Below are 55,731 nucleotides of genomic sequence, written 5' to 3'. Positions count from 1 at the left end.
GGAGGAGAACTTGCCACCCGCCTCGCGCACGATCACGTCGAGGGCGGCCATGTCGTAGAGCTGCAGCTCAGGTTCGGCGGCGATGTCGACGGCGCCCTCGGCCAGCAGCATGTAGGACCAGAAGTCGCTGTAGGCGCGGGTGCGCCAGCAGCGACGCATCAGGGAGAGGAAGTCCTGCAGCCGGTCGCGCTCGTCCCATCCGTGCAGCGACGAGTAGGACATCGACGCATCCTCCAGACGCCGCACGTCGGACACGGTGCAGCGGGTGGCCTTCAGCAACGATCGGCCGGTCCAGGCCCCCGCACCCTTGGAGGCCCACCACCGCCGCTGCAGCGCGGGTGCCGAGACCACGCCGAGTACGACCTCGCCGTCGACCACCAGCGCGATCAGCGTGGCCCAGACGGGGACGCCCCGCACGAAGTTCTTGGTCCCGTCGATGGGATCGACGATCCACCGGCGCTGGCTGTGTCCGGTCGAGCCCTGCTCCTCGCCGAGCACGGCATCGCGCGAGCGGACGCGCGAGAGAGTGCGCCGGATAGCCTCCTCGACGGCCTGGTCGGCGTCGGTGACCGGGGTCAGGTCCGGCTTGCTCATCACGTGGAGGTCGAGCGCCTTGAAGCGGCTCTCGGTGATCGAGTCGGCGTCATCGGCCAGCAAATGGGCCAGGCGCAGGTCGTCGGTGTAGTCGACGGAGCCCGCTGGCCCGGCTGATCGACCGGAGATCGGCATGGTCTCCAACCTATCCGGCCGTGAACCGTCCGCCCTGTCCATTCGTAGGGGGAAGTGTGCCAAATCCATCGACCGGATCCCTCGAGAGGTTCCGCCCATGAACATCGCCGGCCTACCCGCCCACGTGCTGATCATTCACGCGGCCGTCGTGTTCGGACCCCTGGCGGCGCTCGGCGCACTGGCCTACGCGGGCCTGCCCCGCCACCGCGACCTGCTGAGATGGCCCGTGCTCGTGCTGACCGTCATCGCCGTCGCGTCGATCTGGGCGGCCTACGTCACGGGCGTGAACTTCTTCGGCAGCGACCGGTTCGCCAACGCCTCTGGCCAGCTGCGCGACAACATCCGGACCCATGAGAGCTACGCCAAGACGCTGCGCTGGATCGTCTCTGCCTTCGGCATCGTCACCGTCGCGACGACCTACGCCTACCACGCCAAGCCAGGCACCGCTCGCACCGTGCTGACCGGGCTGATGGCGGTGTCGGCCGTCGCGACCTTGGTATGGGTGGTGCTGACCGGCGACGCCGGAGCGCGCTCGGCCTGGAGCTAGTGCCCCGCGAGGGAGTGTGGTGAGGCTTGGGGTGCCGAGCGTGCGTGCAGCGCGAGACTTCCCAAGCGGGGCACTAGTACGCCGGCTCCGACCGCGCAGCGAGTAGTCGCCGGAACGACTCGACGCGGGCGAGGTCCGCCTCGCCGCGCTCGACCGCCTCGTCGAGCCCGCACTCCGGCTCGTCCGCGCCGTGCGTGCAGCCGCGAGGACAGTCCTCGGTCATCTCGTCGAGGTCGGGGAAAGCCTCGATCAGGTGCTCGGGCTGCACGTGCGCCAGCCCGAAGGACCGAATCCCTGGCGTGTCGATGATCCAGCCGGTGACCTCGCCCCGATGAGGAAGCGGCAGCATGATCGCCGAGGTCGAGGTGTGTCGCCCGCGGCCGGTGACGGCATTGACATGGCCGATCTCCCGGTCGGCGTCGGGCACCAGGGCGTTGACCAGCGTGGACTTGCCGACTCCGCTGTGGCCGATCAGGACGCTGGTGCGGTCCTGCAGCCTCGCGAGGAGGTCGCTGAGGTCGCCGCCCTTGTGGGTGACCACCCACGGCACACCGAGTGGCCGGTAGGTGACGAGCAGTGTCTCGGGATCGGCCAGGTCCGACTTCGTCAGGCACAGCAGTGGCTTCATCCCGGCGTCGTAGGCCGCCACGAGGGCGCGGTCGATCAGCCGTGGTCGGGGCTCGGGATCGGCCAGGGCGCTGACGATGACCAGCTGGTCGGCGTTGGCCACGATCACCCGCTCGACGGCGTCGTCGTCGTCTGCGCTCCGGCGCAGGACCGTCGAGCGATCGGAGACCTCCACGATGCGGGCCAAGGAGCCCACGTCGCCGGACACGTCGCCGACCACGCGAACCCGGTCGCCCACGACCACAGCCTTGCGCCCCAGGGGGCGCGCCTTCATCGCCGTGACCGCCACGCCCTCCACGACCACTCCGTAGCGGCCCCGGTCGACCGTGAGTACGAGACCGTCGTGAGCGTCGTCGTACGACGGCCGCTCCTTGGTGCGTGGTCGGGTGTGGCGCCGGGGGCGGTCGTAGTGCTCCTGGTCGTGCTCGCCGTAACGGCGCTGACCGGGGGGCATCAGCGACCCAGCAAATGGGACCAGTAGGTGGGGAAGCCCGGGTAGGTCTTCCAGGTCGTGCCGACGTTCTCGACCAGCACGCCGTCGACGACCGAGCCGACCACGACGCCGGCATGTGCCATCCGGTGGTCGGCGTAGGTGTGGAACAGGCCTCCGTGCAGCGTCGCGGGCCGGAAGGTGAGGCCGTCCTCGGTCTCGGTGACGTGAGCACCCAGGCCACCGAGCTCACGGGTCAGGGCTGCGAGCCGGTCGGTCTCGTGACCGCGGATGTGCGCGATGCCGCGCAGGACCGAAGGCGACTCGGCCAGTGCGCACAGGGCTGCGATGACGGGGGTCAGCTCTCCCACGTCGTGCAGGTCGGCGTCGATGCCCTCGAGTCGCTCGCGGCCGCGCGCCGTCAGCCCGTCGTCATCGAGCGTGACCTCGCAGCCCATCCGCGTGAGCAGGTCCCGCAGCGCATCGCCGGGCTGGGTCGTCTCGTGCGGCCAGGCCGGCACCCTGACGGTCCCACCGGTGGTGGCAGCCAGCGCGAGGAAAGGCGCCGCGTTGGACAGGTCCGGCTCGATCTCCGTGTCGAGGGCCTTGATCGGGCCGGGGGCCACCTGCCAGCGGTTGGGCTCCGCATCGTCGACGTCGACCCCGTGGCGACGCAGCATCGCCACCGTCATGTCGATGTGTGGCAGGGACGGCACGGGCTTGCCGTCGTGCAGCACGTCGATGCCGTGGTCGTAGCGGGAGCCCGCGAGCAGGAGCGCCGACACGAACTGCGAGGAGGCGGAGGCGTCGATCACGACCTGCCCGCCGGTGACCGATCCGTGCCCGCGGATCACGAACGGCAGCGCGCCGCGGCCCTCGTCGTCGACGGTCGCGCCGACGCCGCGCAGCGCCGTCAGTACTTCGCCGACGGGACGTTTGCGCATGTGGGGGTCGCCGTCGAAGGAGACCGCCCCGCTGGACAGCGCAGCGACCGGAGGCAGGAAGCGCAGCACGGTGCCGGCAAGGCCGCAGTCGATCGTCGCGTCGCTGTCGAACCGTCCCGGTGCCACCGACCAGTCGTCCCCGGAGTAGTCGACGTCGGCACCCATTGCGTCGAGACCCTGCGCCATCAAGACGGTGTCACGCGACTTCAGGGCACGGCGTACGACGCTGGGGCCGTCAGCGAGTGCGGCGAGCACGAGCGCCCGGTTGGTCAGCGACTTGCTGCCTGGAAGCTCGGTGGTGACCTCGACCGGGCCCCGCGCGCGTGGTGCGGGCCACGGGTCCTCGTAGGTGCTCACGGTCACGCGGCGCAGCCTAGACGTTACGAACGGGGTCGCCTCTTCTCCGTGTCGTAGACCGGAAGTACGTCGACCGTCGCACGCACGGTCTCGTCGCTCGCTGCCACGTCCAGTGCCACGTCCAGTGTGCCGCCCAGCGTCGCGTGCCCCGTCTCGATCACGGCGAGCCCGATCTGGCCGAACCTCGGGCTGTCGGTCGGGCTGGTGAGCACGCCGACCTCCTGGCCGTCCTTGGTGACCACGGCGCCGTACTCCGGGAGCTCGTCGGCCTCGTAGCGCAGCGTGACGAAGCGGTGGGGTGGGTTGGCGGCCACGGCACGCAGCGCGTCCTCGCCGGTGAAGCCGAGTCCCTGGTCGAGCCGCACCATCCGGTCGAGGCCGACGTCGAAGGGCGTGCGCTCGTGTGGCTCGTACTCATAGGAGGTCACGATCAGTCCGGCCTCGATCCGGGCGACCTCGATCGCCTCGGTGCCGATCGGCGTGACTCCGGCGCCGACGATCGCGTTCCAGAGCGTCTCGGCGTCGGACGGGTCGACCAGGAACAGCTCGAACCCGAGCTCGCCGCCGTAACCGGTCCGGGACAGGTGCACGTCGACACCCGCGACCTTGACCGGTCGGGGGATGAACCTGAAGTACCTCAGCGCCTCCAGGTCCTCGTCAGTCAGCTTCGAGACCACCTCGCGAGAGCGAGGTCCCGTCACCCCGAGGTGCGGCATCGACTGCGTGACCCACTCGAACTCGACGTCGAGGCCGGACGCCAGCTCCCCGAAGTACTGCTCGTGGTCCCTTCCGTTGGTCATCACCCAGCAGTGGTCGTCCGAACCGGTGTTGAACACGGTCCCGTCATCGACCATCAGCCCGTCGGCGTCGAGGAACGCGCCGTAGCGTGCCTGCCCGACGGCCAGCCCCACCGCGTCGTTGCTGAAGCCTCGCTGGGCTGCCCTCAGGGCGTCGGGCCCGCGGAACTCCCACTTGTTGAGCGGCGAGACGTCCCACACGGCTACGTCGTCGCGGAGGGCGGAGTACTCCTTGGCCAGGTCGCCGAACCCCTCGAGCCAGGTCCACCCGCCCTCCTCGTAGTGCGACCCGCCCTGGGCGGCAGTCACGTCGTGGAACGCGGTCTTGATCGCGGTACCGGATTCAGGGTTCTCGCTCATCGGGCCTCCCGTGGTCAGGGGCCGCATCCTCGCACGAGTTTGACTGACTGTTCAAGCAGGACCGGTCATGGAGGCGCGGGTCGAACCTCGGGACCGCGACGCGATCAGGTCAGCTGGGCGCGGGCCAGCCTGGCCTCTCGGCGGGCGCTCTTGGCCAGCACCTTGGCCTCGCGGCGTACGTCGGCCGCGGCCCTGCGCGCCCGCCAGGCAACGCCGGGCTTGCCCTCGGTGTCGACCGCGGCGAGAAGGAGGCCGCCGAGCATCGAGGCGTTCTTGAAGAAGTGGACGCGTTGCTGAGCCTTGCGCTGTGGGTCCTTCTCCTCCCAGAACCGGTGACCGGCGGCGGTCGTCGGCACGAGCGTGGCGGCGAGCAGCGCGCTGGAGGTGCGTGGCATCCGGCCGGTGGCCAGCATCAGCGCGGCGCCGATCTGGGCAGCCCCGTTGAGCCGGACCAGAGTCGTGGTGTCCTCGGGGAGCTGCGGCACGTACCTGCGCAGCAGCGGCACGAGGCGGTCGACGACGGGCTCGGCGGCGTCGGCCTTCTGGCTGGCGTTGCGTAGTGAGTCGAGTCCTCCCACCACGAACATCGAGGCGAGGAGGGGCCGGGCCGCAAGCCGGACGATCGTCATGTCGTCTTTCCTACACCACTCGATCACGGCCGGTCGTCGCCCGACGGGGTGGTCGGTGGTCGCCACTAGCCTGTGCGCATGTGCGGTCGCTACGCCTCCAGCCGCAGGCCCGAGGACCTCATCGAGGAGTTCGAGGTCGCCGACAACCGGGTGCCCACGGTGCTCCAGCCCGACTACAACGTCGCGCCGACCAAGGAGGTCTACGCCGTGGTGGAGCGGCCACCCTCCAAGGAGGAGGGGGAGCAGGGAGTGCCCGCCGAGCGGCAGCTACGTGCGCTGACCTGGGGGCTGGTGCCCTCGTGGGCCAAGGATCCCAAGATCGGCAACCGGATGATCAACGCCCGCATGGAGACGGTGGCCGAGAAGCCTGCGTTCAGGCGGGCATTCTCCTCGCGCCGCTGCCTGCTGCCCGCCGACGGCTACTACGAGTGGTACCCCACCCAACAGCTCGGCAAGTCCGGCAAGCCGCTCAAGCAGCCGTTCTTCATCCGCCCCAAGGATCACGGCATCCTCGCGATGGCCGGGCTCTACGAGATCTGGCGAGATCCCGACAAGGCCGACGACGACCCCGACCGCTTCCGCTGGACCTGCACGGTGATCACCACCGACGCCGAGGACGACGTGGGCCACATCCACGACCGCATGCCGCTGATGGTGGAGAAGGACCGGTGGGCCGCCTGGCTCGACCCCACCAAGAAGGACAAGGACGACCTCCTCGCCCTGCTGGTGCCCGCGTCGCCGGGCGCCCTCGAGGCATATCCGGTCTCCAAGGCGGTGAGCAACGTCCGCAACAACGGCCCCGAGCTGATGGAGCCGTTGCCCTTGGAGGACCTTCCCGAGTTGGCGGAGTAGCCGTGCCTGTGCAGCAGACCATCGCCACGCCCTTCGGTGACGGGCGCCTCGACTCCTACCGCGCGCGCCGTCCGGTGGCGAGCCTGCTCCTCAGCCACGGTGCCGGCCGGGGCGTCGACACCCGCGACCTCGAGGCCTTGGCCGCAGCGCTGCCTCGCCAGGGCGTCCATGTGCACCTGTTCGAGCAGCCGTGGCGGGTCAAGGGCGGCAAGGTCGCCAGCCCGCCCGCCACCCTCGACATCGGCTTCAGCACCGCCGCGCGCAGTCTGCGCGGTCGCGTCCCGTTCGTCGTGGGTGGCCGCTCCGCTGGAGCCCGGTCGGCGGCCCGCACCGCGTCAGCACTGGGCGCGACCGGTTGCCTGGCCCTGGCCTTCCCCTTGCACCCGCCAGGTCGACCGGAGAAGTCACGCCTCGACGAGCTGCTGGGCGCCGGAGTGCCCACCTTGGTGGTGCAGGGCGAGAACGACTCCTTCGGGCGACCCGACGAGTTCCCCGGCGACGTCGACCTGGCCGTCGTACCCTCCGCTGACCACGGGTTCGCCACGCCCAAGCGCAGTGGGGTGAGCGAGGCGGAGGCCATGGAGGTGGTCGTGGAGTCGGTGCTGGAGTGGATCGTGCGAGAGGTGACCGGGAATCCCTGAAGACGGTGGCGTGTTCCACCCCACGTGCTCGCAGTCCTGGAAAGGCCGACTCCCGAAGTAGATTGGGAGACGATGACCAACTCGATCGAACAGACCCCCGAGGTCGTGGCACCCGTTGATGATGCGGCAGACGTCCCAGCAGTTGACGTCGCCGACAACCGGGCCACCGAGACCGAGGCCGAGCGCACCGCCCGTTTCGAGCGCGACGCCCTGCCCTACCTCGACCAGCTCTACTCAGCCGCGATGCGGATGACCCGCAACCCCGCCGACGCCGAAGACCTGGTGCAGGAGACCTTCGCCAAGGCCTATGGCTCGTTCCACCAGTTCAAGCCGGGCACCAACCTCAAGGCCTGGCTCTACCGCATCCTCACCAACACCTTCATCAACACCTACCGCAAGAAACAGCGCCAGCCGCAGCAGTCGATGTCCGAGGACGTCGAGGACTGGCAGCTCGCGAGGGCCGAGTCCCACACCTCGACCGGGCTGAAGTCGGCCGAGATGGAGGCGCTCGAGCACCTGCCCGACTCCCAGGTGAAGACCGCGCTGCAGCGGCTGCCCGAGGAGTTCCGGCTCGCTGTCTATCTGGCCGACGTCGAGGGCTTTGCCTACAAGGAGATCGCAGAGATCATGGAGACGCCGATCGGCACCGTGATGTCCCGACTGCACCGAGGCCGCCGGCAGCTGCGCGAGATGCTGTCCGACTACGTGCGGGCCAACGACCTGATCCGCGTGGGGGAGGAGTCCACGTCATGACCGCTGACGGCCACGAGTCCTGTGCCGACTTCCTCGACCGCATCGTCTACCTGCTCGACAACGAGCTCGACGCCACCGAGGTGGCGAACGTCAAGATCCACCTCGATGAGTGCGCCCCCTGCTTCGAGCGCTACGACGTCCAGCGCACGATCAAGATGATCGTGGCGCGCTCCTGCACCGAGGCGGCTCCCGACGCCCTGCGCGACAAGGTCCGCGTGCGCCTGCAGCAGATTTCCGTGCAGATGCACGAGAGCTAGGCACCGCCGGCCCTCTGCAGCAGCGAGCCCCCGCACCGGTTACCCGGTCGGGGGCTCGAACGCTTGGCGGCCGACGTAGGTCAGCTGTTGGGGCGCTTGCCGTGGTTGGCCTTCTTCTTCTTGCGCGCCCGGCGCTTGTTCCCGGTCTTACCCATGGCTGTCCTCCTCAAGTCGTCTCAGTCGACCGCCCATCCTCCCAGGGCGGGGGCTGTGGATGAAATCGCGGTACTCCCGTGCGGTTGACGCCCATGGAAGCGCTCTCAACCCGTCAACTGCACGGGACTACCCGGAGAGACGACCCAGAAACCGCGCACTGTCCACAACGACCCGGGTGATCTGGGCGGTGGCGAGGACCTTCTGGTCGGAGGCGTGGCGGGCCTGGACGGAGAAGCGGTGGAGGCGGCCGTCGACGTACGACGAGGAGGCGGTGACCTGTACCTCGGCGCCGACGGGGCTGGCGGCCTGGTGCTCGAGCTCGACGCGGGTGCCCACGCTGGTCGAGCCCTCCGTCAGCGTCGGGTCGAGGGCCGCGCAGGTGGCCGCCTCGCACCAGGCCAGCAGCCGCGGGGTGCCGAGCACGGGCAGTGAGCCGGAGCCCAAGGCTGCCGCGGTGTCGGCGTCGGTCACGGTGAACGACAAGGTCGCCTCCATCACAGCTTGGACCAGGCGCGCAGCGCAAGCTCGGGCATCTCCTCGGGGTACCAGTCGCGGTCCGGCACGTGCCGATAGCCGAGCCGGCTGTAGATCTCCCGGGCATGGGTCATGGCGTCGATCGTGGTCAGCCACATCCGGCTGGCCCCGGCCGTGGTCGCCAGCGCCTCGCAGTGCCGGACCAGTGCCTCACCGACGCCTCGGCCCCGGGCATCCGGCGCCGCGGCCAGCATCCGGAACTCGCCCTCGCCGTCGACCGACAGCTCTCGCCACGGCGAGCCGGACGGGCACCAGGTGACGCTGCCGAGGATGGCGCCGTCCTCCCCGACCGCCACCCAGAGCTCGGCCTCACGATCGCGCTTCTCGGCGTCGCGCAGGGCTACGCGGTAGTAGTCGTCAGGCCCCTCGAGGAACTCCTCGTAGGCCGCCTCGGTGATCCTGCCCACGGTCTCGTAGTCGTCGGGCCTGGCGCGGCGGATCAGCACGGTCAGACGCCGTAGGTGTTGCGGGGGTAGGTCGCACCCACGTCGGTGATGACGTTGACGAGGTACGGCGTGCCGGCGGCGTAGGCGCGGTCGAGCGCGGGCCCGATCTCCCGGGGGTCGGTGACCGTCTCGCCCGCGCCGCCCAGGGCCTTGACCACCTCGTCGTACCGGGTGCGATGGGCGAGGTCGGCCACCACGTCGTAGCCGTAGATCATCTGCATCGGGCCCTTCTCCAGGCCCCACGCCGAGTTGTTGCCCATCACCATCACGACCGGCAGCTCGTGGCGTACCAGGGTGTCGACATCCATCAACGAGAACCCGGCCGCGCCGTCGCCGAGGAGCAGCGTGACCTGGGCCGACGGTCGCGCCAGCCGGGCCGCGATCGCGGCGCCCAGCCCCGCACCCAGGCAGCCGTAGGGACCTGGGTCGAGCCAGCCACCCGGCCGCTTCGGCTCGACGTACTTGCCGGCGAACGACACGAAGTCACCGCCGTCGCCGATGACGACGGAGTCGTCGGCCAGTCGCGGCACCAGCTCGCCATAGACCCGCGCCGGGTGGATCGGGTCGGCTTCGGCGCCGAGCAGCTCCGCGTCGCGATCGGCGGCCGCCCGCACGCCGGCCCGCAGGTCATCGGCCCAACCCGACCAGTCGGGAGGCCCGATCTTGTCGAGGGCATCGCGTACTCCGGTCAGCACGGCGGTCAGGTCGCCCGCGGCGGAGGCAACCAGCTCTGCGTGCTGGGCGACCTGGCCGGGAGTGTCGGCCAGGTGCACGACACGCGCGGGCGTGCCACCGTCCTTGCCGCCGAAGACGCCGTAGCCGAGGCGGAAGTCGAGCGGCGTGCCGACGACCACCACGAGATCGGCGCCGCCAAGGGCCTGACCGCGCGCCTTGGTGACCAGGTAGGGGTGGCCGCCGGGGATGACACCGCGGCCCATCCCGTTGGTGATCGCGGGCAGGCCCGCCCATTCGACCAGCTCGAGCGCGGCCTGCTCTGCTCCGTCGGCCCAGACGTCGGTGCCGATGATCAGCACCGGCCGCTCGGCGCCCGCGAGCAGCGCGGCCACCTGCTCGATCAGCTCGGGATCGGGGTCGGCACCGCGCGGCGTGGCGCCCGACGGCAGGACGCCGGTGCCCTGGTTGAAGAACTCGTCCATCGGCACGTCGATGAACACGGGCCCGCGGTGGGAGGAGCCAGCCACGGTGAACGCCTCGTCGAAGCCGGCCGCCACCTCGGCAGCCGTCGGGATGGTGCGTGCGAGCTTGGCGATCGGCGCGATGATCGGCGGCTGGTCGAGCTCTTGCAGGCTGCCGCTGCCCCAGCGGTTCTGCGGCGCCCGCCCGCCGACGACGACCATCGGAGAGCCGGCGAACTGCGCCTGCGCGATGGCGCTGATGCCGTTGGTCACGCCAGGGCCGGCGGTGAGCACGGCCAGCCCGGGGCGTCGCGTGAGCTTGCCCGTCGCCTCTGCGGCGAAGGCGGCCGTCTGCTCGTGCCGGACATCGAGCAAGCGCATCGGAGGCTCGGCCTTGACCGCGCCGTCGTACATCGGGAAGACGTGGGCACCCGAGAGCGTGAACATCGTCTCGACTCCGTGGGCCCGGGCCACCGCCACGGCCAGCTCGCCGGCGTGTCCGCTCAGTTCGGTCATGCCTGCACGTTACCGAGCAGTAAGTCAGGTCAGGTACGACGGGTTGGTCGTCCTGAGTGCTGACATCACCACGAGCAGCAGGTCGGGCCGGATCTCGGGTGGCGCCGGTGCGATCGCGAGCTGGAGGTGGAGGGCGCGCAGGAACGCCTCGGCGTTGGCGGTGGGCAAGAAGGGGTCGCTGTCGGCGACCGAGGAGCGCTCGGCACCCGCCGCGAGGCGGGCGACCCAGGGTTCGACGACCGCCAACGGCACCACGTTGCGACGCAGCACCGTCATGGTGGCCAGGGCCATCCGGTCCGGCTCGCCATGGGTGAAGGGGGCCTCGGCCGGGGCGAGCACCCGGTCCCCGATGACGTCGAGCAGGACGGTGAGCTCGTTGCGGCCGAAGTGGGCTGAGCGGGCCAGGACTCCGATGGCGTCCGCGCCATGGGCCACCGTGTGGGCCCAGCCCTTGTCGGGCACGAACCCGCGGAGGTCGCGCTCGCGGAGGTACCACGAGGCGATCCGGTCACCCCACTCCATCAGCTTCGCGCCGGGAACCAGGCCTTGCTGGTTGTCGCGGTCGATGCACTCGGCCAGCACGAGAACCGAGAAGGCCCGCCGGAAGACCGAGTCGGTGCCCTGCTCGCCCAGTCCGACGACGAGGCCCGCAGCCATGCCGTCGCCGAGGCCGACGATCAGGTCGTCGTAGACCCCGCGGTCGATCCAGGTCGCGAGGGTCGGGTAGGCCAGACCGTCTCGCATCTGCGGGTCGGGGGAGCCGAGCATCGAGGTGAGCTCGGTTGTCAGCTCTGCCAGCGGCCGGTCATCGGGCACCGCCAGACCTGTGGCCTTCACCTGGCTCCAGTAGGCCCGAGTCATGGCCGCCATCCTGCCACTGGCGCCTGGGGGTGAGGCCAGGGAGTCTGACCCACCCGGCGCCCACAGGGACGCCCTAGCCTGGGTCGGTGCCGTCCTTGACCGAGCTCGTGCGCAGCCACACCGACCTCGACGAGGAGGACGTGAAGTGGCTGCAGCTGCTGATGGCGGACTGGCAGATCATCGCCGACCTCTCCTTCGCCGACCTGGTGCTGTGGCTCCCGGACCGAGAGGGCAAGGGCTTCTGGGCCGCCGGGCAGATGCGGCCGACCACGGGACCGACCTCCTTGGTCGACGACGTCTTGGGCACCTTCGTACCGACCGGCCGGCGTCGGCTCCTGGACTCCGCCTACGAGCGCGGGCGGCCGATGCGCGACGGAGACCCGGAGTGGCGCGACGACGTACCGGTCCGGGCGGAGGCGATACCCGTGCGCCGCGACGACCGTGTCATCGCCGTGGTCGCGCGCACCACCAACCTGCTCGGGATCCGCACTCCGAGCAGACTGGAGCTGTCCTACCTGCAGACGGCGGCCGACCTCACCAACATGATCGCGACAGGCCACTTCCCCCACCCGGGGCAACGCAGCGACCACGCCGACTCGCCACGCGTCGGCGACGGGTTCCTCCGGGTCGACGTCGACGGCCGGGTCGCCTACGCCAGTCCCAACGCGCTGTCGGTCTACCGCCGCCTCGGGCACTCCGGCGACCTGACCGGTCTGGAGCTGGCCACCCTCACCCGTGAGCTGGTGCCGCCCCTGCACCGCACCGACGAGGAGACGCTGAGCGCGGTGCTGCTGGGCCGGGCCCCGCGAGACACCGAGATCGGGACCGACGACGTCGTGTTGATCCTGCGGGCCATTCCGTTGCGCACCGATGGCCAACGCAGCGGCGCCCTGGTGCTGCTGCGCGACGTCACCGACCTCCGGCGGCGCGACCGCGAGCTGGTGACCAAGGAGGCCACTATCCGCGAGATCCACCACCGGGTGAAGAACAACCTCCAGACAGTGGCCGCACTGCTGCGGCTCCAGGCGCGGCGGATCGAGGCGCCGGACGCGAAGGCGGCCCTCGAGGAGGCCGTACGCCGGGTGGGCTCGATCGCGATCGTGCACGAGACGCTCAGCCAGTCACCCGAGGAGCACGTGGCCTTCGACGAGATCGCCGATCGGCTGGGACGCATGGTCACCGAGGTCTCCGCGCTGGGGGAGCGCGTGCGGGTGCGCCGTACGGGCTCCTTCGGGGTGCTGCCTTCGGAGTCGGCCACGGCGTTGGCCATGGTGCTGACCGAGGTGCTTCAAAACGCCGTCGAGCACGGCTACGCACCCGACGACGAGGCCCACGGCGTGATCGTGGTCAGCGCCCGTCGCCTCGTCGGGCGCCTGCACGTCGTGATCGAGGACGACGGCCGGGGCCTACCCGAGGACTTCGATCCCGACCGGGGCACGTCGCTGGGGCTCTCGATCGTGCGGACGCTGGTGGAGTCCGAGCTGGGTGGACTGCTGGAGATCGGACCCGCGCACGGGCAGGCCGGCGCCCGGGTGGCGATGGACCTGCCGCTGGACTAGCCGAAAGTCAGCCGAGAGATCAGGCGGTGCGCACCCGGGCGCGCGCGTTGCGACGCTTGAGCGCCCGGCGCTCGTCCTCGCTCAGACCGCCCCACACCCCGTGGTCCTGCCCAGCCTCGAGCGCCCACGCCAAGCACTGCTCGCGCACCTCGCAGCGACGGCACACCTGCTTGGCCTCCTCGATCTGGAGGATGGCCGGACCGGTGTTGCCGATCGGGAAGAACAGCTCCGGGTCCTCGTCGAGGCATGCGGAACGGCTGCGCCAATCCATGGCTGGGGGATCCTCTTTCGTTGCGATGTCGGGCCAGGTGCGGTGACCTGTGGACCCTGGGCGTGCGGGCGCTTCGCGTGGTTGCGGGCACGGTGAAGTGAACGCGTTCACGAGCGCCACCCCCCAGACTGGCAACTATTGGAACGTGAAACAACCCCCTGTTCCGTAGGTTGTGTCACAGGTTGCCTTCTGCGGCGCCAACCAGTCCGTACCCGATCGGCGTCACGGCAGACCTTCTAGGGTGGGCACGTGCCAGCCCAGAGCCGAGTTGCTGCGCCACTCCCGCTGCTCGCCGCCGCTTCACTCGCGGCACTGGAGGGTTTGGTGATCGCCGTCCTGGGCCTGCTGGAGGTGGCCAGCCTGACCTCGGGTCGCCTCACCATGGGCGTGACGACCGCGGGCTTCTTCGTCGCCTATGGCGCCCTGCTCGTCTACTGCGGCTGGCAGCTGACCCGATGCGCGCCGTGGGCGCGGGCGCCGGTCCTGCTCGCGCAGCTCATCCAGCTCGGGCTGGCCTGGGGGTTCCGCGAGGGAGACACCTTGCCCATCGCGATCGGGCTGGCGCTGGTCTCGGCCCTCACGCTCGCGGGCCTGTTCCACCCGGCGAGCAGGCTGGCCCTCGACCGCGAGTGACTGCCCTGCGGAGTCACTGGGCCAGGTCTACTGGGCCAGGTCTACTGGGCCAGGTCTACTGGGCCAGGTCTACTGGGCCAGGTCTACTGGGCCAGGTCTACTGGGCCAGGTCTACTGGGCCAGGTAGCCCCCGTCGACGGGCAGCACGGCGCCGGTGACGAAGGAGGCGGAGTCGGAGGCCAAGAAGGCGATCGCCTCGGCGACCTCGCGAGGCTCACCCAGACGGCCGATCGGGTGGCGTTGCTCGATCTCCTCGACGTAGGCCTGCCCCTCCGGCGTCTCGAGCAGCGACACCACGGCATCGGTGCGGATGGTGCCCGGCGCCACCGCGTTGACGCGGATCCCGCGCGAGGCCCACTCGATCGCCAGGTGGTGGGTCAGACCGGTGGCGACGTACTTGGCCGGACCGTAGGCCGCCTGGCCGACCTGGCCGCGCTGCCCCGAGATCGAGGACAGCAACACGATGGAGCCCGAACCCCTGCCGTCGTCCTGCTGGGCCATGTGCTCGATAGCGAACTTGCAGGTCAAGAACATGCCCCGGCCGTCGACGGCCATCACGTGGTCCCAGTCGGCGACCGTGGTCTGGTCGATGGTGCTCAGGGGGATCACGCCGGCGTTGGCCACCAGCACGTCGATGCGCCCGAACGACGACACGGCGGCCTCGATCATCGCTCGCGCGTCGTCTTCCACCGACACGTCGCCGGTCACGGTGACGACATCGGGTGACACCTCCGCAGCGGTCGCCGCCAAGGTCTCGGCATCGAGGTCGGTGGCTACCACGTGGGCGCCCTCGGCGACGAAGAGCTCCAGCGTGGCCCGTCCGATGCCACGGGCCGCTCCCGTGACGACCGCGACCTTGCCGTCGAGCCGGCCAGTCACCGGGTCTGCTCCATCGACGAGCGGAGCTGCTCCAAGGTCCGGCTCAGCAACCTGGACACGTGCATCTGTGACACTCCGATCTCCTCTGCGATCTGGGTCTGCGTCTTGTTCTTGAAGAACCTGAGCAACAGGATCTCCCTCTCCCGAGGTGCGAGGGCATCGAGGAGAGGCTTGAGCGTCTCCCGGTTCTCGACGTGCTCGAGATTCTCGTCCACGATGCCGATCGCCTCGAGCATCGAGCCGCCCTCACCGCTCTCGCCGCCGTCATCGGTGGCGTCCAGGGACAGGGTGGAGTAGGCATTGGCGGACTCGATGCCCTCCACGATCTCCTCGACCGAGCAGCCCAGGCCGTCGGCCAGCTCGCGCGGCGTGGGGGAGCGGCCCAGTGACTGGGTCAGCTCGGCTGTCGTCGCGATGATCTGCAACCGCAGCTCCTGCAGTCGCCGAGGCACCCGGATGGCCCAGCCCTTGTCGCGGAAGTAGCGCTTGATCTCGCCGATGATCGTGGGGGTCGCGTACGTCGAGAACTCCACGCCGCGCTCGGCGTCGAAGCGGTCGATGGACTTGAGCAGCCCGATGGTGCCGACCTGGACGAGGTCCTCGAACGGCTCGCCGCGGTTGCGGAACCGGCGCGCGCAGTGCTCGACCAAGGGCAGGTGCAGATGGACCAGCTCATCGCGTGCGGCCACGCGCGTGCGTCGTCCGCTGGGCCGGACGGTCGGCTCGCTCGCGAGCACGGCGAACAGCTGGCTGCTGCGCCGCTTGGTGGCCTCATGGTCGGGTGAGGAGTCAGGCATCGATCAGCTGCCGGCTCCTGGCACGCCGGACTCCATGGTCAACCGGATGGCGAACCTTCCGGCGCCGGAGTCGGACTCGGCGCGCGTCGCCATGGTGCTGAGCACCTGCCAGGCGAAGGAGTCGTACGCCGGCTCGTGCGGGCTGGCGGCAGATACCGCGACCTCCACGGTGAGCCGGCCGGGGGAGAGGTAGTAGCTGCAGGTGAGCTCGGAGTCCTCCTCGGCTTCGGGAAGCACCATCGCGCAGGCCTCCCCGACCGCGATGCGCAGGTCCTCGATGTCGTCGATGAGGAAGTCGAGCCGGGCTGCCAGGCCCGCGGTCGTGGTGCGCACCACCGATACGTAGACGCCGTCGGCGGGGAGCCGAAGCTCGACGTCGGCGCGCGGCCGGTCCTGGGTGTCTGGCATCGGGAGTCCTCACAGCGGGTGCGCAGCGGATGACGTTGCGTGGAGAGCCACGCTAACGGGCCGTGCGGCGTGCGATGAGGTGGTCCGGGTAAATGACTGGCTGGACGTCGGCGACGACCCATTGATCGCGTCTATGCGTCGCACCGAATATTGGCATTGGACCGATGAGTATCCTTAGCCGCACCGTTGTCGTATGACGACGTTCGCGATCACGGCACTGGTGCTGATCATGATGCCCGGTCCCGACCAGGCCCTGATGACACGCAACGTGCTGGCCGGCGGCCGCGTGGCCGGACTGCTGACGATGACGGGCGGGGCGTTGGGCGTCGTCGTGCACGCGATGGGCGCCGCCGTCGGTCTTTCTGCACTGCTGATGACGTCGTCGGAGGCGTTCACAGCCTTGAAGACCGTCGGCGTGGCCTACCTGCTCTGGTTGGGCGTCCAGTCGATCCGCGCCGGACGGGGTGCTCCCCCAGGCGCGACGGATGCTGCTGGTGGCTCGGCCGGCCGGTCCGTGTCCTACCTGCGCCAGGGCTTCTTGTCCAACGCCCTCAACCCGAAGGTCGCACTGTTCTTCGTCACCTTCCTCCCTCAGTTCCTGCCCCTGGACGGCACCGTCAGCGACTCGTCGCGATTACAGGCACTGCTGCTGTCGGCGATCTTCGCCCTGCTCTACGTCGGGTGGTTCGGCAGCTACGTCCTGGCAGTCTCCAGGGTCAGTGCGTGGCTGAGCCGGCCGACGGTGCGAGCCCGCATCGAGCAGGTGACCGGGCTGCTGCTGGTCGGCTTCGCGATCCGGCTTGCGGCTGTCGCGCACTGAAGCGGTCAGACAGCCTGACCGGCGGCTCCGGCCAGGGCGTCGAGCAGCGCCTGGGTGGCGGGCGGGTCGGGCGGCTCGCCGTAGGTCGCGGCGTACACGTGGCGCTTGGACCCCGACAGCTCCGAGGCGACGATCCCCGGGGCCCGATGCGCACGCAGGGCCAGGCCCGGGATGGTGGTGACCGCCAGGCCGGCTGCGACAAGGGACTGCATCACCACCATGTCGTCGGAGGTGAACCCGATCCGCGGCTCGAAGCCCTCGGCCTCGCACAGCGCGAGCAGGTGGCTGCGACAGCGCTCGCAGCCTGCCACCCAGCGCTCGTCGCGCAACGTCGAGAGCTTGCGGACCCGACGCCGGGCGAGCACGTGCACCGGGTCGTCGAGCAGGTGGTGCAGACGTACGCCGGGCGGCTCGGGCTCGGTCTCGTCGTAGCGGAAGACCACGGCGACGTCGACTCGTCCCGCACGCAGCAGCTCCAGAGCCTCGGGTGGGTGGGTGTCGAGGAGGCTGACCTCCAGGCCGGGGTGCCTGCCGGCCAGCAGGTCGAGGGCGGCAGGGACGATCGAGCCGATGGCCGAGGAGAAGCCGGCCAGGCGTACGCGACCAGAGCTCAGTCCGACGTACCCCGACAGCTCGGCTCCCGCGACGTCGAGCCGACCGATGATCTCGGCGGCCCGGTCGGCGAGCATGCGTCCGGCCTCGGTCAGCCGCACGCCCCTGCCGACGCGTTGCAGCAGCTGGGCACCGGTCTCGGCCTCGAGGCGGGCCAGGTGGTGGCTCACGGTCGGTTGCGAGTAGTGGAGCTCGACCGCCGCTGCCGTCACCGACCCGAGGCGGGCCAGCGCCTCGAGGACGCGGAGGCGGGTGACGTCGAGCACCCATCGATGCTATCTATCGATGGGCGCCCGACGCCTCACGTGGTGGAGGTCAGGAGAGGCAGCTCCAGCTGGCGTTGCTGACGCTCCACGACTTCGACTCCTTGCCGCCGGCAAGGATGATCGTGACCTTGATGTAGAAGGGGCTGTCGTCGTCGAGCTCCCACCACGCGGTGGTGTCGGTGATGACGTTGCCCTGGACCGTGCCCTTGCCCTTGAGCGGGCTGTTGTTGGCCTGCACGAGGTAGCCCTCGACGGTCGACGGGTCGGAAACCGCCCAGTTGAGCGTGATCACGCAGCGGTCCTGGGTGTCATTCGGCCCGACCGAGATGGCCTGCGAGGAGAAGCTGGGTGGCTTGGCGGCGGACGCCGAGTCGGTGACGCCGGTGACGAGGCCTGCGGCCATCAGGGCCGAGGCAGCAATGAGAGGAAAACGACGCATGAGAGGGGGGCCTTTCGAGAGGTACGTCGTGACATCCCGAGAATCTCGAAAGTAGCAGCGGCCAGCGCTGCGCGCAGAGGAGCGGCACCTGCCCCGCTCCTGGTCTGGCGCGGTCTAGCCGACCCCTATCGGGCCGGTCCGTCAGCCCGGTGGCGCGGAACGTAGCCGGTGAACTCTCGGCGCAGGCTCGCGGTGTGGTCGAGCCAGGCAGTGATGTCCACGCCGTCGGAACGGTCGTCGTGGACCGTGTGGTCGACGGTGAGGTCGATGCTGTGGTCGATGCTGGCAACAGACATGGCGGGGGTCCCAACTGTGCGCCCGAGGGTCAACGATTCGCTACGAAGGTGGCACCGCATCGACAACGGTGTGCGCGGTTCTGCGCAGTCCGTGCCGGTCAGGGCCCGCTGGTGGGATTTGACTGCTCACGTCTTGCCTCGTTGTGACCGGCAGGTCTAGGCAGCTGGAGCTGCGGCGACCGTCCGAGAGGCTCTCGTGGTCACGGTTCGTGGCCCTCAGTGAGCCTGTTTGCTCACCGTTTGCCGATGGCTCTTCGCCGCTGGCGCGCCGAAGAGCCCTCGGTCGGACATCGAAGGCCTGAGCAAGCTCAGCCCTTCTTGGTCTCCCAGAAGATCTCGGCGATCTCGTCGATCTTCGCGAGCAGCTGGTCGGCGACGGCCGCGTCCATGGTGCCCTTGGTGCCGGTGGCGCCGGCGAGCTTGGTGGCCTCGTTGACCAGGGTGTGCAGCTGGGGGTACTTCTCGAAGTGCGGCGGCTTGAAGTAGTCGGTCCACAGCACCCACAGGTGGTGCTTGACCAGCTCGGAGCGCTGCTCCTTGATGATGACGGCGCGGGTGCGGAAGTCGGGGTCGTCGTTGTCGGCGAGCTTGCCGATGACCGCCTTGATCGACTCGGCCTCGATGCGAGCCTGCGCGGGGTCGTAGACGCCGCACGGCAGGTCGCAGTGGGCCGAGACCTCGACGGTGGGGGCGAACAGTCGTGCGAACATGCACAAGTCCTCTCAGATCGCGGGGAGTTGTCCTCTGCCTGGGACACTACTCGGCGTGTCGGAGGCTGCTACGCCCAGTCGGGTGGGCTGGATTCCCGTCGGTCTGGCGGTCGTGCGCGGCGACTCCATGCGCCCGACGCTGCGCCCCGGCGATCGGCTCGTGGTGAGGTACGGCGGGCGCGTGCGGCCGGGCTCCCTCGTGGTCGCACGCTTCGCCGACGGCACGGTCGCGGTGAAGCGGGCAGCCGACCGCCGGCTGACCGCCTCGGACCAGCCGGGGTGGTGGCTGGCCAGCGACAACCCCAGCCAAGGAGTCGACTCGCGCCACCGCGGACCGGTGGCCGATGGCGACGTACTGGCCGTCGTACGCGCCCGGGTGTGGCCTTGGCCACGTCCACTGAGGGGTCCCAGCCGCCCATCCGGCCCGACGACCTGAGAGCCTGAGCCCGTGACCCACCCGTTCGCGGGCGACCCCGTCTTCGACCTCCACGTCGGCGGCAAGATGGAGAGCCGCTCCACCGTGAGCCTGGACAGCCGCGAGGACCTGTCGCTCGCCTACACCCCCGGCGTGGCCCGGGTGTGCGAGGCGATCGCTGCCGATCCGAGCATGACGCGCCACTACACCTGGGTACCGAACGTGGTCGCCGTGGTGACCGACGGCACCGCGGTCCTGGGGCTCGGTGACATCGGACCCGCCGCCGCCATGCCCGTCATGGAGGGCAAGGCCGTGTTGTTCAAGCAGTTCGGGGGCGTCGACGCCGTTCCGATCTGCTTGGCCACCACCGACGTCGAGGAGATCATCGAGACCGTCGTCCGGCTCGCTCCCAGCTTCGGCGGCATCAACCTCGAGGACATCTCGGCGCCGCGTTGCTTCGAGATCGAGCGCCGGCTCAAGGAGCTGCTCGACATCCCCGTCTTCCACGACGACCAGCACGGCACGGCGGTCGTGGTCCTGGCGGCGCTGCAGAGCGCCCTGCGGCTCACCGAGCGCTCGCCCGAAGGCACACGCGTGGTGATCCAGGGCGCCGGCGCCGCGGGAGTCGCGGTCGCGCGCATCCTGCTCGAGGCCGGAGTGCGCGACCTCGCCGTTCTCGACCGCCAGGGTGTCGTGCACTCCTCGCGGTTGGACCTGACCCCCGTCAAGCGACAGCTCGCGGTGCAGACGGCCGACGTGTTCGACCGTCGTGGCTCCCTGGCCGACGTGATGGCGGGCGCCGACGTCTACATCGGCGTCTCCGGCGGCACGGTGCCCGAGGAGATCGTCGCCTCGATGGCCGACGAGGCGATCATCTTCGGGCTGGCCAACCCCAACCCCGAGGTGCACCCCGACGTCGCCCACCGCCACGCCCGCGTCGTGGCGACCGGGCGCTCCGACTTCCCCAACCAGATCAACAACGTGCTGGCCTTCCCCGGCATCTTCCGCGGTGCCTTCGACGTCGGGGCCACGGCCATCACCGAGGGCATGAAGCTCGCCGCGGCCAACGCTCTGGCCGAACTCGTGGGCGACGACCTGAGCGAGGACCTCATCGTGCCCTCGCCGTTCGACCAGCGCGTCGGTCCTGCTGTCTCCGCCGCCGTCTCCGAGGCCGCGCGCGCTGACGGTGTGGCTACCCGCTGAGTGGCAGATACCCGCCGATTCGTCAGCGGTCCGACGGGTAACCGCAGCGGGCAGACCTCTGACGAATCGCGGGCGGTGGGGTCGCTAGCCTCACGGATGTGTTCGCCGTGTACGCCGAGTCGTTCTCACCCGATGATCCGCTGAGTGGAATGGTGGTCGGCGAGCGACCCGAACCCGACGTGCCCGACGGGTGGACGACCGTCGAGGTCAAGGCGGCGAGCCTCAACCACCACGACCTGTGGACGCTGCGGGGCGTCGGGATCAAGCAGGAGCAGCTGCCGATGATCGTCGGGTGCGATGCCGCCGGCATCGACGAGGACGGCAACGAGGTCGTGGTCCACTCGGTCATCAGCGACCCTGGCTTCTCCGGCGCCGACGAGACGCTCGACCCGAAGCGGTCGTTGCTCAGCGAGCGCTACCAGGGCACCTTCGCCGAACGCGTGACGGTGCCGCGTCGCAACGTCGTGCCGAAGCCCGCGAGCCTCAGCTTCGAGGAGGCTGCTTGCTTGCCGACCGCCTGGCTCACGGCGTACCGGATGCTGTTCGTTCAGGGCGGCTGCAAGCCCGGCGACGTCGTGCTCGTGCAGGGTGCGGGCGGCGGTGTCTCCACGGCACTGATCAGCCTGGCCAGGGCCGGTGGCCTCAAGGTGCTGGTCACCAGCCGCGAGGAGGGCAAGCGGCAGCGCGCGCTCGAGCTCGGCGCCCACGAGGCCTACGAGACCGGTCAACGCCTGCCCACCACGGTCGACGCCGTGATGGAGACCGTGGGCCAGGCCACCTGGCTGCACTCGATCCGCTCGCTTCGCGTGGGCGGCACCCTGGTCACGACCGGGGCGACCTCCGGCAACATGCCGGCCGACATGGGACTGACGCGCATCTTCTTCCTGCAGCTGAAGGTCATCGGCTCGACGATGGGGACCCGCGGAGAGCTGGCGTCGCTCACCTCGATGCTCGACGCGACCGGCGTGCGGCCAGTCATCGACCGCGTGCTGCCGATGGACCAGGCACGCGAGGGCTTCGAGGCGATGGCGAGCGGCGACCTGTTCGGCAAGGTCGTCTTCACCCGATGAGGGCTCTGGTGACGGGCGCCGGGTCCGGCATCGGTCAGGCGGTCGCTGACGCCTTGCACGCGCGCGGCGACGAGCTCGTCCTGCTGGCGCGCAACGAGGAGCGGGCCGACCACCTGCGGCAGCGGTACGCCGGAGCCGAGGTTCGCGTAGCCGACCTGGTCGAGTTCGACCGGCTGGCCGAGCGCGTCGAGGGGATCGACCTCCTCGACGCCGTCGTGCACTCGGCCGGTGTGATCGAGCTCGAGCCGGTGGCCGAGCTGGAGCTCGGGCACCTGACCCACCAGCTGCGGATCAACCTGGTCGCGCCCACCGAGCTGACCCGCGCCCTGCTCCCCGCCCTGCGCGCCGCCCGCGGCACAGTCGTGTTCGTCAACTCCAGTGCCGGCCTGGTCGCGAGCCCGCGGTGGGGCGCCTACGCCGCCTCGAAGTTCGGGCTCAAGGCGATCGCCGACTCGCTGCGGGAGGAGGAGGCGGCTCACGGTGTGCGGGTGACCACGATCTATCCGGGGCGTACGTCGACCCCCATGCAGGCCAAGGTCCACGAGCAGGAGGGCAGGGCCTACGACCCCGCCGACTGGGCCAGCCCGGAGTCGGCGGCGGCGACCATCGTGCACGTGCTCGACCTACCCCGGGACGCGACGATCCCCGACGTCAGGTTCCGGCCGGCGCCACGCTGACAGTCCCCGCAGCCGCCGAGACCGCAGCGCCTACTCGTCGTCCGGGTCGTCGAGCCTGGCCAGCCAGGTGGCGAAGCGCTCGACGGCCGTCTCGAACTCCGGGTGGCTGTCGGTGAACTCCTGGAGACGCTCGGCGACCCAGGCCAAGGTGACCTCCTCGTCACCTCGGCGCTTGTCGAGCTCCTCGATGCCGCGGTCGGTGAAGTACATCGTCCCTCTCGCCTCACTCGGTCTCGAGGAGGTCGCTAGCGCGACCTCCTCGGCCAACGGTCCAGGTCAGTAGTGGTGCTGCGCGTCGATGCCCGGCTTCGCGGTGGGGTCCTCGAACGCCGCGGCGATCAGCGCCTTGAGCTCCTCGGCGTGCCGCTTGGCGGTGCCCACGGACGGTGAGGACAGCGGCGGCCGGGTGATCGGCTCGACCTCGAGGCCGTTCTCGACGTGGGACCAGACGTTGAGCCGGTAGTGCGGCCAGGGACCCATGTTGCGCGGCTCGTCTTGTACCCACCGCAACGACGTGAGTCGCGGGTAGCGCGCGATCTCGGCCTTGATCGCCTCGATCGGCTCGGGGTAGAGCTCCTCGACGCGGGCGATCGCGAACCGGCCGGCATCCTCGCGCTTGGCCCGCTCCACCATCAGGTCCCAGGTGATGCGACCCGAGCACATGAGCAACGTGTCGACCTGATCGGGATCGGCCTCGGCATCGCTGATGAACGGCCGGAACTGGCCGGTCGTGAAGTCGTCGGGCTGAGAGGCTGCTTCCTTGCGCTTGAGCATCGACTTCGGGGTGAAGACGATGAGCGGCCGGTGCTCCTCGCCCAGCGAGTGACGACGCAACAGGTGGAAGTACGACGCCGGGGTGGATGGCTGGGCCACCACGATCGCCTCGTCGGCGCACAGCTGGAGGAACCGCTCGATACGTGCCGAGGAGTGGTCCGGTCCTTGGCCCTCGTAGCCGTGGGGGAGCAGCATCACGACGCCGGACTGCTGACGCCACTTGGTCTCGCCGGAGGAGATGAACTCGTCGATGACCGTCTGGGCGCCGTTGACGAAGTCGCCGAACTGCGCCTCCCAGAGCACCAGCGCCTCGGGGCGCGCGACGGAGTAGCCGTACTCGAACCCGAGGGCGGCGTACTCGCTGAGCAACGAGTCGTAGATGTGGAACTTCGCCTGATCCTCGGTCAGCGACGACAGCGGGGTCCACTCGTCGGCGTTGACCCGGTCGATGATCGTGGCGAACCGCGAGACGAACGTGCCTCTGCGCGAGTCCTGGCCGGACAAACGGACCGGACGACCCTCCATCAGCAGCGAGCCGAAGGCGAGGATCTCGCCGGTGCCCCAGTCGATCGGTCCCTCGGCGATGGCCTGCGAGCGACGTTGCAGCTGAGGCATCACCTTCGGGTGCACGGTGAAGCCCTCGGGAGGCGTGACGTAGGCATCGGCGATGCGCTTCATCACCTCGGGCGTGACCGCCGTGGTGGCCTCGCCGACCGGCTTGTCCGGGTAGTCGGGCACGGTCGTCCACTCCGAGGGCTGCGAGTCGGCCTCGCGCACCTCGGTGAACACCCGCTCGAGCTGCTGCTGGTAGTCGGCCAGCACCTGCTCGGCCTCCTCGATCGTGATGTCGCCACGACCGATGAGGGACTCGGTGTAGAGCTTGCGGACCGAGCGCTTCTGCTCGATCAGGTCGTACATCAACGGCTGGGTGTACGACGGGTCGTCGCCCTCGTTGTGACCGCGGCGGCGGTAGCAGACCAGGTCGATGACGACGTCCTTGTTGAACGCCTGGCGGTACTCGAAGGCCAGCCGCGCCACCCGGATGCACGCCTCGGGGTCATCGCCGTTGACGTGGAAGATCGGCGCCTGGACCATCCGCGCGACATCGGTGCAGTAGAGGCTGGAGCGCGAGGAGCCGGGCGAGGTGGTGAACCCGACCTGGTTGTTGACGACGACGTGGATGGTGCCGCCGGTGCGGTAGCCGCGCAGCTGCGAGAGGTTCAGGGTCTCGGCGACCACGCCCTGTCCCGCGAACGCTGCGTCGCCGTGGACCAGCAGCGGGAGCACGGGGTACTCGGCACCGCGGTCGAGCACGTCCTGCTTGGCACGCGCGATGCCCTCCAGGACCGGGTCGACGGCCTCGAGGTGGGAGGGGTTCGCGGCGACGGAGACCTTGATCTTGTCGCCGAGCCCGGAGAGGAACTCGCCCTCCGCGCCCAGGTGGTACTTCACGTCGCCGGAGCCCTGGACCGTGCGCGGGTCGATGTTGCCCTCGAACTCGCGGAAGATCTGGCTGTACTTCTTGCCGACGATGTTGGCCAGCACGTTGAGACGTCCTCGGTGGGCCATGCCGATGGTGACCTCGTCGAGCCCGGCCTCTGCGGCGGCCTCGCAGATCTCGTCGATGACCGGGATCGTGGTCTCGCCGCCCTCGAGGCTGAACCGCTTCTGGCCGACGAACTTGGTCTGCAGGAACGTCTCGAACGCCTCGGCCTGGTTGAGCTTGAGCAGGATGCGGAGCTGCTCTTGACGAGGCGGCTTGCTGTGCGGCTGCTCGACCCGCTCCTGGATCCAGCGGCGCTGCTCGGGATCCATGATGTGCATGTACTCGATGCCGGTGGTGCGGCAGTAGGAGTCGCGCAGCACGCCGAGGATCGTGCGCAGCTTCATGAACCGCCGACCCTCGCCGCCGAACGAGCCCGTCGGGAACTCGCGGTCGAGGTCCCACATGGTCAGCCCGTGCGACTCCACGGCCAGGTCGGGGTGACTGCGCTGGCGGTACTCCAGCGGGTCGGTGTCGGCCATCAGGTGGCCGCGCACCCGGTAGGCGTGGATCAGCTCGAGGGTGCGTGCCTGCTTGCCGATCTCGTCGTCGTGGGAGGTCGCGATGTCCTTGGCCCAGCGGATCGGCTCGTAGGGGATGCGGAGCGCGGCGAAGATCTCGTCGTAGAAGTCGTCCTCGCCCAGCAGCAGCGCATGCATGCGACGCAGGAAGTCGCCGGACTGCGCGCCCTGGATGACCCGGTGGTCGTAGGTCGAGGTGAGGGTCATCACCTTGCTGATCGCGTTGCGGGCGATGGTCTCCTCGGAGGCACCCTGGTACTCCGGCGGGTACTCCATCGCACCCACGCCGACGATCGCGCCCTGGCCCTTCATCAGGCGGGGCACCGAGTGGTTGGTGCCGATCGTGCCCGGGTTGGTCAGCGAGATCGTGGTGCCCTGGAAGTCCTCGACGGTGAGCTTGTTGTCGCGGGTGCGCCGCACGATGTCCTCGTAGGCGGTCCAGAAGCCCGCGAAGTCCATGCGCTCGGCGGCCTTGATCGAGGGCACGAGCAGCTGGCGGGTGCCGTCGGCCTTCTGCACGTCGATGGCCAGGCCGAGGTTGATGTGGGCCGGCTGGATGAGGTTGGGCTTGCCGTCGATGGTGTCGAAGCCGACGTTCATCTCCGGCATCGCCTTGAGCGCCTTGACCAGCGCGTAGCCGATCAGGTGAGTGAAGGACACCTTGCCGCCGCGGGCGCGGGCGAGGTGGTTGTTGATGACGATGCGGTTGTCCCACAACAGCTTGACGGGCACCGAGCGGACGCTGGTCGCGGTCGGCACGGTGAGCGAGGCGTCCATGTTCTGGGCGGTGCGGGCTGGCGCGCCGCGCAGGATCGTGTAGGTCGCGTCGTCGCTCGCCTGGGCCCGCTCGGCAGGCTTGGGGTCCTTGGGCACGGGGTTCGTGGTGCCCTTGGCGGGCTCGGCGGCCTTCGCCTCGGGACGCGGAGTCGCCTTGGGGGCGGGCGTCGCGGCGGGCGCCGCCTTGTTGGTTGAGGAGGGCGCGCTAGCGCCCGTCTCGAAACCCGGCGAGCCGTTGGAAGCGCTCTGCCCAGAAGCCGGGGCGGAAGCGGGGGCGGGGGCCGGCGCGGCGGCCGGGGCCGGCGACGTACGTCGGTCGGATGCCTGAGGGGCCGAGCCGTTGCCGGACTGGGGGTGAGCCTTGAAGTACGCGACCCAGACCGGGTCGACGCTGTTGGGGTCGCGCTGGAACTGGTCGTACATCTCCTCGACCAGCCACTCGTTGGCCCCCAGGTCGGTGGAGGGTGCGGAAGACCCCACGGAGTTGTCGGACTGGCTGCCAGAAGGCTGCGGCACGGCTGGGTTCGCCTCTTCCTCAGGTGCGTGCGGACGAAAGTAGATCCGGAAGTGAAGGTTAGTCCCCGACACGAGCAAATGCCGACCCACGGCCCCGTCGTCAGGCACGGTGGGTTGTGACGTTGATCTAAGGAGTCTCCCCACGATGCGAACACTCCGCGCGCCCACTCCAGTCGCGGCCTTGCTGGCAGCGAGCCTGGCCGTGTCGCTGGCCATGTCGCTGGCCGCGTGCAGCGGTGATTCGAGCGACTCGGGCGGGCCGTCGGAGCCCGGCGGCTCGCAGGCGACCGAGGAGCCCGGACCGCTGACGACCACCGCGAACCTGGGCAAGGTCACCGGCAAGCTGGCGCAGGAGAAGCGCGCCACGGTACGACAGCAGGTCCGCCAGGCGGTCGACGCGTGGTTCGACGCGGCGTACGTCGGGGGTGACTACCCGCGCAACGACTTCGCCGACTCCTGGCCGGGCTTCACCGCCGGCGCGGCCGCCGATGCCAAGAAGGACAAGGCGTTGATGAGCAACCAGGACATCGGGACCGAGACCACCGGTGTCGAGGCCACCAAGCGCAAGGTCACCGTCGACGTGCTCGCCGTCAAGGGCCGTCCGGTCGCAGCCACCGCCCGCGTGGTGCTGGAGTTCACGGCCGACGGTGACGCCCCGCGTGACGTCGTGGTGCGTGGACGACTCTTCCTGACCAAGTCTCCCGACGGATGGCAGGTCTTCGGCTACGACATGACCAAGGGGGACCAGGCATGAGCGTGGTCACGACGCACATCCGATGGGTACGCCGCGTCGCGACGCTGGCGGTCGTGCTCGCGGTCGCGGCGCTCGTCGTACCCGACTCCGCGGTCAAGCCGACCGAGATCGAGCTGGTCAAGGTCAACCGCGCCACCGGGGTCGACTACCCCGAGGTCAGCAAGGACGTCGTCTGGATCCTGGCGGTCGGCTCGGACGCCCGTCCCGGCGAGGACATGACCCACACGCGAGGCGACGCGCTCCAGCTGGTCGGCATGAACCTCAAGACCGGCGCGGCTGCCGCGATCGGTGTGCCCCGTGACTCCTGGGTCTCCATCCCCGGCTACGGCTCCAACAAGATCAACGCGGCTCTGTACTTCGGCGGCCCGCAGGCGCTCGGCGACGCCGTGGGCGCGTTGGTCGGGGTCCAGCCCGACTACGTGTTCGTGACCCGCTTCAAGTTCTTCCAGGCGCTGATCGGCAGCATCGGCGGCGTCGAGGTCGACAACCCGGTCGCGTTCAGCGACCAGTACCTCAAGCCCGAGGGCTTCAAGCAGGGCAAGATCCACCTCGGCCCCTACGACGCGATGGCGTTCTCGCGGATCCGCCACAACCTGATCCGGGGCGACTTCGATCGCTCGGCCAACCAGCAGCGGGTGCTGCGAGGCATCCAGGCCAAGGTGCGGGCCCGCGCCAAGGAGCCCGGCTTCATCGAGAACGGCGTCCTGCACGTGCTGCAGTACCTCCACACCGACCTGCCGCCGTCCGAGCTCTTCCAGCTCGGCCAGGCCCTCGCCCAGGTCGACCCGGCCAAGATCACCAACTGCGTGGTGCAAGGCGGCATCGGCAACATCGGCGGCGCCAGCGTCGTGCTGCCCTACACCGACCAGGCCAAGCGTCTCGGCGACCGCGCCCGCAACGACGCGACCCTGGAGTCCTGCGATTGAGCGCGAGTCGCTCTCAGTTCAGGTACTTCTCCCAGTCAGGCGGCATGCGGTCCTCGGGGCCGGGCACGTCCTGGGCGACGGGGTGGTGCTGGGGGTCGGCGAGGCGGGGGCCGGAGATGACGGCGTCGAGGACGTAGTCCCAGAACCAGTCCTCGCCCGGCTCGAAGGACTGGACGACGGGGTGCCCGGACTCGATGTGGTGCTTGGTGGCGTGCTGCATGGGGGAGGTGTCGCAGCAGCCGACGTGGCCGCACTGAGCGCACCTGCGCAGGTGCACCCACCACCCACCGGAGAGCTCGCACTCAACACACCCCGGCCCGCTCGGCGCAACCTCGGGGTCGATCCCGGTCAGGTCCATGAGCGCCAACCTACGTCGGCTCGTACCACGCCCGACACGCCGTCGGGATGATCCGATCGGACTAGTACGCCGAGCCCTCGCCAGCCGTACGATGGCTCGCGGTGCGCCCCCCGGCCCCCACACTCGCAGCCCGAGCCGCCCGGAGTTGTAGCCATGAGCAAGCCATCGTTCGCAGGTCGCTCGCTCGTGCGGGCGTTCACCCGGATCAACCGACGTCGACCGTGGCACCGGCTGCCGCTGCCCGTCGCCCTGCTCAACATCATCGCGCTGCGCATCGAGCTGCGCTGGCACAACCTCACCGACACCCGCACGCCCGATCCGAGCACGAGACGTGGCCCGGTCACGATCGACCAGTGCCCGCATCTCGCCGGCAGGTTCCGCACTCCCGACGGCTCCTACACCACTCTCGACGACCCCGACATGGGGATGGCCGGCACCCGGTTCGGCCGCAACGTCGCGCTCGACAAGGCGTTCCCCGAGGCGATGCCGGGGCTGATGCAGCCCAACCCGCACACCATCAGCCGCACGCTGATGCGGCGCGAGACGTTCACCCCGGCCACCTCGCTCAACCTGCTGGCAGCATCGTGGATCCAGTTCCAGACCCACGACTGGTTCTCGCACGACCGTGACCTCGACGTCCCGCTCGAGCTGGACCTGCCCGAGGGACACGCCTGGCACGAGAACCCGATGCGCATCCCGCGCACGCGTCCCGACGACACCCGAGTCGACGCGGACGCTCACCTGCCGCCCACCTACCGCAACCGCCTGACCCACTGGTGGGACTCCTCGAGCATCTACGGCAGCTCGGAGGAGCAGCAGAAGCGGGTCCGCACCTTCACCGACGGCAAGCTCGTCGTGCAGAACGGCCGGCTGCCGCTGGACGCCGCGACGGGTACGGCGATCACCGGGTTCAGCGAGAACTGGTGGGTCGGCCTCGGCATGCTGCACACCTTGTTCACCCTCGAGCACAACGCGGTGTGCGAGGCGCTGAAGAACAAACACCCCGAGATGTCCGACGACGAGCTGTTCGGCACGGGTCAGCTCGTCGTCTCCGCGCTCATCGCCAAGATCCACACGGTGGAGTGGACGCCGGCGATCATCGCCCACCCGGCTCTGAAGATCGGCATGCGCGCCAACTGGTGGGGCCTGCTCGGGGAGCGGCTGCACAACCTCGTCGGCCGGGTGGGGAGCAACGAGGAGATCAGCGGCATCCCGGGCTCGCCCGCCGACCAGCACGGGTCGCCGTACCAGCTGACCGAGGAGTTCACCGCGGTCTACCGACTGCACCCCTTGCTGCCCGACCAGCTCGCGCTGCACTCGCTGGCCGACGGCTCTCTCATCGACACGATGGAGATGCCCGAGATCATCCTGCTCAACGCCGAGAAGGTGCTGTCCAGCGGAGTGAAGTCGGGTGACCTGTTCTACTCCTTCGGCATCGCGCACCCCGGTGCCGTCTGCCTCCACAACTTCCCGGCCTGGATGCAGGACCTCACCTTGCCCGATGGCGTGCGGCTCGACATGGGCGCCGTCGACATCATGCGCGACCGCGAGCGCGGAGTGCCGCGCTACAACGAGTTCCGCCGCCAGCTGCACCTGCCTGCGGCCAAGTCCTTCGCCGACCTCACCGACAACCCGGTGTGGGCCAAGGAGCTGGAGGAGATGTACGGCGACGTGGAGCGCGTCGACCTCCAGATCGGCATGCACGCCGAGACGCCGCCCAAGGGCTTCGGCTTCAGCGACACGGCCTTCCGGGTGTTCATCCTGATGGCCTCGCGCCGCATCAAGAGCGACCGGTTCCTCACCGACTGCTTCACCGAGGACTACTACACCAAGACCGGCATGAAGTGGATCGCCGACAACACCATGGTCACCGTGCTGAAGCGTCACCATCCCGAGCTCTCGAAGGTCCTCGACGGCGTCGACAACGCCTTCGCGCCGTGGAAGGAGATCGCGTGACCGAGCAGTCTCGTGGACTCGATGTCGAGCAGGACCGCCAGGCGCGCATCGATCTCATCAAGACCTACTGGGACGCGTTGATGTCGGCCGACCTGGTGACGTTTCGGACCCTGCTCGCACCGGACGCGGTGATCCACTACCCCGGCCAGAACTTTCTGTCCGGCGACTACACGACGACCGATGACATCGTCGAGCTCTACAGGACGCTGACCGGGTTCGTCACCCAGGGCACCTTCACCGGCCAGGTCCTGGACATCACCACGGGCGAGCAGTACACGACGGTCATCCTGAAGTACCAGCTGCACCTGCCGATGAAGACGGTCGACGGTCGTGCGACCGGGCTGTTCCTCCTCGACGAGAACTACAAGATCAGGGAGTACTGGCTGCACGAGTGGAACCAGGTGATGATCAACCGGGTCCTGCGTGCCACCTGGGCCTGCAAGCCGTTCATGCCGCTGGTCAACCGCATCAAGAGGGGCAAGAAGTGACGACAGGCCAAAGGTCGGTGCTACCGCCGGGGAAGCTCGGACTCCCCTGGATCGGCGAGACGATGTCGATCGCGCGCAACAACCACCAGTTCTACCGCGACCACATCGCGAAGTACGGCCCCGTCTTCAAGACCAGGCTCTTCGGCAAGAACTTCGTGATCGTGTCGGGGCACGAGGCCTTCCACCAGTTCGCGACGGACCCCAAGGTCCAGCGCGGCGGCACCGACCCCATCTCGGTCGAGCAGATGTTCCACGGCTCGCTGGCGTTGATCGACGGCGACGAGCACCACTCCCGCAAGGACGTGATGCTCCACGCCGTCCGCACCGACGAGGCGATGGCGGCCTACCTCGAGCGCATGCAGCGGATCTGGGGGACCCACGTCGACACCTGGGCCCGCAGCGGCACCGTCACGCTCCGACCCGACCTGCAGCTCGCGTCCGCCGAGCTGACCGGAGCGCTCTACACCGGTGACGAGTCCAAGGCGCACATCGACGAGCTCAACCGGATCCTCGCGGCGATGCGCTACTCCCTCCAGATCCTGCCGCTGCCGATTCCCGGCACTCCCTACGCCAAGGCCCTCAAGGGCCGCAAGCGGCTCGATGTGCTGCTCGCCCAGGCGATCAAGCGGCACCAGGACCACCCCGAGCAGTACGACGACATCCTGTCGCGGATGCTCGAGGAGGCACCCCGTCACGGCGTGAAGGCAGAGACCCTGCTGGGCGACGTACGCCACCTGATCTTCGCCGGGCAGGCCGGCTTCTTCGTGCCGTTCATCCTGCTCACGATGGTGCTCGGCCAGCGACCCGAGCTGCGCGACAAGGCGCGCGAGGAGGTGCTGGCGGTCTCGCCCGACGGCCAGATCACCATGGACCAGGTGGCCCGGATGACCTACCTGGGCCAGCTCTCCAAGGAGGTGCGCCGTCACTTCGCGATGAACTCGGCGACCTTCTTCGGCAGGGCCGTCGAGGACCTCGACATCGGCGGGTACCACGTGCCGAAGGGCTGGGGCATGATCGGCGCGATCCACATCAACATGCGCAACCCCGAGGTCTTCGACGACCCCGAGGCCTTCGACCCCGAACGGTTCACCGCCGAGCGCGAGGCGGCGCTGGCTCCGGGCAGCTACGTGCCGCACGGCGACGGCGAGCGCAACCACCACCGCTGCCCGGGCGAGGACATGGTCACCATCGCGATCAAGATGTACCTCACGCTGCTGCTGCGAAAGCTGACCTGGACCATCCCGCCGCAGGACCTCACGCTGACCAACGAGCTGTTCCCGCTGCCGGCATCGGGCCTGACGGTGAGCTTCACGCCGGCAGAGGTCAAGGCCTCCTCATGAAGGCGCCGCGGCTGATGGTGCTGACCAAGCTGATGGTGGTCGGTGCGCGCCTGCCCGTGACCCGCTCGCCGGCTGAGGCCGGCTTGGCCTTCGAGGACGTCGCCTTCACCTCGACCGACGGCGTCGGCCTCAAGGGCTGGTTCATCCCGGCAGGAGGAGAGGGCCCTGCCCCGACGGTCCTGTTCGTGCACGGCTGGCTCTGGAACCGGATGGGCAACGTCGCAGGGCGGGTGCCGTTCACCGACCGCGACGTCGACTTCCTGCCGCCGACCAAGGCACTGCACGACGCCGGGTTCAACGTGCTGCTCTTCGACCTCAGCAACCACGGTGAGAGCGGCCGCAGGCTGCCCTTGACCTTCGGTCCGTTCGAGGCTCGCGACTTCGTGGGTGCGGTGAGGTACCTGCGCACCCGGGCCGACGTCGACGGCTCACGGATCGGCGTGGTCGGCACGTCCATGGGAGGCAACATCGCGCTCATCGGGGCGGTGGAGTGCCTGCCGATCAAGGCGATGCTGCTCGTGCAGCCGACCATGCCGTACAAGTTCTCCGCAGCGTTCGCCGCCGATGTGATGGGCAAGATCGGGTCTGCCAGCCTGCCGATGGTGGACGTGTCCTACCTCGCCGCCCGGGCGCCGCGTCCGAGCACCATCGACCCTGGGGTCTACGCCGCTCGCCTCACCGACACCCAGCAGAAGTACGTCCAAGGCACCGGCGACCCGTGGGGCTCGATGGACATCGTGCAGTCCTTCGTGGACCGCTCGCCGAAGGTGCTGCCGCTGGTGAAGTACCCGAGCACCGGGAGGTACGAGGGGTACCGCTACGTCACCGAGCAGGCCGACGACGTCGCGGCCTACTTCAGGGAGTATCTGTAGACCGCTGTGCCGGTGCCATGATCGCTCCATGAAGCTGCCTCGATCGGTCGAGCTGGTCAAGTTGATGGTGATCGGGCAGCGTCAGCCGATCACACGCAACCCGGCAGACGTCGGCCTCGCCCACGAGGACGTCTCCTTCCATGCCAGCGACGGCGTGCCGCTCGAGGGGTGGTTCATCCCGGGCAGGACCCGCAAGACTCGCGGGCCGGCGGTCGTCGTCGTGCACGGCTGGCTGTGGAACCGCGCCGGCAACGTCGCCGGCCAGGTGCCCTGGACCGACCGCGACGTCGACTTCCTGCCGATGATGCGGGCCCTGCACGACGCGGGGTTGCATGTGCTGAGCTTCGACCTCAGCAACCACGGGCAGAGCGGTCGGCGCTTCCCGATGACCTTCGGAGCCTGGGAGGGCCGCGACCTGCTCGGTGCGATGTCCTACCTGCGCACGCGCACGGACGTCGACCCCGTCCGGATCGGAGTACTGGGCACCTCCATGGGCGGCAACACGGCCCTCGAGGCGGCGCCGTACTGCCAGCCCCTCCCGGCGATGCTGCTCATCCAGCCCAACCGGGCAGGCACCTACATCTCGCGGTTCGGCAAGGACCAGCTGGGCAGGACGCTCGGCTCAGCAGTGGTCCGGCCGACCGACTGGTCGTACGCCGCGCTGCGGGCCCCGCTGCCCAGCAAGGCTGATCCCTCGATCGCTGCAAGGCTCCTGACGACCACGATGTGCTCCTACGTCCAGGGCACCGGCGACCCCTGGGGCACCATGTCCGACGTCGAGGCCATGGTCGCCGCAACGCCTCGAGTCCAGCCCCTCATCAGGTATCCGTCCACCGGAAGGTACGAGGGCTACCACTACATCAATGATCACCTCGACGACGTCGTGTCGTTCTTCATCGAGTACGTGTAGGCACTGGCTGGTTGCCCGTGTGAGCGGAGCGAGTCGGTGTCGAGGCGGTCTATCCACAGATTGCGCGACCGACCCGACGGGGGCGACTCGTTTCGCTCCATGCTTCCTCTCGTTGCCAGAGCCTGGCGACCGATCCGAAGGAGGAAGCTTGAGGTACAAGACGGCGGCACTCTTCGCCGCGATTCTCGGAGTCTTGGGGAGCACCACCGCGACTGCGTCGGCAGTCGAGCCGAGCGACCCTGTCAGCCGGCTCGTCGAGCACGACACGTGGCGACCCGTCCAGGTGCTTGACGCAGCGTTCGACGGCGACACGTTGCTTGCGCGCAGGGCGCGCGCATTCATGTGTGACTTCTACACCCACGTCTGCGTCAAGTTCACCAAGCGGGAGACCCGGGCTGTTGCGGCCCTGGCCGGCCCCGGACTGATCGGTGTGGTCTCCTGGGCGTCCCACATGTGCAGCAAGCTGCCGTCTGGCGTGGGCATCGTCGGCTGCACGGCGCTCGTGTCGGTCTACGCCTACCTGCTCGACCGCAGCTTCACCTCCGCTGCGGCCAGGGGACGGTGCGTCGAGCTGCACTTCCCCTACCTGTTCAGCGGCGGCGCATTCTGGTGGAAGACCGAAGGGTGCTGACTGCTGTGTCCAGCCCGACAAGAGCGGCCGTCATGGTGCTGAGCACGTGGGCGATCCTCGGCGCGGCGATGCTCGTGGCATCGGACGGTCACCCGCGCGCCCGCGACTGGCTCCTGGGTGCCGGGATCGCCCTCGCGGCCACGACCGGTCAGGTCATCGCCTGGTGGCGTCGGAGGCGTGGGCGCTCCCCGGTCGGATGACTGGGCGAGAGGGCAAGATGTCCGAGCCTGCGACGCACCTGGCTCGTCGCAGACTCGGACAGCATCTGTGCGCTGCGACCGCTACCCGTGCCACAGGCCGTCGTGGGCGGCCTGGCGGGTGTAGAGGGACGGGTCGAAGAAGCGGTCGTAGTACTCCATGGGCAGGCAACCGGCCTTAGGTCGCGGCCTCATCCAGCCAACCGCGCCCTGTCTTGGTGGAGATTTCCAGAAGGTTCAACGTTTTGGGAACAGACCTCGCAGTAGCGCCCGCGAAGGTCGACGCACCCTTCTGGACATGCTTGGCTTCGTAGTCCAAGAACATGGATGTCTTGAATCTCCTTCTGGAAGGCACGATGACATGTCCAAGAAGGTCTCGCGGGCCACTCCGGTGGTGGCGCTCCTTGCTGCTCTCCTCACCGCCACGACGTCAGCCATCGTGCTCGTGCCCTCCGCGTCCTACGGCTCGCCGCGGGCTCAGGCTGAGGCAGCGGCCAGCGATACGCAGGACGCAGTCCAGCCTTCACTGGTGCTGGACAAGGTCGGTTCGCACGACCTACGACATCCAGACCGCGTGGGACTTCAGCACGGCGGCCCAGATGTACTGGCGGGGCACCATCAGACGGATCGTCGGCGCGTACGACTGGGGGTTCGGGGCCCACAGCGGGTACCGGCACTTTCGCAAGGGCTCGTTCGAGAACTGCGTGCTCAAGGTTGGCTGCATCGGCATCTGGTACCCGACCAACGGCCTGGTCGTTCACCATGACGGAACGTGGACGGACAGCCTGACTGGAGCTGATGCGTGAAGCCCTGGCAGATCAGAGCCATCGGCGTGATCGTCCTGGTCGGGTTGCTGCTCACCCTGCGTGGGTTCGGCCCTTGGGAGACGCTGATCTGGTTCTTCCTGCTGGCCCTGGTGCTGAAGGCGCCGATCCCGCCGAGCCTGCGCAGGTAGCCCTGGCCATCCCTGGCTCAGCCGGTCGGGGGATGCCACAGGCCGTCGTGGGCGGCCTGGCGGGTGTACAGGGACGGGTCGAAGAAGCGGTCGTAGTACTCCATCTCGAGGTGGGAGAACTGCAGCCACATGCCGGAGGCGTAGAACGCGTCGACGTGGGCAGGGAACCGGCCGTAGGTCTCGTAGATGTAGTTGCAGGCGTCCTTGACGAACTGGACCTGCTTCGGACCGATCCGGGTGCCCTTGTCGACGTAGGCCTGCGCGTCCGCCTTGTTGCGGTAGGGGCTCGACCAGACCTCGGAGTTGCCGTAGGCCGAGCCCGAGGCGCTGTACTTCATGTCCATCACCTTGTCGACGGCCTCGTCCATCGACTTCACGTACGGCGGTGTCAGACCTTCGAGCACCCCGTCGATGCCGACGGGGTTGGCCTGCGATGCCGGGACCGGTGCCCAGGGCTTGAGGACCTTGGCCTCCTCCATCCGGAACCCGAGGCCGTGCCAGTCCTTGGCGGGCTCCTTCTGCCAGATGTACGGCGTGAACACGGCGCCGTGGATCCAGCCGCCGAGGCCCATCGCCTGGCCGAGCAGCATCAGGTTCTGGAAGTAGAAGAACGCCTCGTAGTCGGTGCGCAGCGTGTGCCCGAACCCGAGCGGGACCACGTTGTCCTTGGTGACGAACTTGTTGCGCACGTACTTCAGGCCGCCGATCGGCTGGTACGGCACCTTCTCCGCCAGGCCGACGGCCCCGGCTAGCTTGGCCACCCACTCGACGGGACCCTTCGGCTTGAAGGGCCGCCAGTCGTCGACGAAGATCGAGCGCTTGCCGTCGGGCTCGTTGGCGATGATCAGCAACGCGTTGATGTACTGCCAGGTGCAGTCGACCACGGGGTAGAAGAGCGTGGTGCCGGGGACGTTGGAGGCCTGGGCGTTCCAGCCGAGGTAGTAGGGCCACTCCCGCGGGAAGCTGAGCCGCTTGTCGGAGATGCGCACCTTGCACTGCTCGGCGTAGCTGAGCCAGTCGTCGTCGGTCCACTCCGACCACTTGCGCGGCCGGGCCTTCAGCGCCTCGAGGGCAGCGGCGCCGGTCGGGTGGCGCAGCAGGAAGATGCCGTCGTCGTTGATCATGAAGAAGTGCGTCGCCTGGCAGTTGTCGGCGCTGCTGCCGGTGCGCGCGAGGACGTTGAGGAACGGCGTGCCGAGCTCGGGACTGCCGTCGGGCTTGGTGAGCGGTCCGTCATGCGTGGTGACCCCGGTGATCCCGGTGATGCAGGTGACCAGGATGGCTTCCTCGAGCGGCGTGAGCGGCGAGGGGTCGTTGTGGCTCTCGTGCGTGAGCGGTCCGGCGTTGATCGAGAAGCCGCGCGGGACACGACGGGTACGGCGCTCGGTCAGGGCTGACATGAGCGGGTAGGAGAACAGGTCCTCCATGGACGGGTGCGTCATCGTGCTCCCAAGGTGGTGTCGCAGTGGCGGGGTTAGTTGAAGCGGTCGAGCTCGGCTGTGATGACGGGGTAGACGTCGCGCGCGGCGTCCTTGCCGATGAACAGGTCCATGTGCGAGTAGTCCGGGATGACCGTGCGGGTGTAGAGGTCGGGCCCGTTGGCCTCGCGCAGGTAGTCGTAGGTCAACAGGCTGCCCTCCGGCTTGAACAGCCGGTTGTTCTCCCCGTGCAGGAACGAGATCGGCAGCCGCAGGTTGTCGGTAGCCGGCAGGTAGGCATCTCGACCGTCGGCCGTCACGGCGTGACCCTCGCGCAGGATGCGGGTGATCTGGCGGAACGTCGTCATGTTCGCCACGCCGAACACCTCGTGCAGGTGCTCGTGGGTGGCGTCGTTGAGGCGGTCGTGGTCGTAGACCTCGCCGTACATGAACATCACCCGCCGGCAGAACGGCAACCCGCACGGCTCGTCACCGGACGGATAGACCTGCAGTGCCCGCTCGTACAGCCTCTCGCCCCACGAGAGGTCGTCGCGGTCGGTGGTGAGGGTGTCGATGCCCAGCGCCTGGATCGCGTCGCCGGCGTAGATGCCCGAACGCAGCTCGTTGAGCGCGCCGGCACGCGGGTGGAAGGTGACCTGCGACGCGATGCCGTGGCGCACTCCCTCGAGCCCGAGTGCCAGTGCCATCAAGAACGTCAGCGAACCGATGCAGTGAGCCATCACCTGCACGGACTCGGCTCCGGTGACCTCACGCACCTGGGCGACGGCGGCGGGGTAGTCGTAGGCCGCGATGTCGTCAAGGGTGAACTGTGTCGACCCCGACTCGAGCGCGGGACTAGCGCGGTAGTCGAGGATCCAGGTGTCGTAGCCGTGTTCGACGAGGTACTCCGGGTAGCTGGTGTCGGTGGTGTCGAGCAGGTAGGCCTGGGCCGACGTGCCGAACCCCGGGCTGAGGATCACCGGGCCCTTGCCACCACCGTCGAAGCGCGTGAGCCGCAGCTCGACGTCGTCGTCGGTGCGGAAGAAGCGCACCTCGGCCGGTGGCAGGCGCAGCGCCCGGTGCTCGCGCGGGGGAGCGTCGGGGTTGAAGTCGCTCGGCCGGGCGAAGACACCGCCGAAGGTCTCGTTGAGCGAGCCGGCGAACATCCGGCCGAACTTGGCCAGGGCGCCCAGCTTGTCGAGAGGGCCGCCCCCGATGCCCTTCATCGTGGTCAGCTGCTTGGCGAAGTCGGCCAGGTGGATGGTGACGATCCCCTTGGCTGCGACCGGCCCGCTCTGGTCACCCTCGTGCACGGTGACGTAGAGGGTCGTGGTGTCCTTCCAGAGGTCCAGCCCGTCGTCGTTCGCGATCTGCTTGTAGCCCTCGAGGAAGTAGTGCCGTCCGTCGTCGGCCACCATCGGCATCGAGTAGACCATCTGACGCTCGCCGGCGTGCTCGGCATCGCGGACCAGCAGGTTGAAGCGCCCGCCCTCGACTCTCATGGGCGTGGGGGACAGGGCGGGAGCCGTTACCGTGCCGGTGAGCTCCGCCTCGTGCTCGCGCTCGTCGACGAGCCGGTCGACGTCGTCGGCCTTGACGGTGACGGTGAACTCCAGCGGAGAGTCGTCGGCCCGGCCGCGCTCGAATCCTTCGGAGTAGTCCTCGAGGGCCGAGGTGGATGCGAAGCCCCGCATCGTCTCGGTGAACTGCACCCCGGAGCCGCCCATGGTCACCCACACTCTCGGCCGTCTGAGGCCGCCTCGATCCTTGGGCCGGCCACCTGTCAGACGTGTTCCATCGCGCAGACTAACCCCCGCGTATGGCGGGCGGGAGCATGCCCACGCGGACTGATTTGGCAATGGCCCGAACGGACCGTTAACACGCGAGTCACCGAGGCGTTTGATGGTCACCGGCCAGTGGACTCCGGTAGCGTCGCTGACCGAAGTCAGATCGTCGAACACCATCAATCGGGGGGCCCCACACCATGCCCGAAACAGCCTCGACCGAGTCGGTCGACGTCGTCGTCGTGGGCTCGGGCTTCGGCGGCTCGGTCGCTGCCTACCGCCTGGCCGAGGCAGGTCGCTCGGTCGTCGTCCTGGAGCGCGGGCGGGCCTACCCGCCGGGCAGCTTCGCGCGCACGCCGAGCGAGACGGCGAAGAGCTTCTGGGAGCCGGGCGAGGGTCGCCACGGGCTCTTCCAGGTCTGGAGCTTCGACGGCATCGACGGCCTGGTCTCCAGCGGCCTGGGCGGTGGCTCGCTCATCTACGCCAACGTGCTGCTGCGCAAGGACGAGAAGTGGTTCGTGCACGAGCAGCCGCTGCCACACGGCGGCTACGAGCACTGGCCGATCTCCCGGGCCGACCTCGACCCCCACTACGACGCGGTCGAGTCGATGATCGGCGTCTCGCCGTACCCCTACCAGGACACGCCCAAGACGATGGCCATGGAGGAGGCAGCGGCCGGCGCGGGGCTGTCGTTGCAGCGGCCCCCGTTGGCGGTGGCGTTCTCCCGCCGGCCCGGCGAGGACCCCGTGCGGCAAGGAGAGATCCCGCTCCCGGCGTACGGCAACATCCACGGCGTCCCGCGCACCACCTGCAGCCTGGTCGGCGAGTGCGACGTGGGGTGCAACAACGGCGCGAAGAACTCCCTCGACCACACCTACCTGTCCGCGGCCAAGCACGCCGGTGCCGACATCCGGGTGCGGCACGAGGTCAAGGGCTTCCGCCCGCTCGAGGGCGGCGGCTACGAGGTGACGTACGTCGTGCACACCGGCGCCGACGGCGAACCCGCGACCGACCTGCCGGTGCGCACCATCCGCACTCGGCGACTGGTGCTGGCAGCGGGCACCTTCGGCACCAACTACCTGCTGCTGCGCAACCGCAGCGCCTTTCCGGGGATCAGCGGCGCGCTCGGCACGAGGTTCACCGGCAACGGCGACCTGCTCGGCTTCGTCATGGACGCCTCGCGCGATGGGCTGGGCCGAGATCTCGGTGCCAACACCGGCCCGGTGATCACGACGGCGATCCGGTTGGCAGACGAAGCCGATGGTGATGGTGCCGCCGGGCGGGGCCACTACATCGAGGACGCCGGCTACCCTGCCTTCGCGGCGTGGCTCGCCGAGAGCGGCAAGGGCCTGGGCACCCTGGCCCGCGCGTTCCAGTTCGGCTACCGGCGCGCGGTCGAGGACCTGACCAACACCGCAGACTCCACCGTCGGCGCCGACATCGCCGAGATGATCGGTCCCGGCACCCTCACCGCCACCTCGCTGCCGCTGCTCGGCATGGGTCGCGACATCCCCGACGGAGTGATGCGGCTCAGCGGCGGCCGTCTCGAGATCGACTGGACGACCGAGACCTCGCTCGACTACTTCGACGGCGTGCGCGGCACCATGCGCGCCATCGCCGGGCAGCTCGGCGGCACCTACTACGACAACCCGATCTGGTGGGCCAAGCGCGTCATCACCGTGCACCCGCTCGGCGGCTCTCCCATGGGCCGCCACGAGGGTGAGGGCGTCTGCGACCCCTACGGCGAGGTGTACGGATATCCCGGTCTCTACGTGATGGACGGCGCGCTGCTGCCCGGCCCTGTCGGCGCCAACCCGTCGCTGACGATCGCGGCGGTGGCGGACCGCGCGTGCACGCACCTGCTGTCGAAGGTTGAGGAAGGCGCGCTAGCGCCTGTCTCGAATCCGCGCTCGCTGGTTGAGGAAGGCGCGCTAGCGCCTGTCTCGAAACCCGGTGATGGAGGCAGTGACAGTACCGATGGTTTCGAGACGGTTGCTGCGCAACCTCCTCAACCAGCGGTTGCTGCGCAACCTCCTCAACCAGCGGTTGCTGCGCAACCTCCTCAACCAACGGGAACTGCCAGCGGGCTGCTGTTCACCGAGCAGATGAAGGGGTTCGTCGCGCTCGGTGTCGACGATCCGCAGACCGGGCACGACCAGGGCAGGAAGTCCAAGGACCGCTTGATGTTCGAGCTCACGATCTCGGTCGACGACGTCGACCGGTTCGTGGCCGAGCCCGGACACGAGGGATCCGCGACCGGGTACGTCGAATCCGATCTGCTCGGCGGGCGTCTCGACGTCGAGCGTGGCTGGTTCAACCTGTTCGTCGAGGACGACGACGTCGACCAGCGACAGATGCGCTACCGCCTGTGGCTGCGCGGTCCGGGCGGCAACCCGATGACGTTCGTGGGCGTCAAGGAGGTCCGTGACGAGGCGGGGCTCGACGTCTGGCGCGACACCTCGACGCTCTACGTGAAGATCCTCGAGGGCCACCACGAACCCCCGGCGCCGGGGTCGGACGACGACGCTCCCGTGCTTGCGGCCGGCGTGATCACCATCCACATCCCCGACTTCATGAGGCAGCTGACGACGTTCCGCACGTGGGGCGACAGCCGGGTGGGGGCGATGGAGGGCTTCGGTCGGCTCTTCCTCGGACAGCTGTGGGACGTCTACGGGCGGTTCTTCCGGGACCGCGACGACGAGTCCGACGAGAGGGGCGCCCCGTGAAGCGCGACGAGCTGGCCGAGCACTTCGTCGAGCTGAACTTCATGCCCCAAGACGCCTGCCGCTGGCTGGCGCCGAGCGAGCTGCGCACCCTGGGCGCACAGACGCTGTCGCAGATCTTCGGCAGCTACGCCGACAAGCGCGAGCTGCAGAAGGTCTTCGACAGCAACCTGATCACCATCCCCGCGCACGGCGAGGAGCTCGCCGAGGGAGAGCCCCTCTGGTTCGACTACACCGCCGATGTCGGCGACGGCTTCGAGGCGACCTACACCGTTGCTGCCCTGCTGGCTCAAGACGAGCTGAGCGTCGAGGGACTCGGCGAGCTGCTGCCGCGCGGCAGGATGCTGGTGCTGGGTGGTGACGAGGTCTATCCCCGGGCCAACACCAAGGCCTACGAGGACCGCACCGTCGGTCCCTACCGCGCTGCGATGCCGTGGGCGACGCCGCAACCGTTGATGCTGGCGCTGCCGGGCAACCACGACTGGTACGACGGGCTGACGGCGTTCCTGCGCCTGTTCACCCAGGACCGGATGATCGGGGGCTGGCGCACCGAACAGAAGCGCAGCTACTTCACGGTGCAGCTGCCTCACCGCTGGTGGCTGGTCGGCCTCGACAGCCAGCTGGACTCCTACTTCGACGACCCGCAGCTGAGGTACTTCGAATCGACCCTGACCGCGAACCTCCAGCCGGGCGACAGCGTCATCGTCTGCGCCGCGACGCCGGCGTGGCTGAAGTCGTCGTCGGGGGAGCCCGACGCCTTCAACGGCCTGGAGTGGTTCGAGCGCAACTTCGTCACCTCCCGGAAGGTCCCCGGCGGCCTCGACCCGGAGCCCACCGGGGCTCAGGTTCGGCTGTGGCTGAGCGGGGACAAGCACCACTACATGCGCTTCGCCGAGAAGCTCCAGCCCGGAGAGGCGCCCGACGTCGCCCGTCAGATGGTGACCTGCGGTCTGGGTGGTGCCTACCTCGACACGACCCACGAGCTCGCCGAGGAGCTCCAGCTGCTGCCGGCCGAGTCGCGCAACTGGCGTGAGGGCGACGACGAGGTCGCCTTCGTGCAGCAGCCAGTGACCTACCCGAGCATGGAGCAGTCGCGCGCCTGGGTGAACCGGCTCGCCCTCCCGTGGCGGCCCGAGTGGCTCGTGCGGCGCAACCCCGGGGTGTTCACGGTGTTCGCACTGACCCACTTCCTGATCTTCTTGTTCCTGCTGCTGATCTTCTGGCAGGGCATCCAGGCCAAGAACAACGGCCGCATCATCGACGCCTACATCTCGGCGCGGCCTCCCACGCTGCTGCGCTTCATCGGCGGGTTGCTGGCCGTCGTACTCCTGGCGTTCGTGATCTGCCTGCTGCCCAAGCTCCGAGGTCGACCACCCCTGCTGTCGGTCAAGGCGATGGTGCTGGCCTCGAGCCAGCTGGTGACCGGCTGCGCGTGCTTCGTCGGGTTCGGACTGCTCCCTGCCGACACGTTCGGACCGCTGGCGGCCTGGCTGACGTTCTTCATCGTGATCGTGGCGGTGTCGGTCATCGGTGGCGTGATCGGCGCGTTCTTCCTCGGCATCTGGATCGTCGTCTACATGAGCAAGGGGCTCACCGCCTGGGCGATGATGGGCCAGGCCATCGAGGAGGGCAAGGGGTTCCTGCGCCTCAGGCTCGATCCCGACGGCAGCCTGACGATCTACCCGATCGTCACCGAGAAGCTCGTCCGCGACTACGAGATCAGCGACAAGATGGTGCTCACCTCCAGCGGCCGGTTCACCAAGATCCCCGTGCCTGCCGAGCCGGTGCCGACGCCTCGCCTGATCGAGCAGCCGTTCAGGGTGCTGCCGACGCCACGCACCTGATCGGCCGCACCCTCCCGCTGGTTGAGGAAGGCGCGCTAGCTCGCACCTCAAACCAGCGATCAACCCGTCCTCCCGCTGGTTGAGGAAGGCGCGCTAGCGCCTGTCTCGAAACCAGGGGGCCTGGTCACTTCGGCGGCAACGACCGGGCGTAGACCGTGCCGCGCTCGACCCAGTCCCGCAGGACCTCGTCGTCCTCGACGGTCTCGGCAGCGACCCGCAGCCAGCCCTGCATGGTCTTGCCGCGCATCTCGAACTCCTCGGCCCCCGGCTCGGCCAGCAGTGCCTCGGTCTCCTCGGGGTCGCAGCGCAGCATCAGCCCGCCCTGCCCGCTCGCAGCCACCGCCAGGTGGCCACCGATCAGGAACGCGAGCCCGCCGAACATCTTCATCTCGGTGACACCCGGCTCACCGGCCACCTCTGCCCGGATGCGCTCGGCCAGGTCCTCGTCGTACGCCATGCCCCCATCCTGGACCGAGCCGCCGACATTGCGCGGGGACTACCGGTCGAGTTCGGCCAGTACCTCGCCGACGACCTCGATCGACTCGGCGGTGATGGGGTCGAGCACCAGCTGGAGGTGAGTCGCGCCGACAGCGGCCAGCGCGCGCACGTGGTCGGCGAGGTTGTCGGGAGTGACCCTCGCGACCCTGGCGTCGTACTGCGAGCCCATCAGCCGGCCGTCGCCCGAGGGGAGCGTGACGAGGACCGCGGCGGTGGCCTCGACCGAGCGTCCGGGCGGCATCACCGCATCGACCTCGGCCTTGACCTCGGCGAACCGCTCGACGGAGTTGTCGTAGATGGACCACCAGACGTTCCACGAGTCGACGACCGGCAGGCCGATGCCCAGCATCCGTGGGCTGTTGGACCCCAGCATGATCGGCGGGCCGCCCGGGCGCTCCGGGCGGGGGTCCAGCACGCTGTCGTCGACGTCGTAGTACTGCCCGTGGAAGTCGACGTGCCCTTCGCGCAGCAGCGGCACGATGATCGCCAAGGCCTCCTCGAAGCGGGACACCCGCCGGTCGTAGGCGAACCCGAACGCGTCGTACTCGCGCTTGTTCCAGCCGGCTCCGAGCCCCACGATCAGCCGCCCGCCCGAGATCGCATCCACCGTCGCCGCCTGCTTGGCGAGCATCGCAGGGGCGTGGAAGCTCGTCGAGGCCACGAGCGGACCGATCTCGACACGCTCGGTGGCTTGGGCGATCGCCGCCAGCGTGGTCCACGCCTCCCACGGCCCGCGCGTCGACCCGTCGGGCAGGTCGTACAGCAGGTGGTCGCCCACCCAGACCGAGTCGTAGGTCGTAGCTTCGACCAGGCGCGCCAGCTCGACGTACTCCGGCCACGGGACGTACCGCTCGACCTCGGGCAGCTGGACACCGATCTTGCACGGACGACTCATGCAGCAAGCATGCTGGTTGAGGTGCGGACCTGCGAGCTTCGAGACCTCAACCCGTGCTTCGACTCGCGTCACCCGGTCGCGCCGAACTGCTCGACGCGGATCTTCTCCACCGGGAAGCCGGACTCCATCAGCAGTGCCTCGCCCAGCTGGGCGAACCGGGATGACCCGCACACGAAGGCGATCTCGACGCCGGCCAGCAGCGGGGCAACCTCCGAGGCCGTCGGGGGTCCGGGCGGCCGGCCGTCGAGGGCGACGCGGGTCAGCGCCAGCGACGCACCGGCGCGCGCGAGCTCGTCGGCGTAGGGCAGCTCCTCGCGGCTGCGGGCCACGGCCAGCACCCGCAACAGTTCGGGCCGGCCGGCCCGGCGCGCGGCGCGGGTCATGGCGACCGCAGGTACGACGCCGGTGCCGCCGACCAGGCACAGGGCGGGCGTGCGGACGTCCCAGCTGAACCACCGCCCGATCGGCCCGCGCAGCTCCAGCACGTCGCCCACCTCGGCCACGTCGGCGAGGAACTCTGAGACCTCACCGCCCGGCAGCTTCTCGACGAGGAACTCCACGAGCGGGTCTTCGGAGTCGGAGGCCACCGAGTAGGAGCGCTGCGCCACGTAGTCGTCGGGTGCGCGCAGCCGGACCAGGTAGTGCTGGCCGGGCCAGTGGCGCTGGCGATCCTCGACGTGCATGCGCAGTCGCACGGTCGTGGGTGTCGGCAGCTGCTTCTCGATGATGCGGCCGATCGTCCAGGCCGTGGTGCGTGGCGCGACGTCCTCAATGCTCATCGCTCAGTCCCCTTGGTAGCGCTGCTCGCGCCACGGGTCGCCGCGGTCGTGGTAGCCGTTGCGCTCCCAGAAGCCCTGCCGGTCGTGGGCCATCAGCTCGAGGCGGGTGATCCACTTCGCCGACTTCCAGAAGTACAGGTGCGGCACCAGCAGGCGCACCGGGCCGCCGTGCTCGCGCGGCAGCGGCCGGCCGTCGTACTCCCAGACGATCCACGCCTTGCCGCCGGTGAGGTCCTGGATCGGCAGGTTCGTGGTGTAACCGGTGGTCGAGTGCGCCATCACGAACGTGGCGTCGTCCTGCGGCACGGCCACGTTCAACAGCTCGTCGACGCTGACTCCGGTGAAGGTCGTGTCGAACTTCGACCAGGTGGTCACGCAGTGGATGTCGCCGAAGTACGTCGACCCCGGCAGGGCGTGGATCTGGCGCCAGTCCCAGGTCGTCGGGTTGTCGACCAGGCCGTCGACGGTCATCGTCCAGGCGTCCACGTCGAGGCGCGGGGTGGCCTCGGCGGTGAGCACGGGCCAGCCCGACCCGGTGTCGTACTGGCCGGGCGGGAGCCGCCCCTCAGGACCATCTGGCCGCTTGCGGAAGAACCCTCGTGTCACGGGCACGGGTCGACCCTAGCGAGCCCCGGACCAGGACGAGCTGGCGGAACTAGGCCACCAGCTCCAGACCCTCGACCCGAGGCGCGGAGGTCGAGGGAGCGCGCCCGGTCACGCGCCGCGTCTCGTAGCTCGCCGCCGCCACGGTGGCAAGACCCGCTGCGCCGGCCAGCCCCAGGGCGGCCGCTGCGTGGAGCTCGACGAGCGTGCCGCCCACGGCGGCGCCAAGAGCGCTGCCGCAGCTGGTGGCGGTAGCGATCCCTGTATCCCTGCTGCTCCTCTCCGGCTGCGGTGGTGGCCCGAACGCAACGACCAGCACCACGACCAGCGCCTCGACCAGCGCCTCGACCAGCGCAGCGGACGGCGGTGACGGCCCGACGACGGTCGTCGAGCCCGGCTCGTGCGATCCGTACGTCGGGGACGCCGAGTCCTATCTCGGTCATCCGGTCGACGTGATGGGCACCGGCGACCCATGCAAGTTCTACGTCCCCGCGCAGGTGGAGCTGCACGGGAGCTACTGCTGGATGGACGTCCACTTCGAGACCTTCACGCTGGCCGAGGACGAGCGCAGCGCGTCAGCGATCACCGGCCTGCTGGGCGGCGGCCTGACCAGTGAGCAGGCGCCCTCGGGATGGACCTACGCCGCCTCGAAGCCGGGCGAGCAGCACTACGTCGTGACTGCTGCTGACGGCACCTCCCTGCACTGTGACGCCTCGACCCAGCCCGGCGGCGGCGAGACCGGCACGCCGCCCGACGTCGACCCCGTGCCGCTGCTGAGGTTCTGCGACCGGGTCTACGACGCGACGGTGCAGCAGTAGCGGTCCGAGAGCCTCAACCGAGCAGCCAGAGCGCCACCTGGCTCAGCAGCCAGCCCGTAGCGCCACCGAGTGCCACGCCGGCCGCGACCAGCACCAGCAGGGTCGCCAGGATCCGAGCGGCGAGGTGTGCGTGCTCCGCGAACGGCGGCGGCTGGTGGAGGTGAGGGGAGTGGCTGTGGGCCATGACTCGAGGGTCCGTCCAGACGCTGGTCGCCGACAGGGTCGATGGTCCCGACCACCAGGGTCCTTCGAGGCGACTCAGCCCAGGCCCACGACGAGGACCATCGCAGTGGCGGCCAGGAGCACCGCGCCCGTGCACACCAGTGCCACGTCCACCGGCAGGTGACCCCAGTCGCGGCGCGGCTCGTGCGGCTGCACGCTGCGCCGCCGCGCGGTCCACACCGCCAGCAGGACGAGGAGCAGGCCGACGCCCAGCAGCGCGAAGGGCACCGCGTCGCTGTCGGGGAACCACTCGTTCACCGCAGCAGGCAGCACGTTGAGGGTGCCGAAGGCACCGACCGCCAGGAGCGGTAGGTCGGCGGTCAGCACCGCGAGGGTGACCACGAGGCTCACGCTGCCGATGGCGAGGACGAAGCCGGCATCGGCCGGAAGCGTCATCAGCGATCCGATGACCACCCCGAAGGCGGCGATCGGGACTACCGCCCACCGGGGTTGCACCACGGCCGCCCACCCGAGCAGCAGCCACACGGTCGCCACGGCCCAGACGCCGACACCTGGTAGGGAGTCGTGTGCGGGGAACATGTCGTGGATCGAGGCACCGGCCGTCAGCATCAGCGCCAGCACCGTCACCATCTGCTGGAGCAGGTGCCGATGCAGGAACCACAGGCCAGCGGCGACGGCCGCCGTGGCAGCGGTGGTGAGCACCGCGCTGTGCTCCTCCTCGATGTCGAGCACGTTCTGGGTCAGCAGGATCGCGAAGACCCCGAACGCAGCCGTCGCGCTCACCCACAGCACCGAGCGCAGCCGGATGCCCACATCACCCAGGCGGGCCGGAGTCGCGAGCCCGGCCGCGAGCAGCGCGAGGCTCGCGCCACCCAGCACCAGGGCGCGGGTGAGGTCGGAGAGGTCTTGCCAGTAGAGGTTCATGATCAGGATCGAGCTCACCAGGACCACTACGCCACCGAGGTAGCCGAGCGCCTCCACGGCCAAGGTGGACGCGGGGTGGCGCTCCGGGGGTTCGACAGGCGGCCTCGTGGCGACACGATGGGCTGCGACAGGTGGCTCCACAAGCGGTGGGCCCTGCGCCGTCATCTGCCGGGCCTGCTCCGGGGAGATGACGCCGTCTGCCAGCCAGCCCTCGACCAGTGTCGCCAGCGGCACGGGCCGGGGTGCACTACGTTTCGCGTGGTCCAAGAAGGTGGTCATGTCGGACTCCTCAACAGTTCTCCCACCTTCCACACTGCCGCGGACGGTCGAGCTCAGGTAGGGCCCGAAGACCCGATTCACGCTGGACCAGTGCGGTGGCGGCGGGCGCAGATCGCGACCGCCGCCACGGAATCGCAAGCCTCAGCCGACCGGCTCGAGCTCCCGACCGCCGACGACCCCGGCCGGCGCGACGACCGGAGCAGGCTCGGGAGCCTCCACCTGGAGCTTCGGCAGGACCCGGTCGAGCCACGCAGGCAGCCACCAGTTGCGCTCGCCCAGCAGGCTCATGGTGGCCGGCACCAGGACCATCCGGACCAGCGTGGCGTCGAGGAAGATGGCGACGGCCATCCCGAACCCGATCATCTTGATCACCACCCCCTCCTCGGTGACGAAACCGAGGAAGACCGCGACCATGATGAGTGCCGCCGAGGTGATCACCCGGCTGGTCGAGGACAGACCGCGGGCCACGCTGCCACGGGCGTCGCCGGTGCGCACGTAGTCCTCGCGGATCCGCGAGAGCAGGAACACCTCGTAGTCCATCGAGAGCCCGAACAGGATCGCGAACATCAAGATCGGCAGCCAGCTCGACACAGGCAGCGCGTGGTCGAGGCCGAGGAGCTGAAGGCCCCAGCCCCACTGGAACACCGCGGTGAGCACGCCGTAGGCCGCCAGCACCGACAGCAGGTTCATCGCGGCCGCCTTGAGCGGGATGACCACCGAGCGGAACATCACCATCAGCAGCAGCACCGAGATGCCCACCACGAAGCCGATCACCAGCCAGATGCGCTCGGCCAGGATGTCGACGATGTCGCTGAACATCACCGAGGAGCCCGCGAGGTCCACGCCGTCCGGAAGCTCGGCCCGCAGGTCGGCGATCTGGGCGGCCACCCGCTCGTCGTTGTCGCGCAGCACCGACTCGGCGGTCACCAGGGCGATCTCGCCGTCAGGGGAGACCACCGCCGGGCTCACGTTGACCAGGTCGTCACGGGCCGCGAGCTTCGCGATCAGCTGGTCGACCTGGCGGCCGCTGACGACGTCACGCTCGGCGACGAACAGGTACGGCGTGTTGGCGCCCGGCCCGTACTCGTCGGCGATCAGGTCGTAGGACTGCCGAAGCGCCGAGCCCGGGACCTCGTCACCACCGCTGCCCGGCCAAGTACGCATGTCCAGCACCGGCGCTGCCAGCAGCACCATCACCGTTGCGGCCCCGATCAGCCAGGGCAAGGGCTTGCGCGCAACACGCTCGGCCCAACGGCTGCCCTGTCGCTCGTCGCGTCTCGACCCGGGCTCGCCCAGGGATTCGCCCGGCTCGACCGACGATCGGCGTGCCCGACGTACGGCCCGCGGCTCGATCCAGCGAGCCGTCAGCCGGAAGATGGCCGGCACCAGCAGCAGCGCCGTCACCATCACGGCGACGACGGTGATCGCCGTGGCGAACCCGAACGCGCCGAAGGTCGCCAGCCCCGACAGTCGCAGGCCCAGCAACGAGACCAGCACGGTGGTGCCGGCGAGTACGACGGAGCGTCCGGCGGTCACGTTGGCGGCGGCCGCAGCGTCGACGACGGAGTAGCCGGCCCGTCGGTACTCCAGCGCGCGGGCCAGCATCAGCAGGGCGTAGTCGATGCCGACACCCAGCCCGACCATCGTGGCGACCGTCGGGGCGAAGGGGCTCACCGACATCACTCCGCACAGGATCGTGATCCCGGCAGTGCCGATGGCCAGACCGGAGACGGCCACGACGATGGGCAGACCGGCGGCCACGACCGAGCGGAACATCAGCAGCAGGATGAGCAGCGCGACGACGATGCCGATGATCTCGCCGGTGCCCTTCATCGCGCTGCCGGCGGTGCTTGGCAACTCGCCGCCGAGGACCACCTGCACGCCGGCGTCTCGAGTCGGCTCGATGGCCTGCTCGAGCGGCTCCGCGTGCCCGTAGACGTCGCGGTGGGTGACCGGTACGTCGTACTGCACGGTCAGCAGTGCGGTGTCGCCGTCCGCCGACATCCGCGGCTGGCTGACGGCGATGACGTGGTCGAGTGCCGAGAGGCGGTCGGTCAGTGCGGTCAGCTCGGATGCGGCGAGCGGTCCGTCATCGTGGACGACGACCTGCGCCGAGGTGTTGCCCGACTGGGGGAGGTGTTCGCGGAGGAGGTCGATGCCGTGCTGCGCGGGGGCAGCGGGAACGTCCCAGTCCTCCTGGGTCTGGCCACCGACCGCGCCCGCGACGCCGAAGACGGCGACGGCGATCACGATCCAGACGGCAAAGGCGCGCCACGGGTGCGTAGCGGCGAACCGGCCGAGCCGGTCCAAGGTGCGGTTCATCTCGGGTCTCCTTCGAAGTTTGGTGAGGAGACCGTCGCGCGCTCGGCTTGAGCCGCACTTGTGTGTGACTTGTGCTTCGCTGGTTGAAGAGGTTGCGCAGCAACCGTCTCGAAACCAGGCCCTGCTCAACCAGCGGGGGGTCGTTGTTGGTTGAGGAGGTTGCGCAGCAACCGTCTCGAAACCAGGCCCTCCTCAACCGGCGGGGGGTTGTTGTTGGTTGAGGAGGTTGCGCAGCAACCGTCTCGAAACCAGGCCCTCCTCAACCAGCGGGGGGTCGTTGTTGGTTGAGGAGGTTGCGCAGCAACCGTCTCGAAACCAGGCCCTCCTCAACTGCGTGGTTTCGAGACGGGCGCTAGCGCGCCCTCCTCAACCAGCGAACTGGCGTGCGCGCCCTCCTCAACCAGCGAACTGGCGTGCGCGCCCTCCTCAACCAAGGCAAGGACTAGAAGGCCATTCGCTTGCGCTGTGCCATCAACCACTCGACGTACGCCGTGAAGCCCCACTCCGTGGCCTGGGCGAGGGCGGCGTCGGCGCGCTCGGCGGCCTCGTCGGGCAGGCCGATAGCGGCGAGGGCGAGGGAGAGGTAGCCGTCGAGGGGTCCGTGGACCGCGCTGATGCCGGCGACGCCGATGCGCCCGCCGTACGGCCGGAGCACCTCGACGGCCTGGGTGGCCAGGGAGATGTGGCCAGAGACCGCTGCGGCCTCGGCCTCGTCGGCCCAGTCGCTGAGCGAGGACCAGTACGTCAGCGGCTCGTCGGGCATCGGGCTTTGGTCGAGCAGCCGGCGTACGTCGTCCGGACGACCCGTACGCGAGAGCAGCAGGTGGGTGGTCGTCGCGGTGCCGTAGTGGTCGCGCAGCGCCGACAGCGTCTCGTCGGCCATCGCCGCTAGGGCCTCGGGGTCCCAGAGCGAGGCGAACATCGCCGCCGCCGGGGCGTGCACGTGCTGCATCGGTACGGCGACCTGGGGTGCGGTCTCCGAGAGGCTCCGATGGTGACGAGCGACGGCTCCTGCGTCACCGCTCAGGCTGGCCAGGCACATCAGCATCCAGTGCAGCCCGAGGTGCACGTAGGGCAGTCGGTGCTTGTCGGCCAGCCGCATCGCCTCTCCGCTGGCTGCGAGCCAGTCCTCGCGACGGCCTGCCTCGAGCGAGTCGACGGCCAGCGAGGTGAGCAGCACCGCCTGGGCAGCCTCGTCGCCCACCTCGCGAGCGGCCGCGAGGCCCTCGTTGATCCAGGCGATGCGCTGCTCGAGCAGCTGTGGCGTCCAGGCGGCCATCCAGGCGGCACGCGATGCCCACCACAGCAGGCTCGGGTCACCGGCTCGATGAGCCAGGGCCATGCCGGTGTCCATCAGCGCCTGCCGCTCGGCCTCGGTGCCGGGCACGTAGTACAGCTCGATCGCCAGTGCGAGCTGCAGTCGGCAGCGGGTGGCGAGGTCGCCGTCCTCGACGTCGTCGTGCGCGAGGGCCCAACGCAGATCGTCGATGACGTCCTCGAAGACCACCTCGGGCGCGTGCGGCTGCCAGACGCAGTACGCCGCCATGGCAGCGGCCGCCTCGGCGACCTTGGACGGTGAGCCCAGCATCCGCCCGATGGTGATGGCCTCCATGCAGGCCGACTCGACGTCGGTCCAGCGCGCTCCGTAGGCCGCGTCGTGCGCGACCTCCAGCAGCAGCTCGAACAAGGCGGCCTCTTCGTGGTCGGCGCTGCGCCTCAACGACGAGACGGCAGCTTGTCGCAGCTCGAGTGCTTCCTGCCACGCCGACACCTTGCGGGCCTGGTCGGCTGCGGCGCGCGCGGCCCGCCAGGCCCTGTCGACGTGGCTGGGACCGGCCGCCAGCCAGTGCCGTGCCAGCTCGGCGGTCACCTCGTCGGCGGCGAGCAGACGGCGCACGGCGGCGTCGCTCTCGACGGTGTTCGCGACCTGGGCGTGCATCCGCGCCCGCCGCGTCGAGGGCACCGACTGGTAGACGGAGTCGCGGGTGAGTGCGTGCGCGAACGCGTAGTCGCCGTCGCCCTCCTCGTTGACCAGCCCGGCCGCCCGGGCCGTCTCGAGGTCGTCGAGCACGTCGTCGAGCTCGTGCGCAGCCGCCCCGGCAACCGTGAGCGCTTGGAAACGTCGGCCGGCGACTGCCGCCATGCGCAGGGTGTCGAGGGCGCGGTCATCCAGGGTGGCCAGTCGTCGGGTCACGACGTCGCGGACCGTGGCGGGCACCTGGGTGGGGTCCTCCTCGTCGAGCCGGGCCAGCTCGACCAGGAAGAACGGGTTGCCGGCGGCCCGCTGGTGCCAGCCGTCCACCGTCTCGTCGCTCACGGCTGCTCGGGCCACCGTGCGGACCAGTGCCCGGGCCTCCTCCCCGTCGAGCCCGTCGAGGTCGATCCGGATCGCGTGCCGTCTGGCGAAGGCCTCGCCGACCTCGGCCAGGGCCCCCGTCGGCTCCGGATGCGTACGCCGAGTGGCCACGATCGCCAGTCGCGAGTCCGCCGGCGTCGTGGCGAGCACATGGCGAAGCGTTCGCAGCGTCGCGTCGTCGGCCCAGTGCAGGTCATCGAGAATCACCAACACTGGCTGGGCTCGTGCGACCTCGAGCAGTGCCTTCGCGATGCGGTCGGAGGTCTGGAACGCCTGGCTTGCGGCGCTCTCGTCGGTCTTCGGCTCGGTCAGGCGGCCCAGGTCGTGGCCCGGCTGGAGCGTGTGCAGCACGCCCAGCCACGGCCAGAGCGGCGGAGCGCCGTCGTCTTGGGAGCAGGCCCCCTTGGCCACCACGAACCCCCGCGTAGCCGCCTCGTCCGCGAGCTGCGTCGTCAGCCAGGTCTTGCCGATGCCCGGCTCCCCGACCAGCAGTGCCGATCCTGCTGGGGAGTCCAGGACCTCATTGAGCCTGGCCCGTTCTGGCACCCTCCCGACGCCCAGCGCCTCGCTGGTTGAGGAGGTCGCTTTGCGACCGTCTCGAAACCCGGTGACCGGCCCCTCGGCTGGTTCCAGCGGCGCCACCAACCACGTCTCCTGACGCAGGATCGCCTGCTCCAGGTCCCTCAGCTCCGGCCCCGGATCGAGCCCCAGCTCGTCCGACAGCAGCTCTCGTACCTCCCGCAGCGCGTCGAGCGCGTCGGCCTGCCGCCCGACCCTCGTCAGCGCCAGCGCATGCAGCGCCCACCACCGCTCCTGCAGCTGGTGGGACGCGACCCGCGTCTCGGTCGTCGCGAGCACGCTGGCCGCCTCACCGAGCGCCAGCAACCCGAGCGAGCGGCCTTGCTCGGCCGCCGTCCGCACCTGCTCCAGCGCAGCCCGCTCGGCCACCACGTCGGGGTGCTCGAGCAGGTCGGCGTAGGGCGCGCCGGTCCATGCCGCCAACGCGCCGTCCAGCTCGTCGAGCGCAGCCGTCACGGCGCCGCGGCCCGGCCAGCTTGCGCGGTCACCCGTCGTCAGCTGGGTCGTCAGCGGGGCCAGCAACCGTTCGATGCGGCGTACGTCCCGCACGAACCGGTGCACGTCGACCTCGCCGGGCTCGACCCTCAGGACATACCCGTGGTCGGTCGTCGCCAGCACCGAGTCGACCGACCGCGACGTGCGCTCGGGGTCGAGCGCCTTGCGGACACCGGAGATGTAGGCATGCAGAGCGCCATGCGCGGCGCGCGGCGGCTCACCGGCCCAGACGAGGTCGGCGAGCACGTCCGCACTGACCGGCCGACCGGCGTACATCGCCAGGGCCGCCAGCACCGACCGCGGCTTGCGCGCGCCGACCTCCTGCCACGTCGGCTCTTGCCCCTCGGGTACGTCTCGCGCGATGCGCGCCGCACCGAACACCCCCACCCGCACGGCGGCAATCTATGTCAGGAGCTGGCCGGTCGCTCGGCAACCTTCCGCTTCGGGCCAGGGTTGCCTGGAACCCGTCAGCCACCGCTCTCGCGCCGATGGTCCTTCACAGCCCAGGACCAATGGCCCATGTTGCTGCGGTCTTCGGCCTCTGAGCCCGAAGTCCCCGGATTCTTAGCGTCTTCACCAGAAGCGGCGACACAAGGTCCGCCGCCTGGTATGAGGAGACACGACATCATGCGCTCGGCGTTCGACAAGCTCATCTCGTGGACCGGAATCGCTCTGATCGCGGTCCTTATCGCTGCAGGTGGCCTGCTGACGTGGGCCAACACGTTCGTGGCTGACCAGGTTCACGACCAGCTGGTCATGCAGGACATCACCATGCCCGAGGGCGACGCGCTCAAGAGCGTCCCCGAGGCCGACGCCGCCGTGCTCAAGCAGTACGCCGGCAGCAAGCTCGACACCGGCCCGGAGGCCAAGGCCTTCGCCGACCACTACATCCTGGCCCACATGAACGCGGCCGGTGATGGACGCACCTACGAGGAGGTCAGCGGCGAGTTCATCGCGCTGTCGGACGAGCAGAAGGCATCCGAGGAGGGCCAGGCGCTGGCCGGGCTCCGCCAGACGCTGTTCATGGGCAACACCCTGCGCGGCCTGCTCCTCTACGGCTACGCGTTCGCCACGATCGGCACCATC

Annotated in this window: 58 protein-coding genes (1 of these 58 only partly in view); 26 read left to right on the top strand and 32 right to left on the bottom strand. The window is 69.4% G+C overall.

The window, feature by feature from the left end; genetic code table 11:
- Positions 1–729: the 5' portion of a histidinol-phosphatase gene (hisN, locus tag ISU10_RS17800; RefSeq protein ID WP_194697769.1), read on the bottom strand. 165 nt of this gene lie to the left of the window's left edge; only the first 729 of its 894 coding nucleotides appear in the window; the start codon lies at positions 727–729; the stop codon falls past the left edge of the window.
- Positions 730–826: 97 nt separating this feature from the next.
- Between hisN and ISU10_RS17795 the strand changes: the two genes are divergently transcribed.
- A complete protein-coding gene (locus ISU10_RS17795; RefSeq protein WP_194697768.1) occupies positions 827–1,276 on the top strand; it encodes a hypothetical protein in 450 nt (149 codons plus the stop codon).
- Positions 1,277–1,349: 73 nt separating this feature from the next.
- Here the strand turns inward: ISU10_RS17795 and rsgA are convergent, their stop codons facing one another.
- From rsgA to ISU10_RS17775, 4 genes are all read right to left on the bottom strand, one after another.
- Positions 1,350–2,357, bottom strand: a complete 1,008-nt coding sequence (gene rsgA, locus ISU10_RS17790; protein WP_194697767.1) for a ribosome small subunit-dependent GTPase A — start codon at positions 2,355–2,357, stop codon at positions 1,350–1,352.
- Complete coding sequence (gene aroA, locus ISU10_RS17785; protein ID WP_194697775.1) at positions 2,357–3,634, bottom strand: 3-phosphoshikimate 1-carboxyvinyltransferase; 1,278 nt, start codon at positions 3,632–3,634, stop codon at positions 2,357–2,359. Before aroA ends, rsgA begins: the two co-directional genes overlap by 1 nt.
- A 23-nt stretch (positions 3,635–3,657) precedes the next feature.
- The gene (locus ISU10_RS17780) at positions 3,658–4,791 is read right to left on the bottom strand and encodes an aminomethyl transferase family protein (RefSeq protein WP_194697766.1); all 1,134 of its coding nucleotides are present in this window, start codon (positions 4,789–4,791) and stop codon (positions 3,658–3,660) included.
- Between the two features lie 104 nt (positions 4,792–4,895).
- Complete coding sequence (locus ISU10_RS17775; RefSeq protein WP_194697765.1) at positions 4,896–5,420, bottom strand: DoxX family protein; 525 nt, start codon at positions 5,418–5,420, stop codon at positions 4,896–4,898.
- Between the two features lie 78 nt (positions 5,421–5,498).
- Here ISU10_RS17775 and ISU10_RS17770 point away from each other — a divergent pair, with 78 nt between their 5' ends.
- The 4 genes from ISU10_RS17770 to rsrA all read left to right on the top strand — a co-directional run bounded on the left by ISU10_RS17770 (position 5,499) and on the right by rsrA (position 7,923).
- A complete protein-coding gene (locus ISU10_RS17770) occupies positions 5,499–6,272 on the top strand; it encodes an SOS response-associated peptidase (RefSeq protein WP_194697764.1) in 774 nt (257 codons plus the stop codon).
- Positions 6,273–6,274: 2 nt separating this feature from the next.
- Positions 6,275–6,913 carry an alpha/beta hydrolase family protein gene (locus ISU10_RS17765; protein ID WP_194697763.1) on the top strand — a complete coding sequence of 213 codons (639 nt, stop codon included), beginning with the start codon at positions 6,275–6,277 and terminating at the stop codon, positions 6,911–6,913.
- A gap of 72 nt (positions 6,914–6,985) precedes the next feature.
- Positions 6,986–7,666: a sigma-70 family RNA polymerase sigma factor gene (locus ISU10_RS17760; RefSeq protein ID WP_228501259.1), complete on the top strand. Its 681-nt coding sequence runs from the start codon at positions 6,986–6,988 to the stop codon at positions 7,664–7,666.
- Entirely contained in the window at positions 7,663–7,923 is a 261-nt protein-coding gene (gene rsrA / locus ISU10_RS17755) for a mycothiol system anti-sigma-R factor (protein WP_194697762.1), read from the top strand. Before ISU10_RS17760 ends, rsrA begins: the two co-directional genes overlap by 4 nt.
- An 80-nt stretch (positions 7,924–8,003) precedes the next feature.
- Here rsrA and ISU10_RS24200 read toward each other — a convergent pair whose 3' ends face one another.
- The 5 genes from ISU10_RS24200 to ISU10_RS17735 form a co-directional block, all read right to left on the bottom strand.
- Positions 8,004–8,078, bottom strand: coding sequence for a 50S ribosomal protein bL37 (locus tag ISU10_RS24200; RefSeq protein WP_370865623.1), 75 nt, complete (start codon positions 8,076–8,078; stop codon positions 8,004–8,006).
- 127 nt (positions 8,079–8,205) lie between these two features.
- Positions 8,206–8,562 (bottom strand): thioesterase family protein, encoded by a 357-nt coding sequence (locus ISU10_RS17750; RefSeq protein ID WP_228501258.1) that lies wholly within the window; start codon positions 8,560–8,562, stop codon positions 8,206–8,208.
- A gap of 11 nt (positions 8,563–8,573) precedes the next feature.
- On the bottom strand, positions 8,574–9,059 hold the full coding sequence (locus tag ISU10_RS17745) for a GNAT family N-acetyltransferase (RefSeq protein ID WP_370865619.1): 486 nt from the start codon (positions 9,057–9,059) through the stop codon (positions 8,574–8,576).
- 2 nt (positions 9,060–9,061) lie between these two features.
- Positions 9,062–10,711, bottom strand: a complete 1,650-nt coding sequence (locus ISU10_RS17740; protein WP_194697760.1) for an acetolactate synthase — start codon at positions 10,709–10,711, stop codon at positions 9,062–9,064.
- Positions 10,712–10,735: 24 nt separating this feature from the next.
- Positions 10,736–11,572 carry a DUF2785 domain-containing protein gene (locus ISU10_RS17735; protein ID WP_194697759.1) on the bottom strand — a complete coding sequence of 279 codons (837 nt, stop codon included), beginning with the start codon at positions 11,570–11,572 and terminating at the stop codon, positions 10,736–10,738.
- A gap of 86 nt (positions 11,573–11,658) precedes the next feature.
- Between ISU10_RS17735 and ISU10_RS17730 the strand changes: the two genes are divergently transcribed.
- Positions 11,659–13,131, top strand: coding sequence for a sensor histidine kinase (locus ISU10_RS17730; protein WP_194697758.1), 1,473 nt, complete (start codon positions 11,659–11,661; stop codon positions 13,129–13,131).
- 19 nt (positions 13,132–13,150) lie between these two features.
- Here ISU10_RS17730 and ISU10_RS17725 read toward each other — a convergent pair whose 3' ends face one another.
- Entirely contained in the window at positions 13,151–13,402 is a 252-nt protein-coding gene (locus tag ISU10_RS17725; RefSeq protein WP_194697757.1) for a WhiB family transcriptional regulator, read from the bottom strand.
- Positions 13,403–13,651: 249 nt separating this feature from the next.
- Here ISU10_RS17725 and ISU10_RS17720 point away from each other — a divergent pair, with 249 nt between their 5' ends.
- Positions 13,652–14,035, top strand: coding sequence for a hypothetical protein (locus ISU10_RS17720; protein WP_194697756.1), 384 nt, complete (start codon positions 13,652–13,654; stop codon positions 14,033–14,035).
- 111 nt (positions 14,036–14,146) lie between these two features.
- Here ISU10_RS17720 and ISU10_RS17715 read toward each other — a convergent pair whose 3' ends face one another.
- From ISU10_RS17715 to ISU10_RS17705, 3 genes are read right to left on the bottom strand one after another with little or no spacing between them, the layout of a single operon-like run.
- On the bottom strand, positions 14,147–14,914 hold the full coding sequence (locus ISU10_RS17715; protein ID WP_194697755.1) for an SDR family NAD(P)-dependent oxidoreductase: 768 nt from the start codon (positions 14,912–14,914) through the stop codon (positions 14,147–14,149).
- Complete coding sequence (locus ISU10_RS17710) at positions 14,911–15,711, bottom strand: RNA polymerase sigma factor SigF (protein WP_194697754.1); 801 nt, start codon at positions 15,709–15,711, stop codon at positions 14,911–14,913. Before ISU10_RS17710 ends, ISU10_RS17715 begins: the two co-directional genes overlap by 4 nt.
- A 3-nt stretch (positions 15,712–15,714) precedes the next feature.
- On the bottom strand, positions 15,715–16,119 hold the full coding sequence (locus ISU10_RS17705) for an ATP-binding protein (protein ID WP_194697753.1): 405 nt from the start codon (positions 16,117–16,119) through the stop codon (positions 15,715–15,717).
- Positions 16,120–16,312: 193 nt separating this feature from the next.
- Between ISU10_RS17705 and ISU10_RS17700 the strand changes: the two genes are divergently transcribed.
- Positions 16,313–16,939, top strand: coding sequence for a LysE family translocator (locus tag ISU10_RS17700; RefSeq protein ID WP_194697752.1), 627 nt, complete (start codon positions 16,313–16,315; stop codon positions 16,937–16,939).
- Positions 16,940–16,944: 5 nt separating this feature from the next.
- Here the strand turns inward: ISU10_RS17700 and ISU10_RS17695 are convergent, their stop codons facing one another.
- The 4 genes from ISU10_RS17695 to sodN all read right to left on the bottom strand — a co-directional run bounded on the left by ISU10_RS17695 (position 16,945) and on the right by sodN (position 19,262).
- Positions 16,945–17,817, bottom strand: a complete 873-nt coding sequence (locus ISU10_RS17695) for a LysR family transcriptional regulator (protein WP_194697751.1) — start codon at positions 17,815–17,817, stop codon at positions 16,945–16,947.
- A 49-nt stretch (positions 17,818–17,866) separates the two neighbouring features.
- Positions 17,867–18,220, bottom strand: a complete 354-nt coding sequence (locus tag ISU10_RS17690) for a hypothetical protein (protein ID WP_194697750.1) — start codon at positions 18,218–18,220, stop codon at positions 17,867–17,869.
- A gap of 161 nt (positions 18,221–18,381) precedes the next feature.
- Entirely contained in the window at positions 18,382–18,552 is a 171-nt protein-coding gene (locus ISU10_RS17685) for a hypothetical protein (RefSeq protein WP_194697749.1), read from the bottom strand.
- 308 nt (positions 18,553–18,860) lie between these two features.
- Positions 18,861–19,262 (bottom strand): superoxide dismutase, Ni, encoded by a 402-nt coding sequence (gene sodN / locus ISU10_RS17680; protein WP_194697748.1) that lies wholly within the window; start codon positions 19,260–19,262, stop codon positions 18,861–18,863.
- 55 nt (positions 19,263–19,317) lie between these two features.
- Between sodN and ISU10_RS17675 the strand changes: the two genes are divergently transcribed.
- The 4 genes from ISU10_RS17675 to ISU10_RS17660 all read left to right on the top strand — a co-directional run bounded on the left by ISU10_RS17675 (position 19,318) and on the right by ISU10_RS17660 (position 22,627).
- A complete protein-coding gene (locus ISU10_RS17675; RefSeq protein ID WP_370865613.1) occupies positions 19,318–19,698 on the top strand; it encodes a S24 family peptidase in 381 nt (126 codons plus the stop codon).
- Positions 19,699–19,764: 66 nt separating this feature from the next.
- Positions 19,765–20,880, top strand: a complete 1,116-nt coding sequence (locus ISU10_RS17670; RefSeq protein ID WP_194697772.1) for an NAD(P)-dependent malic enzyme — start codon at positions 19,765–19,767, stop codon at positions 20,878–20,880.
- A gap of 98 nt (positions 20,881–20,978) precedes the next feature.
- Positions 20,979–21,950, top strand: coding sequence for a zinc-binding dehydrogenase (locus ISU10_RS17665; RefSeq protein WP_194697746.1), 972 nt, complete (start codon positions 20,979–20,981; stop codon positions 21,948–21,950).
- Positions 21,947–22,627, top strand: coding sequence for an SDR family oxidoreductase (locus ISU10_RS17660; RefSeq protein WP_228501257.1), 681 nt, complete (start codon positions 21,947–21,949; stop codon positions 22,625–22,627). The genes ISU10_RS17665 and ISU10_RS17660 overlap by 4 nt, the downstream gene beginning before the upstream one ends.
- 30 nt (positions 22,628–22,657) lie before the next feature.
- Here the strand turns inward: ISU10_RS17660 and ISU10_RS17655 are convergent, their stop codons facing one another.
- Together ISU10_RS17655 and ISU10_RS17650 are read right to left on the bottom strand one after the other, a co-directional pair.
- Entirely contained in the window at positions 22,658–22,837 is a 180-nt protein-coding gene (locus ISU10_RS17655) for a DUF6104 family protein (protein ID WP_194697745.1), read from the bottom strand.
- Between the two features lie 66 nt (positions 22,838–22,903).
- Complete coding sequence (locus tag ISU10_RS17650; RefSeq protein ID WP_194697744.1) at positions 22,904–26,758, bottom strand: multifunctional oxoglutarate decarboxylase/oxoglutarate dehydrogenase thiamine pyrophosphate-binding subunit/dihydrolipoyllysine-residue succinyltransferase subunit; 3,855 nt, start codon at positions 26,756–26,758, stop codon at positions 22,904–22,906.
- Positions 26,759–26,903: 145 nt separating this feature from the next.
- On the opposite strand from ISU10_RS17650, the gene ISU10_RS17645 reads away from it, so the two are divergent.
- Positions 26,904–27,512 carry a hypothetical protein gene (locus ISU10_RS17645; RefSeq protein WP_194697743.1) on the top strand — a complete coding sequence of 203 codons (609 nt, stop codon included), beginning with the start codon at positions 26,904–26,906 and terminating at the stop codon, positions 27,510–27,512.
- Positions 27,509–28,438: an LCP family protein gene (locus tag ISU10_RS17640; RefSeq protein WP_194697742.1), complete on the top strand. Its 930-nt coding sequence runs from the start codon at positions 27,509–27,511 to the stop codon at positions 28,436–28,438. Before ISU10_RS17645 ends, ISU10_RS17640 begins: the two co-directional genes overlap by 4 nt.
- A 13-nt stretch (positions 28,439–28,451) precedes the next feature.
- Here the strand turns inward: ISU10_RS17640 and ISU10_RS17635 are convergent, their stop codons facing one another.
- Positions 28,452–28,796 (bottom strand): UBP-type zinc finger domain-containing protein, encoded by a 345-nt coding sequence (locus ISU10_RS17635; RefSeq protein WP_194697741.1) that lies wholly within the window; start codon positions 28,794–28,796, stop codon positions 28,452–28,454.
- A 153-nt stretch (positions 28,797–28,949) separates the two neighbouring features.
- On the opposite strand from ISU10_RS17635, the gene ISU10_RS17630 reads away from it, so the two are divergent.
- The 8 genes from ISU10_RS17630 to ISU10_RS17595 all read left to right on the top strand — a co-directional run bounded on the left by ISU10_RS17630 (position 28,950) and on the right by ISU10_RS17595 (position 36,145).
- Positions 28,950–30,752 (top strand): peroxidase family protein, encoded by a 1,803-nt coding sequence (locus tag ISU10_RS17630; protein ID WP_194697740.1) that lies wholly within the window; start codon positions 28,950–28,952, stop codon positions 30,750–30,752.
- Positions 30,749–31,240: a nuclear transport factor 2 family protein gene (locus tag ISU10_RS17625; RefSeq protein WP_194697739.1), complete on the top strand. Its 492-nt coding sequence runs from the start codon at positions 30,749–30,751 to the stop codon at positions 31,238–31,240. The genes ISU10_RS17630 and ISU10_RS17625 overlap by 4 nt, the downstream gene beginning before the upstream one ends.
- Complete coding sequence (locus ISU10_RS17620) at positions 31,237–32,580, top strand: cytochrome P450 (RefSeq protein ID WP_194697738.1); 1,344 nt, start codon at positions 31,237–31,239, stop codon at positions 32,578–32,580. Before ISU10_RS17625 ends, ISU10_RS17620 begins: the two co-directional genes overlap by 4 nt.
- Complete coding sequence (locus ISU10_RS17615; RefSeq protein WP_194697737.1) at positions 32,577–33,452, top strand: alpha/beta hydrolase; 876 nt, start codon at positions 32,577–32,579, stop codon at positions 33,450–33,452. Before ISU10_RS17620 ends, ISU10_RS17615 begins: the two co-directional genes overlap by 4 nt.
- 28 nt (positions 33,453–33,480) lie before the next feature.
- Positions 33,481–34,362: an alpha/beta hydrolase gene (locus ISU10_RS17610; protein ID WP_194697736.1), complete on the top strand. Its 882-nt coding sequence runs from the start codon at positions 33,481–33,483 to the stop codon at positions 34,360–34,362.
- A 148-nt stretch (positions 34,363–34,510) separates the two neighbouring features.
- Entirely contained in the window at positions 34,511–34,993 is a 483-nt protein-coding gene (locus tag ISU10_RS17605) for a hypothetical protein (protein WP_194697735.1), read from the top strand.
- Between the two features lie 32 nt (positions 34,994–35,025).
- Complete coding sequence (locus ISU10_RS17600; protein WP_194697734.1) at positions 35,026–35,193, top strand: hypothetical protein; 168 nt, start codon at positions 35,026–35,028, stop codon at positions 35,191–35,193.
- Positions 35,194–35,992: 799 nt separating this feature from the next.
- Positions 35,993–36,145, top strand: coding sequence for a hypothetical protein (locus tag ISU10_RS17595; protein WP_194697733.1), 153 nt, complete (start codon positions 35,993–35,995; stop codon positions 36,143–36,145).
- Positions 36,146–36,162: 17 nt separating this feature from the next.
- Here the strand turns inward: ISU10_RS17595 and ISU10_RS17590 are convergent, their stop codons facing one another.
- A complete protein-coding gene (locus ISU10_RS17590; protein ID WP_194697732.1) occupies positions 36,163–37,587 on the bottom strand; it encodes a hypothetical protein in 1,425 nt (474 codons plus the stop codon).
- A 32-nt stretch (positions 37,588–37,619) separates the two neighbouring features.
- Positions 37,620–39,290: a hypothetical protein gene (locus ISU10_RS17585; protein ID WP_194697731.1), complete on the bottom strand. Its 1,671-nt coding sequence runs from the start codon at positions 39,288–39,290 to the stop codon at positions 37,620–37,622.
- Between the two features lie 257 nt (positions 39,291–39,547).
- Here ISU10_RS17585 and ISU10_RS17580 point away from each other — a divergent pair, with 257 nt between their 5' ends.
- Both ISU10_RS17580 and ISU10_RS17575 read left to right on the top strand, forming a co-directional pair.
- Complete coding sequence (locus ISU10_RS17580; protein WP_194697730.1) at positions 39,548–42,073, top strand: FAD-dependent oxidoreductase; 2,526 nt, start codon at positions 39,548–39,550, stop codon at positions 42,071–42,073.
- Positions 42,070–43,914 (top strand): metallophosphoesterase, encoded by a 1,845-nt coding sequence (locus ISU10_RS17575; protein WP_194697729.1) that lies wholly within the window; start codon positions 42,070–42,072, stop codon positions 43,912–43,914. Before ISU10_RS17580 ends, ISU10_RS17575 begins: the two co-directional genes overlap by 4 nt.
- Before the next feature lie 124 nt (positions 43,915–44,038).
- On the opposite strand, the gene ISU10_RS17570 is transcribed toward ISU10_RS17575, so the two are convergent.
- From ISU10_RS17570 to ISU10_RS17550, 5 genes are all read right to left on the bottom strand, one after another.
- The gene (locus ISU10_RS17570; protein WP_194697728.1) at positions 44,039–44,371 is read right to left on the bottom strand and encodes a TfoX/Sxy family protein; all 333 of its coding nucleotides are present in this window, start codon (positions 44,369–44,371) and stop codon (positions 44,039–44,041) included.
- A 39-nt stretch (positions 44,372–44,410) separates the two neighbouring features.
- Complete coding sequence (locus tag ISU10_RS17565; RefSeq protein WP_194697727.1) at positions 44,411–45,307, bottom strand: LLM class flavin-dependent oxidoreductase; 897 nt, start codon at positions 45,305–45,307, stop codon at positions 44,411–44,413.
- A 68-nt stretch (positions 45,308–45,375) separates the two neighbouring features.
- Positions 45,376–46,086 (bottom strand): FAD-binding oxidoreductase, encoded by a 711-nt coding sequence (locus ISU10_RS17560; protein WP_194697726.1) that lies wholly within the window; start codon positions 46,084–46,086, stop codon positions 45,376–45,378.
- Positions 46,087–46,089: 3 nt separating this feature from the next.
- Positions 46,090–46,698 carry a sulfite oxidase-like oxidoreductase gene (locus tag ISU10_RS17555; RefSeq protein WP_194697725.1) on the bottom strand — a complete coding sequence of 203 codons (609 nt, stop codon included), beginning with the start codon at positions 46,696–46,698 and terminating at the stop codon, positions 46,090–46,092.
- Positions 46,699–46,741: 43 nt separating this feature from the next.
- Positions 46,742–46,906 (bottom strand): hypothetical protein, encoded by a 165-nt coding sequence (locus ISU10_RS17550; RefSeq protein ID WP_194697724.1) that lies wholly within the window; start codon positions 46,904–46,906, stop codon positions 46,742–46,744.
- On the opposite strand from ISU10_RS17550, the gene ISU10_RS17545 reads away from it, so the two are divergent.
- A complete protein-coding gene (locus ISU10_RS17545; protein ID WP_194697723.1) occupies positions 46,896–47,507 on the top strand; it encodes a hypothetical protein in 612 nt (203 codons plus the stop codon). The two genes, ISU10_RS17550 and ISU10_RS17545, sit on opposite strands and share 11 nt — an antisense overlap.
- Before the next feature lie 13 nt (positions 47,508–47,520).
- On the opposite strand, the gene ISU10_RS17540 is transcribed toward ISU10_RS17545, so the two are convergent.
- The 4 genes from ISU10_RS17540 to ISU10_RS17525 form a co-directional block, all read right to left on the bottom strand.
- Positions 47,521–47,691 (bottom strand): hypothetical protein, encoded by a 171-nt coding sequence (locus tag ISU10_RS17540; protein WP_194697722.1) that lies wholly within the window; start codon positions 47,689–47,691, stop codon positions 47,521–47,523.
- 74 nt (positions 47,692–47,765) lie between these two features.
- Positions 47,766–48,893: a DUF2157 domain-containing protein gene (locus ISU10_RS17535; protein ID WP_194697721.1), complete on the bottom strand. Its 1,128-nt coding sequence runs from the start codon at positions 48,891–48,893 to the stop codon at positions 47,766–47,768.
- A gap of 141 nt (positions 48,894–49,034) precedes the next feature.
- The gene (locus ISU10_RS17530) at positions 49,035–51,215 is read right to left on the bottom strand and encodes an MMPL family transporter (RefSeq protein ID WP_194697720.1); all 2,181 of its coding nucleotides are present in this window, start codon (positions 51,213–51,215) and stop codon (positions 49,035–49,037) included.
- A gap of 442 nt (positions 51,216–51,657) precedes the next feature.
- Positions 51,658–55,038, bottom strand: a complete 3,381-nt coding sequence (locus ISU10_RS17525) for an ATP-binding protein (protein ID WP_194697719.1) — start codon at positions 55,036–55,038, stop codon at positions 51,658–51,660.
- Positions 55,039–55,254: 216 nt separating this feature from the next.
- Between ISU10_RS17525 and ISU10_RS17520 the strand changes: the two genes are divergently transcribed.
- The coding region (locus tag ISU10_RS17520) for a hypothetical protein (protein WP_194697718.1) at positions 55,255–55,731 on the top strand (477 nt) is incomplete at its 3' end.

Source organism: Nocardioides agariphilus, assembly GCF_015352445.1.
Lineage (GTDB): Bacteria > Actinomycetota > Actinomycetes > Propionibacteriales > Nocardioidaceae > Nocardioides > Nocardioides agariphilus.
This window is presented reverse-complemented; position numbering and strand designations above follow the sequence as displayed.

What these genes read in the sequence shown, in the direction of transcription:
- ISU10_RS17795 (WP_194697768.1), top strand. Translation starts at nt 827, where the DNA reads ATGAACATCGCCGGCCTACCCGCCCACGTGCTGATCATTCACGCGGCC.
- rsgA (WP_194697767.1), bottom strand. Translation starts at nt 2,357, where the DNA reads ATGCCCCCCGGTCAGCGCCGTTACGGCGAGCACGACCAGGAGCACTAC.
- ISU10_RS17780 (WP_194697766.1), bottom strand. Translation starts at nt 4,791, where the DNA reads ATGAGCGAGAACCCTGAATCCGGTACCGCGATCAAGACCGCGTTCCAC.
- ISU10_RS17775 (WP_194697765.1), bottom strand. Translation starts at nt 5,420, where the DNA reads ATGACGATCGTCCGGCTTGCGGCCCGGCCCCTCCTCGCCTCGATGTTC.
- ISU10_RS17770 (WP_194697764.1), top strand. Translation starts at nt 5,499, where the DNA reads ATGTGCGGTCGCTACGCCTCCAGCCGCAGGCCCGAGGACCTCATCGAG.
- ISU10_RS17760 (WP_228501259.1), top strand. Translation starts at nt 6,986, where the DNA reads ATGACCAACTCGATCGAACAGACCCCCGAGGTCGTGGCACCCGTTGAT.
- rsrA (WP_194697762.1), top strand. Translation starts at nt 7,663, where the DNA reads ATGACCGCTGACGGCCACGAGTCCTGTGCCGACTTCCTCGACCGCATC.
- ISU10_RS17740 (WP_194697760.1), bottom strand. Translation starts at nt 10,711, where the DNA reads ATGACCGAACTGAGCGGACACGCCGGCGAGCTGGCCGTGGCGGTGGCC.
- ISU10_RS17735 (WP_194697759.1), bottom strand. Translation starts at nt 11,572, where the DNA reads ATGACTCGGGCCTACTGGAGCCAGGTGAAGGCCACAGGTCTGGCGGTG.
- ISU10_RS17725 (WP_194697757.1), bottom strand. Translation starts at nt 13,402, where the DNA reads ATGGATTGGCGCAGCCGTTCCGCATGCCTCGACGAGGACCCGGAGCTG.
- ISU10_RS17710 (WP_194697754.1), bottom strand. Translation starts at nt 15,711, where the DNA reads ATGCCTGACTCCTCACCCGACCATGAGGCCACCAAGCGGCGCAGCAGC.
- ISU10_RS17705 (WP_194697753.1), bottom strand. Translation starts at nt 16,119, where the DNA reads ATGCCAGACACCCAGGACCGGCCGCGCGCCGACGTCGAGCTTCGGCTC.
- ISU10_RS17700 (WP_194697752.1), top strand. Translation starts at nt 16,313, where the DNA reads ATGACGACGTTCGCGATCACGGCACTGGTGCTGATCATGATGCCCGGT.
- ISU10_RS17690 (WP_194697750.1), bottom strand. Translation starts at nt 18,220, where the DNA reads ATGGCCGCAGGCCTCGTCACCGGCGTCACCGACTCGGCGTCCGCCGCC.
- ISU10_RS17685 (WP_194697749.1), bottom strand. Translation starts at nt 18,552, where the DNA reads ATGTCTGTTGCCAGCATCGACCACAGCATCGACCTCACCGTCGACCAC.
- sodN (WP_194697748.1), bottom strand. Translation starts at nt 19,262, where the DNA reads ATGTTCGCACGACTGTTCGCCCCCACCGTCGAGGTCTCGGCCCACTGC.
- ISU10_RS17670 (WP_194697772.1), top strand. Translation starts at nt 19,765, where the DNA reads ATGGAGAGCCGCTCCACCGTGAGCCTGGACAGCCGCGAGGACCTGTCG.
- ISU10_RS17660 (WP_228501257.1), top strand. Translation starts at nt 21,947, where the DNA reads ATGAGGGCTCTGGTGACGGGCGCCGGGTCCGGCATCGGTCAGGCGGTC.
- ISU10_RS17655 (WP_194697745.1), bottom strand. Translation starts at nt 22,837, where the DNA reads ATGTACTTCACCGACCGCGGCATCGAGGAGCTCGACAAGCGCCGAGGT.
- ISU10_RS17645 (WP_194697743.1), top strand. Translation starts at nt 26,904, where the DNA reads ATGCGAACACTCCGCGCGCCCACTCCAGTCGCGGCCTTGCTGGCAGCG.
- ISU10_RS17640 (WP_194697742.1), top strand. Translation starts at nt 27,509, where the DNA reads ATGAGCGTGGTCACGACGCACATCCGATGGGTACGCCGCGTCGCGACG.
- ISU10_RS17635 (WP_194697741.1), bottom strand. Translation starts at nt 28,796, where the DNA reads ATGGACCTGACCGGGATCGACCCCGAGGTTGCGCCGAGCGGGCCGGGG.
- ISU10_RS17630 (WP_194697740.1), top strand. Translation starts at nt 28,950, where the DNA reads ATGAGCAAGCCATCGTTCGCAGGTCGCTCGCTCGTGCGGGCGTTCACC.
- ISU10_RS17615 (WP_194697737.1), top strand. Translation starts at nt 32,577, where the DNA reads ATGAAGGCGCCGCGGCTGATGGTGCTGACCAAGCTGATGGTGGTCGGT.
- ISU10_RS17610 (WP_194697736.1), top strand. Translation starts at nt 33,481, where the DNA reads ATGAAGCTGCCTCGATCGGTCGAGCTGGTCAAGTTGATGGTGATCGGG.
- ISU10_RS17600 (WP_194697734.1), top strand. Translation starts at nt 35,026, where the DNA reads ATGGTGCTGAGCACGTGGGCGATCCTCGGCGCGGCGATGCTCGTGGCA.
- ISU10_RS17590 (WP_194697732.1), bottom strand. Translation starts at nt 37,587, where the DNA reads ATGACGCACCCGTCCATGGAGGACCTGTTCTCCTACCCGCTCATGTCA.
- ISU10_RS17585 (WP_194697731.1), bottom strand. Translation starts at nt 39,290, where the DNA reads ATGGGCGGCTCCGGGGTGCAGTTCACCGAGACGATGCGGGGCTTCGCA.
- ISU10_RS17580 (WP_194697730.1), top strand. Translation starts at nt 39,548, where the DNA reads ATGCCCGAAACAGCCTCGACCGAGTCGGTCGACGTCGTCGTCGTGGGC.
- ISU10_RS17570 (WP_194697728.1), bottom strand. Translation starts at nt 44,371, where the DNA reads ATGGCGTACGACGAGGACCTGGCCGAGCGCATCCGGGCAGAGGTGGCC.
- ISU10_RS17565 (WP_194697727.1), bottom strand. Translation starts at nt 45,307, where the DNA reads ATGAGTCGTCCGTGCAAGATCGGTGTCCAGCTGCCCGAGGTCGAGCGG.
- ISU10_RS17560 (WP_194697726.1), bottom strand. Translation starts at nt 46,086, where the DNA reads ATGAGCATTGAGGACGTCGCGCCACGCACCACGGCCTGGACGATCGGC.
- ISU10_RS17540 (WP_194697722.1), bottom strand. Translation starts at nt 47,691, where the DNA reads ATGGCCCACAGCCACTCCCCTCACCTCCACCAGCCGCCGCCGTTCGCG.
- ISU10_RS17535 (WP_194697721.1), bottom strand. Translation starts at nt 48,893, where the DNA reads ATGACCACCTTCTTGGACCACGCGAAACGTAGTGCACCCCGGCCCGTG.
- ISU10_RS17530 (WP_194697720.1), bottom strand. Translation starts at nt 51,215, where the DNA reads ATGAACCGCACCTTGGACCGGCTCGGCCGGTTCGCCGCTACGCACCCG.